Below are 57,671 nucleotides of genomic sequence, written 5' to 3' on the forward strand. Positions count from 1 at the left end.
ATGGTAGACACATTTTTAGCGATGAGGATGATGAGCGGTTGGTCAACATCGTGGATACGATGATTGACAAAGAGTTACTTCCACATCAAGAAATCGCTGATTGGATTAGCGACTTAGCGCAATGCTGCAATTTGCCGAGAAGTCGCAGTCAGGTGATTGCTCGTGTGAACAGCAAGAATTTTTTACGCAGTCTCTATTTCAGAAGGGGACAAGATAGCCGAGGGAATGAGCTTAACACTGTCATGCTTGGTACTGAGGCAAAATTGAACAAGTTTTCTATCAGTTAAAGGATTAGAGGGGCCGTCCCAAAAGCCATGGAAAATTGGCTGAGGGATTTTGCCCCTTTTTATGTCAAGAAAAACAAAAAGAAACCATCCATTGGTAAAATGGAAGTACTACCCACCATGCACAAAAGGAGAGGCAAGGGCTGCAATTAAGGCAGTTTTTTCTCATTGAACTAAAGGGCAGTATTTCTGTAAAGATTGTGAAAAAATGCTTATTGAACTAACGCATGTGTTAGTTCAATAAGGTCTAAAAATGTTGTTGTAGTAAATGGAATCATTTGTAGTACAAAGAAGGATAGAAATAGCAGTTTCCACTTCTGCTTTCCTATGCTTCTTTTTTCACTATATAATGTGTGACATTATATAAAAACCTCCACTTACAAATAAATTTAATCATTTGCTTGACTTTTAATAAAAGGGTGCATTGGTCTTTTTTTGTTTACTTTTCATTTTTAATGGTACAATTTCCATTTGAAGGTAAGGTAGAGTGGGATATGGACACAAATAAGCACGGTGAAATGCGCTATTACTTATATATAAAGGCGTGCAAAAAAGGACATCGCGGCAAGATCGGAAGCGGTGTATCCGGAGGAGAAGAGTCACATAAATGAAATTATTTATGATAATACTGTTTATCACAATGGAGAATATAGAATATATCCAACAACTTCAGATTTGAAAAACTTAATTCAGAAAATAATTCAATCAAAAGCTACTACTGAATATATCAGAATTACTCCATTTTATATCAATGCAAAATTAAATCAACAAATAGAATTTGATGAATATATGTTTTATATGGAGTGTAGGGAGCATGTCGATGATAGGTTGGTAAAAGAACATATCGGATTATGCTTTGATAAAGAGTATGCTGATATGGATTATCAAGAAGTTAGACTGGGTAAGATACTATTTCCGTTATGTAAAAATAAAGATACTGAAACCTATAAAAAATCACTAGAAGTATACGTTGAATTTTTAGATGAATTGCTTCCTAGATTAATGGAAATATCTAAATCTAGAATGGAATTGAAAGATAAAGATGTAGCTTTCGGGTACTTTTGCTTTGAAATTCAAAATGGATAAGGTTTTATTGTTCATGCTAACTACAAAAATATAATAAAATGAGCTGCATAATGTTAATAAGTAAACATCAAGTAACTCCAAAATATACAATAAAAGTTGATTTTGGAGTTATTTTACGCTTACAAATTAACTAAAATATATGGTAGAACAAGCTATTATAACACCATATTAAGCCAAACCAAAAAAATAATTAGGAAGTAATTATTTTGACTTTTTATATAATGAGAGGGACTTTTATGTTATAAAACCAATAATTAAGAAATAATTGCTCCTTTTTTCGGATAACTTTAGACTTTAAGTTATGACACCTATCTGTATACTGATTGTCACTTTTGGAGTTATTTTGCGCTTGTTTTAAGTAATATTTTGCATTATAAGTAAATATTAAAACGCTATCATCATATAAAACGATAGCGTTTTTTATTTACCTGATTCCGATTACTAAACTATCTCGTGCGGCTTCAACAACTTCTGTTGTTATTGTTTCAATCTTATTAATTTCGAGTATTCTTTCAATTTGAGTGAACAATCTCTGTATGAGCCTAAAATTCCCTCCAGTAATCTTTATTATGCTAGTTATTGCCTCATAATCGGAAAAGTCCTCAAGCTTTATAGAAAGTCCTAACTCTCCACATTTATATTCCAAAATATGATGGGTTTCATCTTTACTAAGTTTATCAAATTCATGGGCAAATCCAATTCTAGAGTAGAGTTGAGGGTATCGAGCTAATCGCTTTTCAATGCCAGGCATTCCAATTAATATCATCGCTATATCATTTCGATCGTAGATATCCCTAAGTTGTTCTAAATTTTGTACTTTTAGGCGATCTATTTCATCAACAATAATCAAGTCGATATCCTCATAAGCGTCAGTGGAGTATTTTTCTTCTTCTCCTTTAGTAAGTACTTTATACATAGTTCTTACCATGTTCATTCTAATTCCAATAGTATGAATCTCGTCAGTCATTTTAGTGGCTCGTACAGCTGGAGCTGTATAAAAAATTGTCCTGGCTTCAAGTATCTTTTCATCTGCATCTTGGCCAATTTCATTTGCTGTTTTATAAGCTATTTGTTTTTCAATGGAATCCCAATTTGCATAATACCTTGAGGACAATGTTTTTCCTACACCTGGTAATCCATAACAAATGCCTATATATTTATATTTGATACATGCATCACAAAACTCGGCAAATCGCTTATATTCTTTTGTTTCAATAAATTTTTGACCTTTATTCATTGAAATACCTTTTTAACTTTGACTTTTTGGTAGGTTCATTTGTTTTGTCCTCTAGATCCTTTTTCTTTGACAAGGCAATTTCTTCTACAATAGTTTTTCCAGAATCGAGTTGCTTTTTTAGACTTCTCCGTATTTTATTTCGTGCTGAAACAATCTCTTTTAAATCTACTGTATAATCGGAGATTTCAGGGGAAATAGCCGTACATAAGTATTTATCTTGATAAAACACTCGAATCTCCGCAATGTCTCTTGGATCATAACGAATAATGACTGTTTCTCCAACGTATGCAGCTAGATTTGTGTCTATATATCTAAATCCTTGGAAGTGAATCCCGTCAGAATGAACCTTCCTTGGTTTCGCTACATGTAGCAATAATAAATCAAGACTTTCTAAACTCTCAGGCATATTTGGAAGAAATCCAGAATTATTCCACACCTGTATCGGTTCTTTCTTTGTTGTACTGTGAACCCTATGGTGATAGTTACTTATAATGAAATTTGATAATTTTTCATCTAATTCTTTAATGGTAAGAAGTGAAGTGCTAGTCTGATTTCCCAAATAACCGGGTAAATCTTGCAGAAACAATTGATTAATGGTTAAAAAGAATCTCTCTATTTTCCCACGCCCTCTTGGAACACCAATTGTAGAAAAAGCTAGATTAATTTTTAAATCAACTGCTACTTGCTCTAAATGGTTGGATGTAAAGTCACTCCCATGGTCTGTATAAAATATTTCAGGAATACCACATATTTGCCAATCGGGATTACTTTTTTTCCATATTGCTTGGTGTAAGACCAAAGATGTATGTATAGCAGAGGGATTTTCAAAAGTTAAGAAATATCCAGCGACTGCTCGGCTATAATCATCTAAAATGATTGTTAGCCAAGGTCTTTCTGGTTTTCCTTTTTCATTTAAAACTATAATGTCTAATGGGGTATGGTCTGCTTGCCAAATTTCATTGGGGTAGCTTGCCTCTCTTCGATGAATTAAATCATATTGATTGTTGTATGCTTTTTGACCATCATGCGCTAACTTCTTCAAACTTGGCGAAAGAGACTGTGATACCTTATACACTTGATAATAACTTGGTTTTTCCCAGCCTTTTTTCTGACATTGCTCACAAATCATCCGATGAATAGACGTTAATGAATTCCTTTTGTACTTCAATATCAATTGTTCGATCGACACGACAACTTCCGGCTCTAAATGTGTTTTGCCGGCATCACTTCTTGTTTTTCGAATTAAACCTTTTAATCCATTTTGTTTATAGTCCTGAATCCAGTATTGCAGCGTTCTTTTGGCAATACCGGTTTCTTCTATAATAACAGTTAATGTTTTCTCATCGGTAAGATAAGGCGCAATGATTTTATACTTTACCATTGCTTCTCGACGTTGTTCTTCTGAATAAGCCGTTAATGGAGGATGTTCATTTTGCATTAATACCCACCTTTCCGATTTATTGTCTTTCTAAATAGCGATAAATTGTAGTGCGAGATACACCCCATTTTTCTGCGACATCTTTGATAGGTGTACCACTTTCAATTAGGGATTTCATCATTTCTATGTCTTTCAATCCAAACTTTTCTGGTCTGCCACCGAGCCTTCCTCTTGCTCTAGCTGCCGCTCGACCGGCAGCCGATCTTTCTTCTATTAAATTACGTTCAAATTCAGCAAAAGCTGCGAATAAGTGAAACATCAATTGTCCTGTTGCATTACTTTTGTCCATTGTTAGGTTTTCTTGAAGACTATGAAAACCAATACCACGTTTATTTAAGTTATTCACAATTTGGATCAAATCTTGCATGTTGCGTCCTAGGCGATCCAATCGCCAAACTACAATTGTATCGCCTTCACGTGCATAATGAATTGCTTCCTCTAAACCAGGACGTTGTTTTTTTGTTCCACTCATTTTATCGTGGAAAATCTTCTTACAACCATATTGAGTTAGTGCATCTGTTTGTAAATCTAAATTTTGTAATCCTGTAGATACACGTGCATATCCAATTAACATCAATTATCACTCTTTCTAATTTTTACTCTATCCCCATTGTAACATAAGATATAAACACATTGGTTATTGAACATAGAATAATGAACGGAGTTTTATTACATATAAGACAATAAAAAACGCCTCTTTTAAATCAAAAAGAAGCGTGTTCAGAAAAGGACGAGTTTTGTAACAAATAGGGTATTCCATAAAATGGAGATACTGTTAATGGACTAAATACTTTTTTTAGTTTATTCAGCAATCGGGCCATTTAATGAAATAAGGCTTATTGAGCCCACGGCAGTTAAGGTATAGAAGGGTTTTTATAATTAAAACAGAATAAATATATAAATACCCCTTGCAGAATTTTTAGGTTATTTATCATTTAGATATTAATGAATCAATGCGAAAGAATAGTGGAAAAAGGGAGGAAATTTAGAATGACGCATCCCGCATTAAAAATGTACAATTACCACGTATGGGCAAATGGAGTTATAATTGATCGTTTAAAGGAACTTCCGCAAGACATTTATCATAAGGAAATTCAAACTGGTTTTTCTTCGGTATCAAAGGTTCTGTCTCACATTTATGCCTCAGATTATACATGGTTTGACATTATTTCAGGTAAAAGCATGAATGAAGCATTGGCGTATGAAGATCAATTAAGAGAACAGGCAGAAACAAAAAGTATCGAAGAAATGAAAAAGATCTTTTTAGACTTATCTAAACGTTACAAAGAACTTCTGAACAGCCAAGTAGATATGGAAAAGGCAATAGTGGTTGATAACCCCTATGTTGGGTTACTTGAAACTTCTGTTTCAGAATTGGTGCTACATGTTGTCACTCACGGATCTTATCATCGTGGCAATATAGCTACCATGTTGCGACAAATGGGACACACCTCCATGATGCAAGATTATGGACTTTACCTATTCATGCCTCAAACTTCATGATTACTCGGCTTGGGGTTTTATATATTTTTGTAAAAAAATCCTTCAATTAAAAGAGTGCTAGTGTAATAAGGTGTGAACACGTCTCAACGACCTGAGTAATTCCGGAATAGGGCGCTATTCCGGAGTAATGATAAAAGTCCAATTTCTTAATTTTAATGAGAAATTGGGCTTTTTATATATTTATTTATAGTGCAAAATAGCGCTTAAAATGGGTGCAAAATAACTCCTAAAGTGACAACTGATATTACAACACTTCAAAAACAGATTCAAAACTTTTAAGTTATGAATCTGTTTTTAGAGATCTTTGAAAAGCCCCCATTGGTAAATGATGTATTACTGTGTCCTGGTTTTACACGTATCTCGCTGAACCCCATGAAGCGCTAATTGTATGATATCTAGAAGTAAAAGGGTGATACATTTTAAATCGACACAGGGAACGATTTGAAAAAGAAATGTAAGAGTTATTACAAAAGAAACCCCTCTTATATATCGCTGTTTTTACGATATATAAGAGGGGTTTGTATAAAATGTTAATTTACTTTCTTTATAAATCCTTTATAGTGACGTTTCACAAGTTGGCTTTCTAATGTTTTCATTGTTTCTAACGCGACACCGACAATGATGAGTAAACTTGTCCCACCAATTTGGGCGGAAGCTGGTAAATTAGAAATTTTTGTGAATAGAATCGGCAAAATAGAGATTGCCCCTAAAAAGATTGCTCCGATAAAAGTTAAACGATATAAGATTTTTGTTACGTAATTCTCTGTCATTTTCCCCGGTCGAATGCCTGGAACATACCCGTTTTGTTTCTTCAAGTTTTCGGCCATTTGTTCAGGGTTTACTTGAACGAAGGCATAAAAATATGTAAATGCAATAATGAGTCCAAGGTATAAACACATTCCAATTGGGTGTCCATAATCAAAATTTGTATTGATCCATTTGGACACTGCAGAGTCTGGGAACAGCTGCGCGATTGTTCGCGGCGTCATTAAAAATGCGGAAGCAAAGATAACTGGAATGACACCTGCACTATTTACCTTAAGAGGTAAGTGTGTATTTTTTGCTCCTTGATACGGATTGTTCCCATTAGAAGCTTTTGCATATTGAATAGGAATTTTCCGATTTGCTTGTTGTATGTAAATGACACCAACGATGATAGCTAAAACGACTAAAATAATTAACGCAATTTTTATAATATGCATGAAGAGTTGATCTCCAGCATTATGAATTTGTTGTAAGTATATTTGATTCATAATACTTGGAATTCCTGCCACAAGTCCTGCAAAAATAATAATTGAAATTCCGTTGCCGACTCCATTTGCAGTAATTTGTTCGCCTAGCCACATTAAAAATGCAGTACCAGCAGTTAATACGGTAGCAATTAATAAGTAGGTTTTCCAACCTGGATCCGTTATTAATTGTCCACCTGCCATATTGTTAAAGCCAATAGACATTCCTATCGACTGAATGAATGCAAGAACAATTGTAAAGTAGCGGGTAAATTGAGCTGATTTTTTACGGCCCATTTCACCTTGCTTTGCCCACTCTGCAAATTTAGGAACGACATCCATCTGTAATAACTGTACGATGATGGAAGCTGTAATATACGGTGTGATGCCTACTGCAAAAATGGAAAAGTTTTTTAAGGCACCTCCGCCAAATACATTAAGCATTCCTAAAATATTTGTTTGATCTTGTATTTTTAATACCTCAGCATTAGTATGAGGAACTGGAATGAATGTGCCAATCCGAAAAACGATTAACATCGCTAAAGTAAAAAGGATTTTGCTTCTGATCTCAGCTACTCTCATAAAGTTTGAAATTGTACGAAACATCATGTCGCCTCCTATATATTTACCAGTGATTTTAATTAAAGAAAAACTGGTTTTTATATCCTCACGTATAAACTGCAAACCTCCTTCCGAATAAAATTCATTATGACAAATGGATTTTCAAACAGTTTACGGATATAAAGTAGAGCGATGTTTATGTTTTCGTTACAACTCAATAACCATAATATAACTATAAAATAAATATTTGTACAGAGGTAAGGATAAAAAGATAAGTACATACAAGGGAATTTTGCTAGATTATAGGTGGGGTGAATTGTTATAATTTTCGTAAAAAGGGGTTTGCTAAATGGAATTTCAATTACCTAATATAGATGAGGAAGAGTTAACAATTGCAAAGATTCAAGAAGCGATGGAAACGGGTAAATTAACAGCAAAAGAACTTATTATGTATTATTTGTATCGAATCGCAAAGTATGATAAAGCCGGTCCTAATATAAACGCTATTCTTGAACTGAATCCGGATGCTATTTTTCTTGCCGAATCATTGGATCATGAGCGTAAGAAAAAAGGAAAACGAGGGCCTCTTCATGGGATTCCAGTTTTATTGAAAGATAATATAGAAACAGGAGATAAAATGCATACAAGCGCTGGTATGCTTGCTTTAGAAAATCATGTGAGTCAAAAAGATGCGTTTCTAGTGAAAAAGCTTCGAGACGCAGGAGCTATTATTTTAGGGAAAACGAATATGACAGAATTAGCTAATGGTATGTCGCTAAAAATGTGGGCTGGATATAGTGCAAGAGGAGGCCAAACTCTTAATCCTTATAGTCCTGGAGAATTTTTTGTAGGTGGATCCAGTTCTGGTTCCGCTACGGCAGTCGCTGCAAACTTTACAGTACTATCAGTTGGTACAGAGACTGATGCTTCTATTTTAAGTCCAGCAATACAAAATTCTGTAGTTGGTATTAAACCGACTGTTGGACTCATTAGTAGATCCGGCATCATTCCGTTTACGTATTCACAAGATACTGCAGGGCCCATTGCTCGAACTGTAGAAGATGCTGCGCTTTTATTGAGTGTACTGAGCGGCAAAGATGAACTAGACCCAGCAACTTATCGCTGTGAAGAAGATGCTGTACAAGATTATACGGCATTTTTAGATAAGAGTGGGTTAAAGGGAGCGCGCATTGGTGTGTTTCGGCAAGCTTCTGAAGAAAATTTTCTACCAGGTGAATTCGATGAACATTTATTCTCTAATGTAATTCACATTCTAAAAAAAGAGGGAGCAGAAGTCATAGAGAATATTGAAATCCCTTCTTTTTATAGAAAATGGAGTTATGAAGTGCCAATTTATGAGATAAAACATAGTTTAGGAAATTATCTGTATCAACTACCATCACATGCTCCCGTTCATAATGATCACGAATTAATAGAATTTAATAATAAACTTGGTGATAAAGCATTAAAGTACGGACAAAACATGCTTGAATATAGAAAATCTCTACCAAATACATTAAGTAATTCGGAATACATAATGGCGAAATTAGAAGATCTTTATTATTCACAAAATGAAGGAATAGATTTTGCACTTCAAACATATAACCTAGATGCCATTTTATTTCCGGCTTATGTAGGGTCTACTCTTTCTGCAAAAGCAGGTTATCCATCAATTGCTTTACCAGCAGGATATATGGAAAACGGGCGTTCATTTGGTATTACTTTTGCTGGAGCGACATTTAGTGAGGGAACTTTAATTAAGATTGGTTATGCTTTTGAGCAAGCAACAAAATTTCGGAAACCTCCTAGTTTTATAGAGAAAGTATAGTAGATATAAAAGTGGTTTTGGTGTAAGAAAAGCAGAACTGATGAATAAAAAATATGTACGGGTAGTGATATAGTGAAGATTGGTAAATTTGGAGAAGTCAATAAATTAAGTGTTGATACAATTAGGCATTATATGGAATTAGGGTTGATTGTGCCTGAAAAGAAGGGAGGACATTATTTTTTTGATGAGCGCTGTCAAAATGATTTAGAGACTATTTTAGAATTTAAAGGGATGGGCTTTCGTTTACACGAGATTAAACAATTTTTTCTATATAAAAATTTTGGGGAACTTACGGATTATGAACATGATTCGTACTACCAATCTTTATTTATGGATAAATATAAGCAGGTTGAGCAGGAAATAAATAATTTAGTAGAAGTAAAGGACAACTTAAAGACGAAATTAGATGAAATATTAGCGAAATCTAGAAGTTCAAGCTTAATGATGGGAATTGATTTAAAAGTACTCGGTATGCTGAAATGTTTAAGGTGTAGCGAAAAACTTATTCTTCAAGATGGGATCATTCATAGAAATCAAATTATGGAAGGAAAGTTAATTTGCGATTGTGGTGAAGAATATCTTGTTGAATCAGGTATTTTAAAGGTTGGTAATTCATGTCAAGCAACTACTGGCCCCCATCTTGAAGAATTTGTTCTTGAATATATACATGAAACTGATCCTGCTTATTTGGAAAATATCCAAAAAGTTGGAGGATGGTCAAAGAGGAAACTCGGTCAATTAGACTTAAATAATAAAGTATTACTTGAGTTAGGATCCGGAGTTGGTTTTTTTCTGCGAAATATTTTTCGGGATTTACCGGAAAATTGCTTGTATATTGCTGTTGATCGTAACTTAGAGCGGCATCGATTTTTAAAAGGTGTATTAGAGAGAACTGATTTCAAAAGAAACATTCTCTTTATTTGCGCTGATTTTTTACATATACCAATACAGGATTCCACTGTCGATATCGTAATTGATTATTCGGGTACTAGTAATTACAGCTTTGAACATGAGGAATTTTTGCTTCGTGAAGTGGATTTCCTATTTAAGCCTAATTGTTACATATTGGGATCATTTATTGCTTTTAAAAATTTTAGTAAAAAAAGCAAAATCGAAGCTAGATTTAGAGACAACTTTATAGCTAGAAAAATTAAGGAAAACATCAACAGTTTAGAGTATATCCCTCTTGAGGAAAGGACTTTTAAATATATTGATCGAGGTGGAAAATACGAAAATTTCTTTGTGCAGGGGGAAGAAATTTATTCATATTCATTTTTTGGAAAAAGATAGGGTTAACCCTACCTTTTTTTCATTTTCCATTAAAAATTTATGGATTGCACCTATTGATATTGGGTTCACCCGGCAGCTTAACCTTATTGTATAAAAAGTTAAGTGAGGTGGAGGATTAATGGAAGCACTACAAATGAGTGTAAGTAATGAAAAGAACAAAAAAGAAATGAAAAACCTATTTCTCTATTCTACAGGAAAAACTGTATCGATATTTGGTACAGCTATTTATGATTTTACGTTAGCATTATACGTTTTAAAACAGACAGGCTCAGCGTTAAGTTTTGCGATTACGCTCATATTAGGTATTATCCCAATGGTTATCATCAATCCGTTTGCCGGAGTGATTGTAGATAAGGTGAATAAAAAGATGTTAGTTGTTATCATGGATCTTCTTAGCGGAACGTTGTTAGTTTCTGTTTATATATTATGTATGAAATATGAATTGAATTTACTTATCATTTATGCCACTACGTTCCTATTGACGGTATTTACTACTTTCTTTGGAATAGGTTTAGAAGCAGCAAAGCCAAACATCGTATCGGAAAAAATGTTGATGAATATTAATTCTATTAGTCAAATCATCGATTCTATCTCTAAGATTATGGGCCCAATGTTAGGCGGAATTGTCTTCGCAATCTTTGATATGAGAACTTTTATTATCGTAAATGGAATTTCTTTTATCCTTTCCGGATTATCGATGATGTTTATTCATTTCAAGCTTTTCAATCACCAAACAAATGAAAATCATTCAGATAGGAAAATTCATTTGATAAGAGATATGAAGGATGGATTTAACTATATTTTTGAAAGAAAGAGTATTAAAAGCATGTTTATGATCTTAATATTAATTAATTTCTTTCTCGGTTTTGCTGTGACTGTACCATTACCGTATATGATTAATACAGTTCTAAAGTTAGAGTCAAAAGAGTTTGGTATGATCCAAGGGGCCTTTCCAGTGGGGATGATTTTAGGAGCTTTATTGGTAAAGAAAATCATAGAAAGAATTTCCTATTCCATTCTTTTAAAATATATAAGCATTGCTTTATCGATTTTTATGATTTTATTAGGAGTTCCAGTTATGCTGAAAAGCTTACAACTGAACTCCATCGCTTTTACCTGTTATTTCATTGTTGTCATGTTCTTGTTTGGGGTATTCATAGCGCTAATTGATATCCCTCTTGCTTATTTTATGCAGATAGAGATTCCAGATGAATATAGAGGTAGAGTGCTAAGTATTGGCATTAGTATCGCGAAAATCATGCTTCCTATGGCGATGATTTCATCAGGAGCTCTATTAAATGTCCTTCCTTCTTATGTCATGCCTATTGCAGGAGGAATGTTATTCTTTCTCTTTAATGTGCGTTCAGCGAATAAAGTGAACTTTGAACTAACTTCAAAAAATATAAGTATTTAATTTGCTATAGCGCCAGATTATTGTGTAATAAAAGCAGCGTTATAGTTGAAAAAAAAAACCCTTCCAGTATACTGAATAAAGAAATTTATCTTAAAGGTAAAAGTGTGTTTGATCATTTATAGATCAAATTTCTGGAACGTATAAAAGAATGAAAAAGGAAAAGGTGTTATTAATGAAAACGTATATTGTAGTTGGGGCTGGGATTCTCGGAGCATCTACTGCCTATCATCTTGCAAAAGAAGGAGCTCGTGTTACATTGGTTGATCGTCAAGATTTAGGGCAAGCAACGGATGCTGCAGCAGGAATTGTCTGTCCTTGGCTATCACAGCGCCGGAACAAAGCTTGGTATCAAATGGCGAAAGGCGGAGCTCGTTACTATGCTTCTTTAATTGAACAATTAGAAGCAGATGGTGAAAAAGATACTGGTTATAAACGTGTAGGAGCGATTAGTCTTCATACAGAAGAGAAAAAATTAGATCAGATGGAGGAGCGAGCGTATAAACGACGCGAGGATGTCCCGGAAATTGGTGAAATTACACGTTTATCGCCAGCTGAAACAAAAGAGCTTTTTCCGCCATTATCAGAAGAGTATAGTGCTATACATATAAGCGGTGCCGCACGTGTGAACGGTAGAGCACTTCGTCAGGCTCTTGTAAATGCTGCAAAAAAGCATGGCGCTGTATGTATGAAAGGGAATGCATCATTAGTACATGAAGACAATCGAGTTATTGGTATTGAAGTAAATGGTGAAACGTTAACAGCTGATCAAGTAATTGTAACCGCTGGTGCATGGGCAAATGAGTTATTGCAACCACTTGGTGTTAACTTCTTAGTTACATTCCAAAAAGCGCAAATTGTTCATCTTCATGTATCAGACGTGGATACAGACAATTGGCCAGTTGTTATGCCGCCAAATGACCAATATATTCTTGCTTTTGAAGATGGCCGTGTAGTAGTAGGCGCAACGCATGAAAATGACACTGGATTTGATTACAGAGTAACAGCCGGTGGATTACATGAAGTTTTTGATAAAGCATTATCAGTTGCTCCAGGTTTATCGAATAGCACGATGATGGAAACGAGAGTTGGATATAGGCCGTTTACTCCAGGATTCCTTCCGGTAATAGGTGCATTACCTAACTTTGAAGGCATACTCGTTGCCAATGGTCTTGGTGCTTCTGGGTTAACGGCAGGACCTTTTCTAGGTTCTGAACTTGCGAAACTGGCCCTTGGAAAACAAACAGAGCTGGATCTTAGTTATTATGATGTAACTGAGGCAATTGAACAACTAAAGAATTAGAGAATACATAGGGGTAGCGCTACATGCCCATCAGCCTAAAAAATAAAGTGAAACTTCCATCAGTGATGCTTTTCTCTCAATCTTGAAGTTGGGGGCTTACTGCTTGTTAATGCGGGATAAAAACGGACCTACACCTAGGAGGTCACTGAAAAAGTCCTTATTATAAGAAAAAGGAGTCCATCACCTACTATATACAGGTGACAGACTCCTTTTCACTTTCAATATACTGATAAAATATGTCTTTTACTTATTAGTTAAACTGGACATTTCAACAGATTTTTGCGTACAACGTTTCATAGCTGAAATGATAGCTGTTCTTAAGCCTTTTTCCTCTAATGTTGCTACAGCTTCTATTGTCGTTCCACCTGGAGAACAAACCATATCTTTAAGTGTGCCTGGATGTATTCCTGTTTCAAGTACCATTTTTGCAGAACCTAATACAGCTTGAGCTGCGAATTTATATGCTTGAGCCCTTGGCATACCATCTAGTACAGCAGCATCTGCCATGGCTTCTATAAACATATATACATATGCTGGAGAAGAACCACTTACAGATGTTACAACATCCATTAATTTTTCATTTACGATCTCTGCTTGGCCAAAACTATTAAATATATTTAGTATGACCTCTAGATCTTTTTCTGTAACCATTTCATTCGCACATAACGCAGACATTCCTTCTCCAACAAGAGCAGGTGTATTAGGCATTGCTCTAACAACTTTTAACTTTCTGCCGAAAGCATTCTCAGTACTCTTAATACTTTTTCCAGCAGCAATCGTTACGACTATTACATCGTTTTTTAGCTGCTCTTTTATTTGGTTAATTACTGATGAGTATAGGTCTGGTTTGATTGATAAAATTAAAATATCAGCATTGTTAGCTACTTCATTGTTGTCAGTAGTTGTAGTTATGCCATATTTTTCACTAGCATTTTTTAAATGAATGGCACTTATATCTGAACAAATTATGTTATCTGAAGAAACTATATTTTTGTTAATCATTCCACCTATCATAGCGATACCCATGTTTCCGCATCCGATGAATCCTATTTGTTTGTTCATAATAACTCGCTCTTGCTCCTTTTATTATAAATTTTATTTGTTTGATATTATTATTCTAAAAAACAATGATATCCCGTACAGAAGAAATAAACTATACCAAGATGAGTATAAAAAAACATTTTAAGAGAGAACATTACTTTTTGCAATACAAAAAATATATAGAAATCACTTATTAACAGGAATTAAACTTGTCACCTTCCTTATTTTCTAAAATATCTCTTGACATAAAAATGCATTATAGCGCATACTATATAAAAATTAAAGTGAACATCGTTGAAGGGAACTAGTACATATGTCTTCTTACGCAAGAGAGTGGAATCCGCAGGCTGAAAGATTCCTCGTATAGAAATTATCGAACCTATCCCTGAGTCTTAAACGAAAGTTTAGGCGTATGCCTGCGTTACAGGCGACAAGCGGATATAGATTTATATCAATGAAGGTGGTACCGCGGAACAATGACCGTTTCGTCCTTTTTATTAAGGGCGGAGCGGTCTTTTTTATTTGGTTCTTTATTGCGAGATAGACATCATTGGTGAGGGGTTCTTTGCTGCAAATTGCACATGGTAGAAGAATAGTTTGTCCCCATTTGAAAAAGAAGCAGCACAATTTACAAAAAACTTTTACTTTAGACTAGGGGGTACAAAAATGAAAAAACAACGAATTGTCGTAAAAATTGGAAGCAGTTCCTTAGCAGCAAATCATGGAGGCATCTCTGGCGAACAGCTTTCAGATCACGTTGCCGCCTTGGCGCGACTGAAGCAGGAAGGACATGAAATCGTACTGATTACATCTGGGGCCGTCGCCGCAGGTTTTTCTGCTCTCGGGTATCCCGGCCGCCCCGTGACAATTAAAGGAAAGCAGGCCGCCGCCGCTGTCGGGCAAAGTTTGTTGATGCAGGCGTATACGGAGGAATTCCGCAAATATGGGATTGTTACCGCGCAGCTTCTGTTGACAAGAAGCGATTTTTCCAGAAAAGAACAATACAGTAATGCCTACGCCACTTTATCGGAGCTACTAAACCGCTCCGCTCTTCCGATAATCAATGAAAACGATTCTATTTCTTTGGAGGAGCTGACGTTTGGTGATAATGACATGCTGTCAGCTTTAGTAAGCGGGCTTGTCTCGGCGGATATGCTCATGATTTTTACGGATGTGAACGGTTTGTATGACCGGAATCCCCAGAAAAATCCGGACGCGAAAAAGTATTACTTTCTCCCTGCCGTTACGGAAGAAATCGCCTCTCTTGCTGGAGATGCTGGCTCAAAACTTGGTACCGGCGGCATGAAATCGAAAATCGATGCGGCAAAGACGGCACTATCTCTTGGTGTGAGTGTATTCATCGGAACAGGCCGTGGACAGGAGAAGTTTTTAGATGTTTTGAAGGGTAAAGGTGATGGAACGTATATCGGCAATACGCCTCAAAAAGTGATTAAGATAAACAAGCAATGGATCGCGCTGCATTCGCTTATCGGCGGACAAATCGAAGTGGATGCCGGAGCAGCCGCTGCCATCATTCAGCGCGGAAAAAGTCTTCTGCCTGCTGGTGTTACCGATGTGTTTGGGATCTTTCAAGCCGGCGAAGTCGTGGAGGTTATCACAAAGCAAGGACGCGTGATAGGGAAAGGACAGTGCAGATATAGTGCAGAGGAATTGCGAGAGCTAAAAGGTATGCAGAGCCACGACATTCAAGCGCGAGGCGAAAGGCATAGCTACGAGGTCATTCATAGGGATAATTGGGTTTCATTTTAAGAATAGAGAGATGGCTCGTTCAAGTGAAGAACACAGGGTCCTCCGTCCTAAAAGGCGCTGTTTGTCTCTTCTCGCTCTAAGCGTCCGATTGATTCAACTAACTCTATGCAGGAGAGTCTTGGATGGTAGTGTCTAGTTGGCGGATTTGAACACGTCTCAAATTTTATACTTTTTAATCTTTAAAAGGGGGAAACGAAAATGAATGAAGTATTGGTAAAGGGACAAAAGGCGAAAAAGATTGCGGGAGAGCTTGTGACCAAATCAACTCATGAAAAAAATAAGGCACTGGCGGCTGTCGCTGAGCAATTGATAGTAGAGACATCCTATATTTTGGAGGAGAACAAACGGGATATCGAACAAGGTAAAGCGAAAGGAATGTCTGCCTCTCTCCTCGACCGCCTCATGCTGAATGAACAGCGCATTATTGATATGACAGAGGGTATCCGGCAGCTGATTGATTTGCGCGATCCTGTCGGAGAATGTGTAGCTGCATGGGAACGGCCGAATGGATTGTCTATTCAGGAGATGCGCGTGCCGCTCGGTGTTGTTGGGATGATTTACGAGGCACGGCCGAATGTGACGGTAGATGCGGCCACAATTTGCTTGAAAACAGGTAACGCAGTGATCTTGCGTGGTAGTTCTTCCGCCACTTATTCCAACAAAGCCATCGTCGCTGTCATTCATCGTGCGCTCAAACAAACGAGCTTACCTCCAGAAAGCGTACAGCTCATTGAAGATAATTCACGAGACAGCGCAAAGCAGCTGTTTACATTAAACGAGTACTTGGATGTTCTTATTCCAAGAGGTGGCAAGCAGTTGATAGATACTGTAGTGAGAGAAGCGTCTGTTCCTGTATTGGAAACAGGCGCGGGAAATTGTCACATTTTCATTGATGAAACAGCGGATAAACAGATGGCATTCGATATTATCGTAAACGCGAAAACACAGCGTCCGTCTGTATGCAATGCTATTGAAACAATTATACTTCATGAGAATTGGGCACAGCGATTCGGTACCAAGCTGTTTTCTTTCTTGAAGGAAAGAGGAGTGGAGCTGCGCGGGGATAAGAAAGCATTGACAATTGATTCTTCTCTTGTACCCGCTTCAGAAGAAGACTGGGAAACAGAGTTTTTGTCTCTTACGCTGGCAGTCAGAATCGTTTCCTCTGTTGAAGAAGCGATTCGCCACATCAATGCTTATGGCTCCATGCATTCCGAAGCGATCATTACAGAGAACGAGGAAAACGTCAGCAAGTTTTTCACGTCCGTCGATGCCGCGGCGCTCTATCATAATGCTTCGACCCGCTTTACTGACGGTTTTGAATTTGGCTTCGGCGCAGAAATCGGCATCAGCACGCAAAAGCTGCACGCACGTGGACCAATGGGGCTATCTGCATTGACTTCCACAAAATATGTGATTCGTGGGAATGGGCAGATTCGGGGATAAGAAGTAGAAGGACAGATGCAAAGCCCCTTTTGTTTTATTTTCGCTTTCAGTTTCTATCACTTTTTTTAGTATTAAAGTGGTTTCTAGAGAACTCAAACTTAGCTTGATGGGCATGGGATAGCACCTCATTACCATCAAGTTAAGCTCTCATAATCCCCCCTGAACGAAAATTTTGTGCATTTTGCTCGTTTTTATTATTTTTGGGTAACCCTCTTGCGTATTTTCCAAGTCAATTATCAAACAAGGATAATGAGATTCAATCAAGTTTTAAACAACTCTCATCACTATTTAAGAACCTACTAATGGATCCATACTTATAAAAGGGTATAGCGCACCTGAAGGTATACCTACTGATTAGTACATCCTGAAATCCTTTAAGCAAGCAAAGAAACTTTGGTTATATAGAGCTATGATGATTAAAAAGAACCGCAACATACAAATAGCGGTTCTTTTTCTTGGTTTTATATTCTATTTTATGTAAAATAAACCCATATAATATACAGATAAAAAGCTATAAATACCAAAAAGTAAAGAGGGGAAAAAATGTCACGTAAATTATATTTTGCACTCATTATGTTAAGTCTTATTTGGGGAGGATCTTTCTATTTTTTTAAGATTTTAGTTGCAGATTTCAATCCTTTGGTAGTAGCATTTTTACGGTCAACTTTTGGAGCTATAACACTTATTGTACTTATACCATTTTTCCGCAAATTGTTTTAAATGCAACCCAACCATTATGGACAATGGTTTTAGGAATTTTATTATTTGCTATACGTTCCAATCGTAACCAAATTATAGGTCTATGTATTGGATTCATAGGTATTTTAATACTCTCAGATATACATCTATCAAATGTCTTTTCAGTTAATTCATTAAATTTCGTCGCAATGTTGATAGCAACTTTTTGCTATGGTTTAGCAACTCATATAACAAAGCGTTATCTTAAAGAAATATCCATGTTTCAAATTTCTTTAGGTACATTATTAGTCGGTAGCATATGTAGTGGTGTCATAGTTCTATTTTTAGAAGAACCAATTCAAATTTTAACTAAAATATCATGGCATCATATAGGCGCATTAATTGGAATAGGTACATTTGGATCAGGTATAGCCTATTTACTTTACTTTTACTTAATTCAAAAAGGGAGTCCAAACTTCGCTTCCATATCTACATATTTAGTGCCAGTATCAGCTATTTTCTGGGGATATATTCTTTTAAATGAAAATATAAGTTGGAGATTAATCATTGGGTTAGTTTTTATACTTATGGGAGTTTATATAACTAGTCGTAAAATCAAATTAAGTATTCCTGTTAAAGGTATACAAAAAGAGTCCTAACTAATTAGGGATTTTTCTTATTTTCGAAAGTAAACTTTTGAATAATAGCATTAGGAAAATCCCCCTTAAAATGAAAAATGCGCTATTCTTTCTGTAGAATCATAGGAAAGGATGGTGTTTTTGTATGTCTATTATATATACATGGGATAACATTATAATGGTTTTTTTCACATAATTGTGATACTATTTTCTTTTATAACAAAAGAGGACGTGACTACATATGATTAAAATTGAAATACCAACACCAGACGTTACGATTACACAGCGCAAACAAGTAATTAAAGGTGATGAACCGATCATTACTCCTATTAATGGATTTATTGATTTTCACCTGATTCCAAGAGATAAAGGCGGCATTTTTATGTTTTATAATAATAATGATGAGCTTCTGTTTGTTGGAAAAGCACGTAAATTACGCCAAAGAATTAAAAAGCATTTTGAAGATAATGTTTCACCAGTGAAAGCATACAGAGATGAAGTATATCGAATTGATGCATGTATCGTAGAAGATCCGATGGAACGAGAAATTTACGAAACATATATTATTAATGAGCTACAAGCGAAATATAATGTAGACAAAGTATTTTTTAAATAAACAATACTGAAATAAAATGGCCTCAGCATTATGCTGAGGTCATTTTATTTGGCATTTATTTGCAATGTTAGTTTTTCGCAAGATTTAGCTGTCAAGAAACGCCATACTTATTCAATATGAGAATCTATTAAAAATGAATAACTTCACATAACTAAAAAAATACAAACATATACTGGTACAAGCAAACTTGAAAGGAGACAATCATGAATTGGTTAGAGGCCTTTATTTTAGGAATTATTCAAGGGTTAACGGAATTTTTGCCAATTAGCAGTACTGGTCATTTGTATTTAGGGAGACACCTTTTTGGTTTAGATGAGGCAGGTCTTTTTTTAGATACGATGCTTCATATAGGGACGTTAGTAGCAGTTTTTATTTATTATAAAAAAGAATTTCTTTATTTAATTAAAAATCCGTTCTCGAAATTAACGTATTTATTAATTATCGGAACAATCCCTGCAGTGGTAATTGGTTTATTGTTTAAAGATTTCTTTGAAGAGATTTCAAAAACGGGCATTACAATCGGATGGGAATTTTTGGTGACAGGTGTATTCTTATATATGGCAGAGAAACAAAAAAGCGGACGGAAAAAGATGGACGATATTACATATAAAGACGCATTTATTATCGGTTCATTTCAGGCATTTGCAATTTTTCCGGCAATTTCTCGCTCGGGGATGACGATTGTTGCTGCTTTATGGAGAAAATTAGACCGTGAAACAGCCGCTTATTTCTCATTTTTATTATCAACACCTGCAATTGTTGGAGCAATTATCTTACAGTCATTTGATGTTTTTCAAGGGAAAGCAGAAGCAATTTCTAATACTTCACTTATCGTTGGTACGCTATCTGCAGCGTTCTTTGGATATATTGCAGTATCCTGGATGATTCAATATTTAAAACATCATTCTCTCAAAATGTTTGCGTATTATGTATGGGTCCTTGGCATTTTAATTCTTACCTTACAATTTACTGGTGTATTTTAAGGGAGGAAGACCATGAAAAAATATGAGCAAGCAGTAGGATTATTTTATGGAGGATTTTTTATGTTGGGGCTAGCTGGAGGAGCTTTATTAGAAAAGCCTAACATTGGGATTTTTGTTGGGATTGCTTGTGGATTATTTACGCATGCAGTTCTTGTTATGAAGGATAAAAATGGATGAAATCATCGCTGAAAATCAAAATCTTGTATTAAAGTTATGATACAGGATTTTTTTAGTTTGTCATAAGTTTTAACGTGAATAATAAAATAGGTAGAAAATTCAGGGGGTAATGTATTGGAGATTGCAATTGTAATTGGAGGAAGCATTGCTGGAAAACTTGCTGCAAAAGCTTTATCTCATTCTTTTCAGCAAGTAATCATTTTAGAAATGGGAGAAGAATGGACAGAAAAGACACCTAGAAAGAAGATTCCGCAAAGTTATCATCCTCATGTTTTGTTAAAAGGCGGAGAAGAAGCAATTGAGAAATTATTTCCTCGTATTACGGAGCAATTAATTGAAGATGGAAGTATTGTATATAACTTTACGGGTGATATAAGGTGGCATCATTTTGGCTCATGGAAGCAACCTTTTGTTGGAGAATTGAAAATGATTCAACAGAGTCGTCCGATGCTCGAGTGGCATTTGCAAAGGCGGATCAATCAAGTTTCTAATATTAGCACGAAATATGAAACAAAGGTGAAGCAGTTGCTAATAGATCAGCAGCAGAACAAAATTGTCGGAGTAAAAATACAATGTTTGAAAACAGGAAACGAAGAGGAAGTTCATGCAGATATAGTCGTTGATGCAAGCGGATTTGGTTCTAAAAGTATAGATTGGTTACAAACACATGGTATAGAGGTGAAAGAAGAAAAAGTATGGATTGAATTATTTTATGCAACTAAATTAGTTTGTTTAAAACAAAAAAAACGGCATAACTGGTGTAATTTACTTGTTTCCCCTAGTTTTCCTGAAAATCCTTATGGTGCATTTATTCAAAGCATTGAAGACAATCGTTATTTTGTAACTTTTAGTGGTTACGCCAATGAGCTTGCACCACAAACAGATAAAGATTTTCTTATCTTTGCTCATAAGTTACCTATTCCAGATGTACTTGGTTTTCTAACACAAGCAGAAACAATTACAGATATAAAAATACATAAGATTCCTTGCCAAGTGCGGCGGCGTTTCGATTTAACGAAAAATATGCCAGAAGGCTTCTTAGTAATTGGAGATGCTCATTGCCGTTTTGACCCTGTGTTTGGACAAGGAATTTCTGTCGCAGCGATGGAAGCAGCCGAATTACAGCGATGCCTTCAGCAAGGTAGTGCGCTAGAAAAAGGATTTACTAGAAAATTCTATAAGCGAATAGCCAAGATTATTGCAACGCCGTGGGAAATGACTACTACAGAATCACTACGTCATCCTAAGATTAGAGGAAGTAAAACTTTTATGCAGCTATTTCAACAGTGGTATACGAAAAAAATATATCAACTTTCCGCAAACAATTCAGAAATTTATATTCGATTAGCTCGAGTTATGAATCTCATGCGTAGTCCCTTACACCTTTTTCATCCAAAAGTATTGTTTTCTATATTTACAAGTCGAAGGAAATAGACTTTCTCTAGCAGGATTTCATGACTAAATAGCAAAATGTATATAATTGAATAACTTTGAAAAGGGATGGTTAGCGCATGGAACTCTATATAGAGCAATTAAAGGAACAAGATGCAGAGGAATTGTTTGCTTTTGAATGTAGTAACAGGGCCTTCTTCGAAAAGACGGTGCCAAGCCGCGGTGAGGATTACTATACATTTGAAACGTTTCAAAAGGTATTTTATGAATTATTACAAGAACAATTTGAACGTATTTCATATTTTCATCTCATAAGAAATGATGAAGGAACAATTGTTGGTAGAATTAATTTAGTAGACATTGAGAAAGATAAAGAATTGGGGTATCTTGGATATAGAATAGGAGAAAAATATGCCGGAAGAGGTATTGCCACTAAAGGTGTAACACTCCTTTTAGCTGAAACTGCAAACTATCACGTTACGGAAATTCATGCAAAAACAACAACTGATAATATTGCTTCTCAAAAAGTATTGGAGAAGAGCAATTTTTCACGTATCTCAATTGATGAAAACGTAGATCAAACCGATTTTATCCATTATATTTGGAAACATACTAACTAAAGTAAAAAAGGAGAACAATACAATTATGGACTTACGTTATCCGATCGGTCATTTCACTTATGAAGAAAATATTACGCAAGATACAATAGAAAATTGGATAAAGCAAATTGAAACCCTTCCTACTGAATTAACGCAGGCAATAAAAGAATTAGATAACAATCAGCTTGATACGCCATATCGCCCTGGGGGATGGACAGTGCGTCAAGTTGTTCATCATATTGCAGATAGTCATATGAATAGTTATATTCGTTTTAAATTAGCACTGACAGAAAACAATCCTACAATTAAACCATATATGGAAGAGAAATGGGCAGATCTTCCTGATTCTGAGCTTCCGGTAGATGTATCTTTAACACTTTTAGAATCATTACATAAGAGATGGGTTACTTTGCTGAGATCGATGAAACCTACTGATTTTGAAAAGACGTTTCATCATCCTGAATCAGGATCTAATAAATTAGGTGTAACGATTGGGCTTTATGCATGGCACGGTCGTCATCATACTGCCCACATTACTTCTCTTCGCAATCAATTAGGATGGTAATAGTTTTATAGTTTATAAATATGGCAGTTGTAATCTTTTATTTATAGCATAAGCATTTTTCTTAACAAATGAAGCAACAAATTATATATTCATTCATGTAAGTAACATAGAATCAAAGGAGATGCACATATTGTTTGAGAAACATAATAATCCAAATATAAAGCGTGATACTAGTTTTAATCGTTTGCGTGCTGACTGCGAGAACTGCTTCGGCTTATGTTGCGTTGCACTACCTTTTGCAGCTTCGGCAGATTTTGCAATTGATAAAGACGGTGGAACACCATGCAAAAATCTTCAATCGGACTTTCGGTGCAGCATTCATAAGAATCTTAGACAACAGGGGTTTAAAGGATGTACTGTTTTTGAATGCTTCGGCGCAGGGCAAAAGGTTTCCCAAGTTACTTTTGAAGGTGTCGATTGGAAAGAAAGTCCAGGAACTGCGAAGAAAATGTACGATGTGTTCCCAATTATGCAGCAACTTCATGAAATGCTCTGGTATTTGACGGAAGCGTTGACGTTGAAAGCGACTCGTCCGATTCATAGAGAGCTGAGACGTGCGCTTGACGAAACGAAACGACTTTCGCAACTTAGTCCCGATTTACTTTTAGAACTAAATGTTCCATCACATCGAGCGAATGTTAATGATTTACTTTTAAAGACAAGTGAACTCGTGTGGGTGGAATCACGACGTCAGCATAAGGGTTCTCAAAAAAGCAAGAGAATCAACCATCGAAGCGCTAATCTTATGGAGGCAAATCTTAAAAAAGCAGATCTTAGAGGAGCTAACTTAAGAGGAGCATACTTGATTGCTGCTAACCTTCGAGGTGCAGACCTGCGAGCGGCCGATCTAATCGGTGCTGATTTACGAGATGCTGACCTTAGAGAAGCAGATCTGACTGATAGTATCTTTCTTACTCAAGTGCAGATTAACTCGGCGCAGGGAGATGCACGTACAAAATTACCTCACTTGCTTTCTCGCCCGTCACACTGGTCTGCTTCGAAAACGAAAATGAATGAATCAATTTAAAAGAAATCCACAAGACTCCGTTTTACAGCGAAGTTTTGTGGATTTAGCTATGTTCCGGTCTAATAAATTTAAGAGCCAATATAGCTCCCAAAAGAGCAAGAAATATGGAAAGGTAAAAGATATAATTATCTGGCCCTTTCATTAATAAAGCAAATAAAGGCGGACCAGCTGCTACACCAACAAAACGCATCGAGCTATAAAGAGATGTGATAGATCCTCTTTGTTCTTTTTGTACACCTTCCGTTACTAAAGCATCTAAGCTTGGAAGAGCCACTCCGATTCCAATTCCACTTATCACAAGACTAATGATAATAATATAAATATTTTTAAAGAATATCGGAATTGCTAATGTTATTCCTAATAAGAGAAACCCAACACATATACACCATTTCATAACTCCTTTTTTATCTCCAATCTTTTTTCCGGTTATATAAGAAGTAAGGGAGAGAGAAGCTAAAGGAATTGCTAGTACAAGACCTTTCCAAACACCTTCTAAGTGATAGCGTTTTTCTAAAAGTGAGGACAAATAAAAAAGAATACCGAATAAAATAAACATAATAATGCCACCTAGCAAAAAAACAGGAAGAAGCCAACGCCCTTTTTCCATTAAGATACCTTTTACATTTTGCAGGAAGACTTTTAATGGAGGCGCTTCTTTAGTGTGTTTCGGTGGTTTAACAAGAAATATAATTAAAACAATTGAAACGATGCACAAAATAGGGATAAACCAAAAAGGTAAAAACCAGACAAATGAAGCTAATAAAGAACCTAAAATCGGACTTAAAACTTTTCCTAATGTATTAGATGTTTCCACGAGGCCTAGACCAGAACTAACTTGTTCTTCATCTTGAAACATATCACCTACACAAGGGATAACTACAGGCATTGCACCGGCTGAACCAATCCCTTGAATGATTCTTCCAATTAAAATCCACGTATAAGGATTGGCTAGTTTCCATGAAACCCAACCAGTAACAGCGCCCCCGATGGCTGCTATAAATAGGCTAGGAATGATTACTTTTTTTCTTCCCCATTTATCAGACAAATATCCAGCTACAGGAATCAAAATAATAGCGACGATAGAATAGATGGTAATAATAAGAGAAACTTGTAAGTCAGTAATATTCAATTTTTTTTCGATTAATGGAAGGACCGGAATTAACATGGAGTTTCCGAGCGTCATAACTAATGGTACAGATGAAAGAGCCCATAAACTCCATTTGTTTTTTCTATCTATATTTATAAGTACTCACTCCTTAATCAAATGTATGTGGTCTTCAGAAATATACACATATGCTACAAAAATAAATGATTCAATTTAATTAAAATTATTTGCTTTTTATTAAATTTGTATGCAAATTGCAGTTTTGAAATAAAGGCTCATTATTTAACCTTGTTCAAACAGTTCATCTGATTCACTATAAATTAGAATAATATTTACTTAGATAGGTTAATCATAAAAAGAAAATCCGTATTTTTTATAACGTGTAAAAGGAGGATTTTGATTTTGGATACAGCAGAAAACACACTATCTATTTTTGCTTTAGGTGGTGTAAATGAAATAGGAAAAAATATGTATGTCATACAATACGCAGACGATATCGTCATAATTGATTGTGGCTCCAAGTTCCCTGATGAGAGCTTATTAGGAATTGATTTAATTATCCCAGATATTACATACTTGCAAGAAAATAAAGATAAGATCCGAGCATTAGTCGTAACCCATGGACACGAAGATCATATTGGCGGTATTCCATATCTTTTAAAACAATTGAATGTGCCAATTTATGCAACGCGTTTAACTCTAGGCTTGATTGAAGTTAAATTAAAAGAACATAGGCTGCAAAATGTAACAGATTTATTTGTGATTGACTCTGAATCGTTAATTGAACTTGGGCAAATAAGTCTTACTTTTTTCAAAACGAATCACAGCATTCCGGATTGTCTTGGTATTGCTTTTCATACACCTGAAGGTACAGTGGTGCATACAGGGGACTTCAAGTTTGATTTGACTCCTATCAATAATCAATATCCTGATATTCATAAAATGGCTAAAATTGGAGAAGGCGGTGTCTTAGCTTTACTCTCTGAAAGCACAAATGCAGAACGCTCTGGATTTACGCCATCAGAACGATTGGTAGGTAACCATATTGAAGAAGCATTTTTCAAAGCTCATAGAAAAGTTATACTTTCTACCTTTGCTTCTAATGTTAATCGCGTACAACAAGTGGTAGATGCTGCTATTAAAACAAATCGAAAACTTGCTTTGCTTGGAAGGAGTATGGTAAATGTAGTATCTGTTGCATTAGAAAAAGGATATTTGAATATTCCAGAGGGAATGCTGATTGAAGCACATGAAATCAATCAAATGGAGCCAGAAAAGGTAGCTATTCTTTGTACGGGTAGCCAAGGTGAGCCTATGGCTGCTTTAGCTCGTTTGGCTAGCGGAAACTATAGACAGGTGGATATCCTTCCCGAAGATACTGTTATTATCGCTGCGACTCCTATACCAGGAAATGAACGTAGTGTATCACGAATTGTAGACAACTTATTTTTATTAGGAGCTAATGTGATTTATGGATCAGGGAGTTCAACAGGGATGCACGTTTCTGGACATGCTTATCAAGAAGAACTAAAGTTAATGCTTACTTTAATGAAGCCAAAGTATTTCATTCCGATTCATGGAGAATTTAGAATGTTACATCATCATCGCCTTTTAGCAGAATCCGTTGGTGTTAAGAAAGATAATATTTTTGTTGCTAATAATGGGGACGTTGTTGATATAAGAAATCAAGCGGCTTATCAAACGAGACGAATACCTGCAGGAAATGTGTATGTAGATGGATTAGGTATTGGAGATGTTGGAAATATTATTTTACGTGACCGCAAACAGCTTGCTGAGGATGGTATGCTTGTTATAGTCATCACTCTTAGTAAACAAGAGGGGAAAATGATTTCTGGTCCAGATATCATTTCGCGTGGATTTGTATATGTGCGTGATTCGGAAGATTTCATGAAGAAAATTAATCAATTAGTTACAACAACCATTCATAATTTACAAAAGAAGGACATTAACAATTGGAATGTTTTAAAAAAGCACATAAGAGAAACACTTGGGCAATTTTTATACGAACAGACAAAAAGAAAACCAATGATTCTCCCTATAATCATTGAAGTTTAAACGAATTAAGTGGTGAAATGAACCTAAATTTATTCGTTTATAAAGAAGATGAAATACAAAAACAGACTATCCTAGAAAAGTCTGTTTTTGTATTTTTAATCAAGATTAGTGTATGTTGTTCCAAAAAACACGGGGTTAATACTTTTTGTTTTGTATAAAAATACGCAATTGTTATTTTGTTGTATATGATACAAGCGCCTTTTGAATGTTATAAATACTATCGTCTTTTCTAAATTCTTTCGTAATCGGAGTAGACATACTTGATACCCAAATTTTTAATTCAGCATCTAAATCAAAGTGACCAGCTGTTTCGATGCTAAATTGTGTAATACTTTTGTATGGAATAGAATGATATTCCGTCTTTTTACCAGTCATACCTTGCTTATCTACTAAAATCAGACGACGATTTGTAAATACGATTAAATCGCGAATTAATTTATAAGCGTGTTCTACTCGCTCATCGTCAAGCATAATTGCTTGTAAATCTTGTTCTACTCCACTTATATCTGCGTCAGATGCATTTCCTAAAAAACCACTAAATAAACCCATTATAAATTCCTCCTTTATGTATAGAATGAATCTCTTTTATTGTAACATGTAACGAATAGCAGATTCTTACTTTTAGGTATAAGAATTAAATTGTTATTGCAATGAAATGATTTAATACTTCATCATAATATCTTATGCTAATATATTTGTGTAAGAACTTTTTATACACAATGAACTTATTGAACTTATGATAGAGGGATTATAGATGAATAATATCGGATTAGTTTTAGAAGGTGGAGGTATGAAGGGGCTATATACAGCGGGAGCATTGGAATTTTTTATGGAACAGAATTTGTATTTTCCTTATGTAATAGGTGTTTCAGCGGGAGCGTGTATGGCTGCTACGTATTTGTCTCGTCAAAAAGGAAGGAACAAGAAGGTAAACACAGAGCTTGTAAGCGATTCGCGCTACATTTCTTTTCGAAATTTTTTACGAAAACGCGAATTGTTTGGCATGGATTTTTTATTTGATGAAGTACCTAATAAAATTGTACCGTTTGATTTTCAAACATTCCATGACGGAGCAGAACAGTTTGTTATTGGCACAACTGATTGCGAAACAGGAGAAGCTGTGTATTACAATAAGCATGAACATGGAGATGATATTTTAAAAATTATTCGTGCATCAAGTTCTGTACCATTTATTGCGCCGGCAGTTGAATATGATGATAAACGGCTACTTGATGGAGGAATTACTGATCCAATTCCGATTCAGAAAGCCCAGGCTGATGGATATCAAAAAAATGTTGTGATTATGACAAAACCAGCGGGATATAAAAAACAGTCTAGTAAGCTTACCTCCATTGCAAAATGGTTATATAGACAGTATCCCAATGTGGCAGATCGCCTTGCTCAGCATTCTGAAATCTACAACAATACTATATCGTATCTCTACTCAGAAGAACAAAAAGAGAATTTCTTTGTAATTCAACCGAGTGTACAATTACCTGTAAGTGGATTGGAACGTAATCAAGAAAGATTGGTTCATTTATATGAACTTGGTTATAACGATGCGAAGAATCAATTTGAGCAGTTAAAAGATTGGTCATTGGCTTTTAACAAGCAGCAGAAATAGCGATTAAAAATGATTGTCAAGATTAGGCTATTACATTGAAAAGGAGAAGGGGATGACGACATATGAATCAAGTTAATTTCATTTACCGTATTTTTACAATTCAATAGAAACAAATTTATTTCAAGATCTACATCTATATTCAATTAGAAAAGGAATTTGACTTCTCACATTAGAATTTAGTATCTGATGTGTAAATAAGGAGGACAACGCTATGAGAACTCAATTTCACCACATTGTCAGGTGAGTCGGTTGAAAATGCACTTAAACGAGAATGGGAAGAGGAAATCGGTGCTGATTATTCAATCGAAAAATTTCTTGGCGTAATTGAAAATCAGTGGAGAGATGGAGACACACTGCACTACGAAATTAATCATGTCTTTCAAGTTAACAGTCCTGGATTTTTATTGGATTGAACCTACTGAAGAAAATTTGAAAAGGCATAAAGTGATGCCGGATAGCGCCATACAAAGGTTGATGAAAAGAATGCAAGAACATGATATAGAAACGTGTTGGGTTAGTACGCTTTAACTTTTGATAAGATGGAGTAAAGGAGATGAGAACATGATAATATCCGCAATGGTTGCTGTAGGAGAAAATAATGTAATTGGCAAAGACAACGATCTTCCCTGGAGACTTCCGAATGATTGGGCATATTTGAGACGAATTACTATGGGGCATTCTATCATTCTAGGGAGAAAGAATTATGAATCAATAGGAAAACCTTTAGATGGACGTAAAAACATCGTCCTAACAACAAATAAAGATTATAAGGCTGAAGGTTGTCATATGGCTTATTCGATCGAAGACGCCCTTTCTAAATGTGAAGGAGAAGAAGTATTTATTCTTGGGGGAGAAGAAATCTATCGGCAGTTTCTTCCTTATACTCAAAAATTATACATAACCAAAATTCACGCTCCTTTTGAAGGAGATCGTTTCTTCCCAACGATTGATTTATCCTCGTGGAAAGAATTATCAGTCGAAAAAGGAATGAAAGATGAAAAGAACCACTATGAGCATTACTTTCATGTATTTGAGAAAATAGAATAAGTTCAAGAAGAACTATCGATAATTAGATTTATGCTAAAAAAGGTGTTTTCACTTCTAGAAAACACCTTAATTTATATAGTCTTACATATAAATTTTGTTCACAAAATAGACACTATATCCACAGTAAATAACAAGGAAACAATCAATTTATTACTGAAATAAGTATTGAGTTAGAAAGAGGAAAGGGAGGTAAAAGATGAAGAAACTAACGAGTCCGATTATGCATGATTTTGAGAAGCAGCTAAATCAAGGGAATCACTCTGCACTTACATTGTTTTTAGAGAGCATAAAAAAACAATAAACACCTATTATAGAGACTTGTCCAATTGATGATGAGTATCATCTTGTTACATATATTTGGCTAGGTGATGAACAAACCGAAAATGCATATGTATTTGGAAGTTTTCCTGGTTGGGATATCGCAGCGAATGAAATGGATAAGCTTTCACATACAAACATATGGTTTAAAACGTTTCGAACAAAAAAAAAGTTTGCTTCGACGTATTACTTTTCAATTAATGATAGCTTTGAACAAGATTGGGTAAAACGAAGTGAAAATTATAAGCGTGATCCATTGAATTCTAAAATGTTTGGGTATGAAGCAGAACCAATGTCTTTTTTAGAGCTATGCCTATCGTCGCAGATTGACAAAACAAAGCAGCAAACTCACATTCCTAAAGGAAAAGTGGAAACACATCAGTTCTATAGTTCTATTTTAAAGAATGAACGACAACTTTGGATATATACTCCACATAATTACTCACCTGAACAATCTTCTTATGACCTTCTTATCATGTTTGATGGCAGATCTATGTTGCAGACGTTATCAGCAGCTGCAACACTAGATCATCTTATACATACAAAAGAAATTCCTCCGTGTATTTTAATTGGTATTGATCATGTAGATCCATATCATACAACAATTGGTGGATTCAGTCTTGGTGGTTTAGCAGCTTTTTATGCAGCGCTGCAATATCCAGATATCTTTAGAAACGTTTTATCATTGCCTGGTTCTGTACATTGGAAAAAAGAAAATTACGAAGGATCACACCCTTGGGTAGAAAATCAATTTAAAAGAAGCAGCACATTACCATTACATATTTATATAAGTGCTGGGGAGTTAGAAAATAAACCATTGTTAGAAGCAAATAGAAGGTTATCACAAGTACTTAAAGAAAAAGGATATCAAAGTACCTATACTGAATTCCCTGGTGGTCATGATGTACTGTGGTGGCACAAACAGTTTGCTGATGGATTAGTAGCCTTACAACAATTAAAAATACCTATGAAATAATAAAAAGGGAGGAGAAGACATATGAAAGATCGAGAAAAAGAATTAGATAAAGCGTTACAGAAACAAGAGATTCTAGTAAAAGATGAAAAGGTATGGTCATATACGTATGAAGATCATATTAGTTCGATTATTAAACGATCGCAAAAAGAAGGTGTATTTGATGACTTAGTAGGTAAGGGGAAACCACTGCAAATTGATAAAAGTTTATCTTATAATCCGGAAAAACAACTATATAAAACGATGAAAGATAATCATATATTGCCGGGGTGGATTGAGCTTTCGAAAGAGATTGATACCTTAAAGGAGAAATTACATACATGCACGGATAAGGAAGAAGCTAGTGCATTGGTTGAATTGATTAATAAAAAGATTCATGAGTACAATTTAACTTGTCCGCCGTCAGCACAAAAAATGAAGATAAGTAAACTGAGCTAATATCTTAAGGTTTTGCGAAATTTTGTTTTTTATAATAGCAAAAAGCGCTTTCATGTACAGAAAAACCCAGAAAAGTAAGAAACAAATTTCAAATTACTAAAAAGATTACATTTGACGATTATAATATGTTTTTAGTAAATTGTAACCATAAAAATTACAGAGAAATATCACTATTATGGACAACGGGTATATGAATCAAACCCTTAGCAAGTAAAGCATCACATTTGTTGGGGGGAGATCAGGACAATACTATGATTAAAATTCTTCCAAAAATAATAAGGGAGGATTTTTTTATTTCATAAAAATATTATGTTAACTAATAATTGTGAAGTGAATAAAAGAAAGATAGGTTAGAACCGAATCATGAGGAATTTTTATATACAGCAAGTTTCTGTGTATATTTAGAAAGTAAGATATCAATGAGTATAAAATAAAAAGAAAGTTCACAAATAAAATTTTTAGTGCAACTCAATATAAATTATGTGTGAGGATTCATCATAAAATTTTTGTGTATGAAATTTTAGCGTGTATTTAAATTTATGAAGTTTTAAACCGGTATGTAAATATGTTATGGATTGTTTCAAAAATCGCTGTTTCATCTCAAAATGTATAGTTTACTTGGATATAGAGATATAAAACCACTTTCTTTTTATAACTTCCTATAATTTATATTATGTAAACTAGTAAAAATAAATTAACTAAATTTAACTAAGTTCCAGTTGTATACCTCCCTATTTTATCTTTTGTAGATTGACACAATTATACTCACTTAATACGCGATATGACACAAATTTGTTATCGATGTTCTTATTTATTTTTTAGAAGCCCAAGATCCAATGGAGATTTCCCTTGTATACTTATTTTATCAGTCACTTTCCAAATCACCTATAATTTGTTGTTCACTAATATTAACTAGAATACTCGCTAATGACTTTTTTTCTACGGTTAAATTTTCTTTATCTGGTGCGATATCTTTAATATTAACGAATTGATAGCCATTAAAGCTTAAATGATATGTTCTTTCAAAATCATTTGTAATTGTTTGTTTAGTTTGCTCTTCCCTACTGGATAATTCCGCATAAGCACTACTATTAGACGTATAAATAGCTAATAGTAAAATCCCTATAACTAATACGAATATTCTTTTCATCATGCTATTCACTCCATAACTAGTTTTTTTATAGAGTGTCTCAAAAAAGATATACTTATGTACTTAGAAAAAATTCTATGAATAATCATTAATTGTATACACTTATATATTCATTCGGAATGATAATACCTGAATTTCCCCTTGAAAGTTGCACAATTGGAGCGATATGTCCACCTTTATAATTAACGGCTGGAATATAAGAATTCACATAAGCTTGTGTCACCTCTATACCTGATGAACAATCGTAACCTAAGTTTAGCGAGGGACCTTCTTTTTTATCTTTATCATATAAAGACTTACATTCAAGAATATGAGCATAGTCAGCTATATAAATCGATGGGAATTCTTTTGGCACCTCAACCCGTAATATAATGTTACCAACAAATTGTTCTACTAAACCTTTCCCTAAATTTCCGAAATATTCATTGTTTGTAAGCCAATTAGGTATTGGAGATAGGAATTCCTCTGTAAGGAAATGATTTTGTAAGTAGGTTGGTACCTCGTGGCATGACACGGGTCTATATGCATATAAACCACTCTTTTTTGCGAAAATCTTATTTAAATGTTCTTTATAAGTGTAATGATAAAATACTAGCTTCCCTTCACTTCCATACTGAATTTCTGTTTTATCGGTTTTATAACCTAAATCTCCCAGGTACAGTCCTTTTTGGTGAATGAATGGTTCGCATTTCCTCATTTGCCCATCTCCTCAAAATATATCTATATTGGTATCGTCTATTCAACTTTTCAATCGCTTATTGCATTGGATTTTTATATTCAGTATATATTGTTTTATTTGTAAGTATCATGCATGGTACCTCTTTTTCAATAGATGTGATTTGTTTTTTGATTTTTTCATAGCATTCTTTTTGACGATAAAATTGTATTTTTCCGTCAAGTGATTTAGGTATTAATGCTACATAGAATGGGATTGTTTGATGCACGTTAAAACAATTGTCATTATGTCTCATTTCTCCTCTTTGTAAAGAATTCGATGCGTTACTTAGATGTATAGCAAAACTATCCAATAAAACGTAAGAAATTAAATGATTTAGAAACCACTTCTTACAAAGTACCTTTTGGGATTAACATGTCCATCTCCATCAAAATAACCTCTAATATCGTAGTTTTATACTTTTACCTTCTTAGTATTGTAAGCCTAATAACCCTCATTTTGACTTTGTTAGTTCATTTTTCAGTTCTTTGTGAACTACACTCCAGTACTCGTCTCCTTCTTCAGTGAGTTGGTATGCTGTTTTACCATCTTCCTTAGGAGATGACTTCTTTCCTGTACGAACGTCTTTTATTAATGAGAATGCTTTCTTATACTTTGCCATTGCTTTTTCAATAACCTTTTGTTGGTCTACATATTTACTAGGTGGGTCAATTGCTAAAAATTTATCAGATACATAGGTATAAATGTAGTAGCAAGAAGACCGAAAATACGCTGCGCTCTCCCCTGTTAAAAAGAATGAACTGTATTATTATCTATTCTTTTGTCCGCCATTTTTATTAACAACTAGTAATTTTCTATCTTGTTAAGTTTAGCTTTTTCATCTCCAGTATACTTCCTTAATAAAAAAGGACTAGGTTTCTACACCTAATCCCCTTACTTTCTTATATTACTGTTTCATGAAACGATAAACTTGTGGCAACTCATCATCGAATATTTGCATTTTCGTTTCAGTTAAATTTTGTACCTTGTAAGCTATTACTTTCCGTTGTGTTCGAATTACTTTCCCGTCTTGATATGCTTTCTTAATCTTTACCTCTAACTCTTGTTTCCCTTTATTATAAGACCATTCTCCAGTTACATAGTTATCTTTATTAGGGTACTCGGTTCCTACATACACTTCAAATGTATTATCTTTATTTAAAATGTACATAGGGTAGAATTTGTCCTCGTACTTGATACCCCAAGTACCTACAAACTCCTTACCAGTTTTTGATGTGTTTTCTTTAACAGCGTTTACATCTATCCCTATTTTATTGTTCATCTCATTTAGTTTACTTTCAGTTAAGACAGTACTCTTATACTTTATGTTCTCTTTGTGATTCTTTGCATTTTTACCTTCGAACTTATCACATACATTGTTCCAAGACTCTAATGCTGTTTTTAACTCCGTATCAGCCTCTTTTACTCTCTCTAAATGCTCGTGAGTAGATTTATCTTTAGCAGTATAGATTATTTTATAAAGTTCAAATGATTTTTTAAAGTGATTCATTGTTTCTGCAATGTTCTTTTGTGTCTCTTCATGTTCTTGTGGAGGAATTGTCTTGATAAACTCGTCAGCTACTCGAATCATATCGTCGAATAACGCTAATTCAATCTGCGTTGATAACATTTGTGTACTTCTTCTTGCAGGTTGATAACTAAGTGTTTCATAGTCACTGTACTGTTTATCAAATTCTAGGATTAAAGAGTCTACTCTCTTTTCATAGTCTTCTTTTGATAACTGTTTGTTAGTGTCCGTCTTCTGTTCTACTTTCTCTTCTTGTTTCGGCTCTTGTTTCGATTCTGCTTTGTCTACCCCACCACATCCTGCTAAAAGCATGATTGGGATTGCTACAGTTAGTACTTTGTTTCGTTTCATGATTTAAATACCCCTTTTATTAAACTATTTCTGCTTTATATACCTTGATGTAGTTCTTGCACTTTCATTGTATACTTGCAAATGAGTTGAATCGTAGTTTTGTAATTTGTATTCTTCGTCTTTTCGTGTAATCTCAACGACTACACCGTTAGAATATTGTTTTGTAAAGTGAATTTTTAAGAGCATATTCTCTTTATCGTATCCCCATGTACCTTCAAGGATGTTTGCTTTACTTGGATATTCGTCATTGGTGTATATCTCAAAGGTCTTAGGCTCTCCACCTTTTAAAATAAACATTGGTATGAAATTACCGTTACGCACCATACCCCAATTTGCAATTAATTCAGAACCATCTACTACATTCTTTTTAACTGATTCATAGTCTACCCCTGCACCTGTATTAGTGTTCTCTAAGTCTTCCTGTTTCAATGAACCACCACTTGACTTTGTTACTTCATTTCTTACTTCTTTATAGACTGCAATCCAGTACTCGTCGCCCTCCGTCATAAGTTTCTCTATTTGTTTACTAGAGTCTTTAGAGGAAGGTTTATTCCCTTTACGGATGTCTTTTAATAATGAGATTGCTTTTTTATACTTCCCAATTGCTTTTTCAACATTCTTCTGAAGGTCTACGTACTTACTAGGTGGTTCTATTTCTTCAAACTTAATAAGTACCCCTTCTACCTTTTCGATACTATCTATGACGTCTTGCTTTGATTTCTTTTTGTCAAAGTATGCGTTTGTTGTTTCATCTGACATCTGTATTGCTTTACTATACTCATCACCTAAGTTTGATAAGTATATAGGATAGTCTTCTTCTGAAACCTTTACTTTTTGGATATCTTTTTCTTTTACTTCAGTCTTTGTTTCTTTTGAAGTCTTATTTTCTGAACCACAACCACTTAACAACATCATTACGGGTAATGCAATACTTACAAGTTTCTTTGCTTTCATTAACATCTACCCCTTTGTAGTTAATTGTAATTATTCATATTTACTGTGGTTGACTTAACTAACTTACTCGTTTACATTTTTCTACATTTGTTGTAGCGTCTAACCAAATCTTATTTACTTCGAATACTTTACTCATATATAAGTCGAATTTACTTTGATTATCCTCCCGTACTGCTTCAATAATAAGTTTAAAGGCTTCATCATGTTTCCAAATTTGACACCTATTATTAAAATAACATTATTTTTATAATAAACCAAATTCGCAGAAAATTTAACTCGTTAATTGTTAAGCTAATAAATTTTATATCTGCTATATTTTACTTTATGGTTTATGATAAGTTCATTTGTTATCAATTTAAATTATTTTTTCGAAAATACCTATCATGATGCTTTTTAACATGTAAACGACTAGATGGATAAATTTGAAGGTTTAACGCTCTTCCAATGAATTATTACTAGTCAGCTTTTATTTATCCAGTATTATTTATACAAGGGAATATTTAAAAGTAACCAATAATATTGTTTCGATATCTTGCTGTTATATTCAATTCTTGGCTTTTTCAGAAAATAATCAGTTATAGTGAGGTTGTCAAATAGGAAAAGTAACGAAATCAAACAAATAGGAGAGCCCAAATGGAAAATATAATTAGAAAACAAATCTTTGAACTCATTGATACAGACTATCAGAAGTTTTCGGCCGCACTTATACCTACTATTAACAATGTATTAGGTGTTCGGCTGCCAGAGCTTCGTAAAATAGCTAAAAAAATTGTAAAGGGTGACTGGCACACTTACCTTGAAACTGCAAAAGATGAATATTTTGAGGAAATCATGCTGCAAGGTATGGTTATTGGCTATGTTAAGACGGATATTGAAGAACTCCTGTTTTATGTAGCTTCGTTCGTGCCAAAAATTGATAATTGGTCGGTATGTGACAGCTTTTGTACAGGTCTTAAATCTACAAAGGAAAATAAAGAGCGTGTATGGGAGTTTTTACAGCCCTATCTGTCTTCTAAGAAAGAATATGAGATACGATTTGGAGTGGTTATGCTTCTAGACTTTTATATCGAGACCGAATACATCGAAAGGGTGCTCAACCTCCTGGATCGTGTAAAGCATGAAGGGTTTTATGCCAAAATGGCGGTTGCGTGGGCTGTCTCTATCTGTTATGTGAAACTTCCCGATTCAACAATGAAATATTTGAGAAACAACACGCTCGATGATTTTACATATAATAAAGCCTTGCAAAAAATTACGGAATCTAATCGTGTGGATAAAGAAACGAAAAGTCTTATCCGCAGTATGAAACGGGGATAGGGAAGTAAAGAGGTCAATGAAATTGCAGCTCCGTTTTTAACATCGACCCAATTTCCCCATTCCCCTTCTCGAAAAAGAGATACAGGCATTTCGCGTACATAACAATAGGAACACACAAATGAACAGCCTGTATAAGGATTTAGTGAATGAGTATATCCAGAAAGAAAGCCAGTCCCTTTATTCAGAATGGTTTTCGGACTTTTATAGAATAATTCACTTTTCATGACGGAACCTCCATTCATCTAGCAATAATTACTCATTGCTAGATGAAGCTCGCTTTTCCAGATCCAGGAGCAGTGTCTTCATTTCTAATCCGCCCCGATAGCCAGTTAATGAGCCATTCTTTCCTATTACACGATGGCACGGTACAGTAATTAATACCGGATTAGCCCCAATAGCCGCGCCTACAGCACGAACAGCTGCTGGTTTATTTATATCATTTGCAATGTCGGAATAGGATTTCGTCTGTCCATAAGGAATTTCACAAAGTGCATTCCAGACTACTAGCTGAAATTGCGTACCTACGTACTCAAATGGAACAGTAAAGGTTTTCCGCTTTCCTTCTAGATACTGAGTGATTTCAACGACATAGGGTTTAAGCTTTTCATCATCTTCAACAAGAGGACTTCCTGGAAAGCGTTTCTTAGCCCATTCGAACAATTCCTCGAATGGTTTGTTCTGTGAACCTACAAACACAAGCTCCTTTGAAGTTGAAGCAATATAAAAATTCCAATCCTTAAACTTTAGTAAAGACCAATAAAGGGTTGGTTTATTCTTTGTTTCCATTGTACTTTTCCTCCATTTTACTCATTTGACGAAATTGTGCTGGTGTCTGTCCAGTTTTCTTTTTAAATAAAGTAATAAAATAAGGCGCGTTAGCCATACCCACACATATGGCGATATCTCCAATCGCTTTATGTGTCTGAATCAAATACTTTTTAGCCGCGTGTACTCTAACTTGTTGTATATACTCAACCGGCGTAATGCCTTTAATCTTTTTAAATGTTCGATGCATATGATACGGACTCCCATGACAACTATCTGCTAACGATTCTAGCGTTAATTTTTCTGTGAAATTTTTATCAATGTATTCAGTAATTAAATCAACCCACTCGCTATCAGGCGGATTTTCATTAGTGGGCTTGCAACGTTTACAAGGGCGAAAATTCGCGCGGAAAGCTTGTTCTGCGTTTGGAAAAATGCATACATTTTCTTTTTTCGGAACGCGAGATTTACAGGATGGTTTACAGAATATCCCTGTCGACTTTACAGCGTAGAAAAATTGATTATTGTACGTTGCATCATTATTTATAATTGCTTGCCACTTTTCATCTGTTATCATTTCTACATCATTCGAAATTCTATGATCATGGCTCTCTTTATGTCCGTTATTGATACTATCCAGCATTTATCTCACCTCTCCTTACAATATACTCCCTATAAATTCAGAATGTACAATTCTAGGAATGGAATAGCAAGATATTGAAGTTTAATTTTTATTTAGAAGACAAACTTTTTAAAAGGTGCTAATGCTACTAACTTTAAGAAACTATATTTCTAATGAATGTTGAAAATAAAAGAAGATACATATTCGAGCCTTAAAAATCATATTTAGTAACGATTGATGGAAATTAAATTTTGGAGGCTATAATAATGAATGAAAAACATCATAAACAGAGGCAAACTTTATTAGAGGAAAGTCATTATGAGAATCGAAACCTCTCTAATGAATCTGCTAAACTTCATTCCCAGACGATCGGCTCTAGGGGACCTGTACTGGAACAAGATGGTGTACTACACGAAACCTTACAAGAATTTATTCATGAAAAGATTTTAGAAAGACCTGTTCATGCAAAAGGATCTGGTGCATTTGGTTATTTTCAAACGATATATTCGATGTCCGAACATACAAAACTGAGCTTTTTACAAAATTCTAATCAGCAAGTTCCTGTTATGGTTCGCTTTTCGTTAGCTGTCGGTACGAAAGGAACACCTGATACATCTAGAAATGTACGTGGTTTTGCTACAAAATTTTATACAGAAGAAGGCGTTTTTGACCTTTTATGTAATCACATTCCTGTCTTTTCTGTTCGCGATGCGATACGATTTCCGGAATTTATTAAAGCACTCTTACCTTCACCAAAAAATAATTTAATTGACCCTGATAGGTTTTGGAGCTTTGTAGCAAGAGCACCTGAATCGATTCATTTTGTTGTACGTTTATACTCTGATGCTGGTACGGTAAAAAGTCTTCGCCACATTCCAGGACATAGTGTAAATACATATGTTTGGAGAAATGCTCAAGGTATTAGAAAGTACGTTAAATACCATTGGTACCCATTTGAAGGTGTACAATACATCGGCCCTGAAGAAGCAAATAGACTAGCCGCTGAAAATCCTGATTACGCTGGTAAAGATTTATACGATGCGATTGCAGGTGGTAAACCGGTGGCATATGGCTTATATGTCCAGCTCATGGACCCAAAGGATGAAGCAAATCTTTCTTATGATCCTTTAGACGATACAAAAGTATGGGATGAAAAAGATTATCCCCTAATACCAGTAGGGAAAATGGTATTAAATAAAAATCCTGATAATTATATGGAACAAGTAGAAAAAGTCGCCTTCTCCGTTTCTAATTTACTAGACGGCGCAGAATTATCCGATGATAAAATACTGCAAGGCCGCGCCAATATTTATAGTGATTCTCAAAGAAGAAGAATTGGAGCTGAATTTCGTAAATTGCCGGTTAACCAACAGCAAAATTGGACACCAGCTAATCAAATTACAAGTGGTGATGGGAGATATGTTGAAGGTAAACTAGAAAGAACTTCTATAACAAAGCAAGACGATTTTGGGCAGGCTGGTGAATTCTATACGAGGTTAACTCAAATAGGAAAAGAACATCTTGCCGAAAATTTAGCTAGTGATTTGAAAGTTATATCTGATGATATTAGAAAGAAAGTTATGGAGTATTTCAATAAAGTATCATCTGACTTAGCAAAGAGAATTAAGATTGAAATGAAAAAGTGATAAGAAGATTAAAAAACGTCATTTTTACGATTAAAATGACGTTTTTTTGTATAAAATTTATTAATTGCACCTTCTACGTTAACAATAAACATAAACTTCCCTCCAAGTAACATTCTTATTCCTTTATCATTTGGTAAAGCCGTACCATGTCTTCTTTTGAAAGAATTTTGGGAACGGGATAGAGCGGGTTCGCCTCTTTTAAAGCCCGGTTTACCATAGCAGGAATATCTTTATCAAGAATGCAGTCGATCTTTTTGGGTATATTCATGTCTTCATTGAGTTTCTTTATTGCTTCTATAAACTTTTTTGACTTTTGTTCATCGGTGTCAGATGAATTACTGATCCCAATTAAATCTGCCAGTTCAGCTAAAGGTTTATATACTGATTTTCCATAATAATCCAAAACGTAAGGTAAGATTATAGCATTAGCTAATCCATGAGGAACGGAATAAAATCCTCCTAATGTATGTGCAATAGCATGAACATATCCAATATATGCACGGGTAAACGCTACACCAGCTAAATATGACGCTTTCTGCATGTTTTCGCGTGCATTCATATTTGAACCATTTATATAGGATTCATAAAGGTTATTAAATATCAATTGAACTGCCTCTCTACTGTTCTGTTTTGTTTCTTCTGTATTACTTTTTCCAATGTATGCCTCAACCGCATGTGTCAAAGCGTCCATTCCAGTAGTTGATGTTATATGAGGAGGTAGTTTAACTGTAAGCATCGGATCCAGTACGGCTAACTGCGGGATGAGTGCATGATCGTTAATTGCATACTTTTCATGTGTCTCACTATTAGATACGACAGCAGCAACTGTAGCCTCACTTCCTGTACCTGATGTTGTAGGGATCGCGAATAAGGGTGGAATCTTTTTTCTGACCTTTAAAACCCCTTGCATTTCAGGAATACTTTTTTTCGGTCTAGCAACACGCGCCCCGACCCCTTTTGCACAATCAATCGGTGATCCACCACCAAATGCAATGATACCTTGACACTTACTTTCGTGGTAAAGAGATAGTGCGTCTTCAATGTTATAAATTGTAGGGTTTGGAACGGTTTTATCATAAATAAAATATGTTACTCCTGCTTTTTTTAGTTGTTTAAGAAATTCATCTAATAATCCAATTGACGTAATACCCTTGTCTGTTACTATTAACACCCTATCAATATTGATGCTATTTAAGTGAATTGGAAGTTTACTCAAGCTATTTTCTCCAGTTAATAATTGAGGTTCACGCCAAGGTAAAAAGCGGGAAACCAACTTAAACGTGTTTTGATATAATCTACAATACAACTTGTACATATTAAGACCTACCTTTCCTTTTTTGGTAAGTATTAAGATACATAGCTATAAATATAGTAGCAAGAAGAGCAAAAATACTACTTTTATACTTTGAGTTTTCTATAAAATTTTTCTCTGTTTTATAATACCTAATACAATTGGAATGCCTAAACCACTAAATATTATAGGTAAAAACCATTTTCCCAAACCATTTCCCCAACCTAATCCAATAAAAACAGATTCAAATACAATTAAGGAAAAAATAATTAAACAGATATTTTTTAATTGATTAATTATTTTTCGGCTTTGTAAATAAAACTGTTTTGCATTTGATTCATTAAATCTTTCGGGATAATTATGTGATTCTGGGTGTTTTTCTAAAAATTTCATGAACAAAGCAATAAATAAACCAATACCAGGTAAAATTAATAACTGCCATTTTGAACCCATATGATCTGCTTCACCAAGACCATTAAAATGTGTAGGTACTTTTTCAGGTATTTTGCTCCAAAGGAATATTAAAAAGATTATAGAACCGATATAAAATAAAAAACCTATTATATCCCATATCCATTCACTTTTTGTTTTTGAAATTGTTATCTTAGGTCGATTCAGCATATTCAATATTTAATCCCCCCTCTACATAATCATAGCATTTTCAATGTGTAATTCCCATAATATTCAAAAGGATACGGTAACTGCGATTTTGCTTGTGCTTGTATTAGTTCTCGATATTATAGCAATCTTATTCTCTGATTCTTTAACTTTACTAGTCGGATCAACATCTGTTGTTCTTACCGCTAATTCAGTTCTTTTATAAGAGAATCAAAAAGACTATAAATTGAAAGGTGAAGATAATGAAAATTGAACACATAGCTATTTGGGTAAATGATTTAGAAGAAATGCGCACATTTTATACCAAATATTTTAAAGGGAAAGCTAATAACTTATATCGCAATGAAACAAAACAATTTGAATCTTATTTTATTACATTTGAAACAGGGGCACGTATAGAAATTATGCGAAAGAAAGGAGTGAAGAATAAACCTAAAAATGAAATTACTGGATATGCTCATTTCGCTTTTTCTGTTGGAAGCAAAGATAACGTAAAGCAATTAACGGAAACATTAAGAGAAGCCGGCTATCCTATATTAAGTGAACCTCGCTTTACTGGCGATGGATACTACGAAAGCGTAGTAAGTGATCCTGAAGGAAATCAGATTGAAATAACAATCTAAAGAATAGAATTTTATTGAGAAATATTTTTCTAAACACCTAAATATTGTGAAATTTGATACGATTATGTAAAGGAGGGGTTATGACATGGAGATTACAACAATTACATTAGAACAAATTACTTCTTTACTAAATAATTGGTATGATGCAATTCGTAGTCAAAATACAGTTCTTGCACTTGAAATTAGAAATGATGTAAACAAGAAAATTGATAGGATTGAGGAAAATCCGAACATTCTACTATACTACTTTTTACTAGAGCTTAGGTATAAATTACTTACAAATGATTATAAAGAAGCAAATACTTTATTAGAAAAAATTAATAGCTTCGAAAAACCAACCGATGATTATGTTACATATTACTATCATTTCTTTAAAGCAATACATGCTACTGAGATTGGTAAATTTAAAGAAGCTAACGAATACTTTAGCAATGCTAAAGAGGTATTAAAATCTATACCGGACGAAGCTGAAAAAGCTGAATTTTACTACAAAGCTGCAGCATACTACTATCAAGTTCGTCAACCACTTGTCGCTATCAATTATGCAACAAAAGCCAAAAATTATTATGAAAACTTAATAGGATATGAAGTTAATATTGCTGGTTGTACAAGTATTTTAGGACTTACATGCACCTCTTTAGGTCAATATGAATCAGCTGAAGAATATTTTATAAATGCTTTAGATATTGCTAATAAAAAGAAAAGTACACTACTTGCTCTAAAAATCAGACATAATTTAGGTTTCTTATATGCTGAGCAAAACTTATCTGAAGCCGCTATTAGAAATTTATCTGCTTCCATTGAAGATCCTGAAACTGACTATAAAGGTACCTTCCTATTAGCAAGGGAACATTTTAAATTAGGTCACACTGAAGAAACAAATAAATGTATTGAAAAAGGATTGGATATTTGTAACCGTTTACAAGCAATTGAATATAAACATCACTTTTCCATCCTTCACGCATTACATACAGAAGAACCAAATAATACATTTGAAACAATAATTAAAGAAGGAATTCAATACTTTGAGCAAGAAGATTTATTAGGGTTCGTGCATGACTACTCAAAACAATTGGCTTTAAAGTTTTATGCTTCTAATCAACCTGATAAAGCAAGTCAATATTTTTATAAGTCGCACGAAGCCGAACAAAAACTACGCGATAAGGAGGCTTTAAAATAATGAAAAAATTAGCTAAATTTTTTGGGATTACATTCGGATTAACTTTACTACTGACAGGAATTATTGGGTATACTCCTTCAAACACATTACAGGCGGAACATGGTAAAACATTCCTGGAACAATCGAGTGATTCTCAGTATGTGCTAAGAGAACATGGTAAAACGTTCTGATTTTACAATAAAAAGATAAAAAGAATGCACATTTTAGATATGTCCTATATCTAAAATGTGCATTCTTTAATTGATTTGTTTTTGAACTAATCTGTCTCTGTTAATATGATGTATATCACTTCCACCAATCATCAAACATAGTTGTAGGAAGTTGTCGTTTATGTTCTGTAGCTAAATATCGTTTTTCGATTGCTTCTGCTACTTCTTTTGATACTTCCTTACCTTCTAAATAATCATCTAGTTCTTCATAAGAAATTCCTAGCTCGGTTTCATCTGCTTGTTGTGGTTTATTATCTAATAAATCAGCTGTTGGAACTTTTAAATATAATCTTTCTGAAGCACCTAAAGCTTTCAATAGTTCTTTTCCTTGTCTTTTTGTTAATCCAGATAACGGAAGAATGTCAGCGCCACCATCGCCATATTTCGTAAAGAAACCTGTTATAGCTTCTGCTGCGTGGTCTGTACCAATTACAAGAAGGCCATTTTGACCACCTACTGCATATTGCGTAATCATTCGAACCCTTGCTTTCACATTTCCTTTATTGAAATCTGTAAGTTGCTCTTTTGCATCTTTTTTATATTGCTCTGAAAAAACATCAACTGTAGTTTTAATATCAAATGCAAGTTCCTCATCTGCTTGAATGAATTGTAACGCTGCTTGTGCATCATCTTCATCTTTTTGAACGCCGTAAGGTATACGAATGGCTACGAATTTCACATGATGTCCTTCGTTTCTCAGTTCTTCTATTGCTAGTTGAGCAAGTCTTCCAGCTAATGTTGAATCTTGGCCACCGCTAATTCCTAAAACGAAGCCTTTTGCTCCTGTTTTAAGTGCATACTCCTTTAAAAAATCTACTCTTTTACGAATTTCTTGAATAGGATCAATTACTGCTGATACATGTAAGTCCGACATGATTTTTTGTTGTAAAGTTGTCATTTCAAAATCTTTCCTTTCAGTTTTTAGCGTTTTATATGAAATGTAATCCTTATTATTGATACAAACCTTTTTCTTTAATGTAATAGTAGCAGCTATGCGGGAGAAGATAACGCGGTTCGCCGCCTTTAGAAAATTCTTCGCGTATATATGTAGAACTAATTTCCATAGCTAATCCTTTATCAATTAATTGAAATCTACCATCATCATAATTGCGCAGGAGAGCGGATCGACTAATCGTTTGGAGCATATCAATACCGTTGCGAGCCATAACGATAAAATTATTTTCACTTATCAATTCTTTAGCCATCTTCCATTTTCCATCAGCGATATCTACTAAAAGGTCTGCACCCATGATAAAGAACAATTCCGCTTCTTTTAATATAGTTCTAAAATGCTTCATTGTATAGTATGTATAATGTTTTCCTGGTAATACGTTTAATTCATGAGTGTCCAGAATGAACTTAGGATTATCTTGTATGGCTAAATTGATCATCTTAGCGCGGTGATCACCTGTCGTTTGTATTTTCTTATCAATGCGCTTGTCTGTAGAAGGTAAAAAGATAATATAATCTAGCTTTTTACGATGTGCCACAGTAGAAGCAGTCCACAAATGAACATTTGTGATTGGGTCGAATGATGAACCGTATATCCCAATTCGGCTCCCTTTTTTAAATAGTCCGCTAATATCTTTTTCTGGATTCAGTTCTTGAAGGTACTCCATACTTTTAGTTGATTCAATTTCATTTATCTTCATTTTCTAATCATCTCCGCAACTTTTTGTTTTACTTCCTCAATATTCTTCATTTTGTTGTTCCAACACTTTTGACTAAGGTCCAAAGGATATTCTTCTGGATTTAATCCACGTTTATATTCATCCCAAAGTAAATCTAAGTTGTCTTTTGTAAATTGCTGTATTTCCTGCAGTGATGAAGATTGATATACACATTGACCTTCTATGAAAATATCGTGATGCAGCTCTTTAGCCTCGAAGTTAGTTACAAATTTACTAATAAATGTATGCGTTGGATGAAACATTTTTAATCGATCTTCTTCTTCTGGATTTTCTGTCTCTAATGCGATGTAATCTCCTTCTGATTTTTTGTTTATTGTATTAATAATACGGTACACTTTCTTAACACCTGGAGTAGTTACTTTTTCTGGATTGGAGCTAATTTTAATTGTATCCACCATATCACCGTTCTGATCTTCGATGGAAACGAGCTTATAAACGGCCCCAAGTGCAGGAGAATCAAATGCTGTGATTAATTTTGTTCCAATTCCCCAAATATCAATTCTCGCTCCTTGTGATTTTAAATGAGTGATCGTTTTTTCGTCTAGATCATTGGATGCAATAATTTTTGTTTCTGTAAATCCTGCTTCATCTAACATTTTTCTCGCTTCTTTAGATAAGTACGCTAAATCTCCGCTATCTAATCGAATTCCCTTAAAATTAATTTGATCGCCAAGCTCTTTGGCCACTTTGATAGCATTTGGAACCCCTGATTTTAATGTATCGTAAGTATCTACTAAAAATACACAATCCTTATGTCTGCGGGCGTATTTATGAAAAGCGGTATATTCATCGCGATATGCTTGAATCATTGCATGTGCGTGTGTACCGACTACAGGAATTCCAAACAGTTTTCCAGCACGTACATTAGATGTCGCATCAAACCCTCCGATATATGCTGCTCTTGTACCCCAAATTGCTGCATCCATTTCATGAGAGCGACGAGTTCCAAATTCCATTGCAATTTGTTCTCCTACTACTTGTTTCATTCGCGAAGCTTTTGTTGCAATTAATGTTTGGTAATTTACAATGTTTAGAATAGCTGTTTCAATGAGTTGGGCTTCTACTAAAGGTGCTTCAATTCGAAGCATTGGCTCATTCCCAAAGACTAATTCACCTTCCTTCATCGAGCGGACAGTTCCCGTAAACTTTATACCTTTTAAAAACTCCAAGAAATCCTCTTGATAACCTAATTCATCGCGAAGATATACAATATCACTTTCAGTAAAAGCGAAATTTTTTAAGTAATTTATAATTCTTTCTAAACCAGCGAAAACAGCGTACCCGTTTCCGAATGGAAGTTTTCGAAAGAATACTTCAAATACCGCTTTACGGTTATGCATATGATCTTCCCAATACGTTTCCGCCATATTAATTTGATAAAGGTCAGTATGTAGTGTTAAGCTATCATCTGTATATGTATTATTCATTATAATTCCCTCCAATTATTTATATATATATATTGTATGTATACACCGCTATTATTTAACAATTAACAAATTGTTAAATAATAATTTTAAAAAAATTAGTATCTAGCTGTATATATTGGTTGTACTATGTCCATCTCTATAAAACGATATAATTGTGCGGATTTTTTCGATGTTCGCTGAGTCGTTTGACCCGTAACTTCTTGAATGAACGGCAACGTTTTTATTTTTCTCGCGAATGCCTGTCCACTCTTAATCGCCGGATCTTCAGTAACAGTCAATAATACGGCCTGTAGCTCAGAATATGTGAAACTCTTTGGTAAGAAGTTTTTTGCTACAGTTGTTTGAAGTAAGTCCATTGTAATGACTTTAATTGCGTCACTTATGATCTGATTATGATCAAAAGCTAAGTCTAAATTCAGGACTTCATCAATTGAAAATAATGTAACTTCTGCAGCATCATCATTAGCTTGACGTTTTTCTAAATAATACTCTGGTACAATTGCATAATGTGCGTTAGAAATAATCCAACCTCGTGGATCACGGCCAGGTTTATCATACACGCCATAATGTTTAATATGTATACCTTCTACACCTGTTTCTTCCTCTAGCTCTCGCTTTGCTGCTTCAAACGCCGTTTCATCATCCTGTACAAAGCCGCCAGGTAACGCCCATTTCCCTGCTTCAATATTAGGTTTCCCTTCTGAATTGGTTAGTGCCCGTTTTATCAGCATTAATTTCAGAGCCATAACAGGAGGTTTATGTTCTTCTTTTTCCTCAGTAACAATTGTAAATACTGCGATATCTGATGTATAACCATCAGGTGTGTGATATTTTTTTACATCATATTGTTGTAAAGCTTCTTGGTTTGACATTTGTCTTCCTCCTAAACGGTTAATATTTTTCTTTATATATTCCTTCCCTCTTAATAATTAACAATATGTTAATTATTAATTACAATTATGCACGAATTATTTTTATTTGTCCATAGAAACTTTTAAAAAATTTCATTGTACATCGTTTGTTTTTATATAATGAATGATTTGAATTTACAATATTTCTTTTTCTTCCTTTTCTTCTTTTTCTTCCTCTGTATTCCAATCTGTAAAGATGTCAGTAACGACTTCACCTGCAATTTCAACTACGAATTCACATAGGCCAGCTAGCACTTCTTCAATCACTTCATGCATATTCTCACACTCCCCTTTTAGTAAATGTACCTTTAGTATATAAGCTGGGTATTTTTAAATGCTATTGAAAAAGATGACAGATATCTTACAATTCTGTAAGATTAATAGAAGGAATGATTTGTCTGATCAATACGTACAATAAATAGATTGGGATCAAATCGTTTTTACAATTGATATACATAGTATTTAAATATTTTTTTGCTATTGGAGGGATTTCCTAATGGTTGATAATATGCAACAACTTATTCAAGAGCATAGACAATTTTTCCATCATGATCATACAAGAAGTCTTCAATTCCGTCTTGAACAGTTAGAAAAATTAAAAAACTCTATTAAGCACTATGAAAATCAAGTGCTGAGCGCATTATATCAAGATTTACACAAAAGCGAGTTTGAATCATATGCTGCAGAAATTGGTTTCGCATATAACAGTATCAACTTTATAATGAAACACCTAAAACAGTGGATGAAACCTCAAAAAGTAAAAACACCTATTCATTTTGCGCCTTCCAAAAGCTACATAATTAAAGAGCCATATGGTACAGTGCTAATTATTGGACCTTTTAATTATCCATTCCAATCATTAATTGAACCTCTTATTGGGGCAATTGCGGCAGGAAATTGTGTAGTTCTCAAACCTTCAGAAAATGCACCAAATGTTTCAGCTGTAATGAACAAAATAATAAGTGAAACGTTTGATAAGCAATATATTCGTGTAATTGAAGGAGATAGAGAAACAACTTCTTTATTGATCCATGCACCATTTGACCACATCTTTTTTACTGGTAGCGTTCCAGTTGGAAAAATTGTCATGGAAGCTGCGGCGAAAAACCTTGTACCAGTAACATTAGAGCTTGGTGGAAAAGGACCAGCTATTGTCGATGAAACTGCTAACCTCGATATAGCAGCCAAACGTATTATTTGGGGGAAATTCATAAATGCTGGGCAATCCTGTATCGCACCTGATTACGTTATTGCTCACAAATCTATCAAGGTAGAACTGATTTCGAAAATGAAAGAAGTAATCACGAACTTTTATGGATCAGATGTATCAAAAAGCAATGATTATGGTCGAATTATCAATGAGAGACAATTTGATAGACTTATTTCTATATTAGAACAAGACCAAAATTACATAGTATTTGGCGGAAAATCATCTAGAAGCCATTTATATATTGAACCAACACTTCTTGAAGTAAAATCATGGGATGATGCAGCAATGCAAGAAGAAATTTTCGGACCGATTTTACCAATTATGGAGTACGATGATTTAGATGAGGTCATTCATATGGTTAACAACCACCCTAAACCGTTAGCTTTGTATGTGTTTACTGAAAATAAAAATGTTGAAAAACAGGTATTAGGACGAATTTCTTTTGGAGGAGGATGCGTCAATGATACAATGTCACATATGGCTAATATCCACTTGCCTTTTGGTGGAGTAGGAAATGCAGGGTTCGGTGCCTATCATGGCAAACATAGTTTTGATACATTTACACATCGTAAAAGTATTTTAAAGAAAAGCTCAAGGATAGACTTTGGGTTGGTATTTCCACCGTACAGGGACAAAATTAAAATTTTGCGAAAGATTTTTAAGTAGATTGCATCATATAACATGAGCCAATCTTTTCGTTTTAACAATGGTAGTTTTATAAAATTCATTTGTAATGCTATATAGAATCAAAAAGGATATTTATACCATATTTGAATTGATTCTATATTAGAATTATTCTGAATATTAATATTATTACCTAGGGGGATTATAAATGCTTACACCAGAACAAATCTCCAACTTATTTAGAAACTTTTCAGAAAAAGAATGTAAAGGGTCGAGCGATTTATATGAACATTTATCATTAAGAATTGCAGAAGATGAGGAACTCCTTGCATTAGCGTCACATGCACAACTTGGTCAGCCAATTCCAAATTTATTACTTGGTGCCGTTCACTATTTATTATTGAAAGGCAACAGCCATGTATTAAAACAATACTACGGTAACCTCGCTTCAACTCCAGAAAAAAATTTAGACCAGGCTTTTCACCATTTTAAAGGTTTTTGCCAGCTTCATAGAGAAGAAATTATTGCTATTTTAAAAACGAAGTTAGTACAGACAAACGAAGTAAGAAGATGTACATATTTATATCCGAGTTTTTGCTATATGTTTAATAAAGTTAATAAACCTTTAGCATTAATTGAAATCGGAACAAGCGCTGGTTTACAATTATTTTGGGATCAATATTGTTATTCGTATGGGACTGAGAAAGTGTATGGTAACATAAATTCTAATGTCCAATTAAAATCGGAAATAAAAGGTGAAAATCAACCATTTCTTTTACAACAAAGCCCTCCTGTCACAGAAAGAATTGGACTGGATTTACATATTAATGATTTGAATGATGAGGAAGATTATTTATGGTTACGCTCGCTCATTTGGCCAGAGCATAAAGAAAGACTTGAAATGTTCGATCATGCAGCAACTTGTTTAAAAGAACAATCAGTGAAACTTATAGAAGGAGATGGGGTATCTCTTCTTTCTGAAATTGCAGAACAAATTCCAGAGGATTCAGTGATTTGTGTTTTCCATACACATGTAGCGAATCAAATACCAGAGAGTATAAAGCATAAATTAGTAGAGCAGATTAAAGAAATTGGTGCGAAACGAGATGTTTTCCATCTTTACAATAACATGTGGGATAGAGATCTTCATCTTGATTATTTTATTAATGGTAAAGAATACAATGAAACAATCGGAGAAACAGATGGTCATGCACGCTGGTTTAGCTGGGGGTTAGAGAATAAATCTTTGTGCTAAATTTAGATGTACATGTGACGAGACCGTAATACTAAAAAGACATCCACTGAGAATCAGCAGATGTCTTTTTAGGTTTTCGTTTATGGCTTTGTTTTAACGTAATTCCGAAAGAAGTCCCCATCTTCAAGCGCGTGACGGGCAAGGAGCCCAGCGGTAAGGTGGGGATGAATTTTGGTTAGGCATCGCCTAACTGATTTGTAAAAACTGCCAATTATTCGTATGGTGTATACGTTCTATCTCTGATCTCTTCACTTGTTTATAAGATTTAGCAGGATTTTGTATATATTGTCCATGTATATCTTGTACGTATACCATTTTTCCTGTAAAACCTGTCACAAATCCTATTTGACCCAATACTTTCACTTTATCACCCAGATAGATTCCATCTATATGCGGTGTATTTTTGTTGTTCCGTTTTGCACTTGTATTCTTTGTTTTCCTTCCTTTTCTTGCGGTTGCTTCATGTAGGGAACGTTTTTTCTTTCTAAATTGCTTGATGTGAAATTCGCCGCTTTGCTCATATTCTTGTATTTGTGCTGGATTTGTAATCGCAATGGCGTCATTTACATGTGTTTTGGATAAACCCAATTCTTTTCGCTTCGGTGTCGTGTAACTACCATACGTAATGTCACAATCTAAACGATTCATGATTTGTAACCGTAATATATTCATAAAGGCGGTTTCTTTATATTGTTTTGGCTTCTTGAAATTATGTTTGATTTTTCCTTGATGGAATTTTTGATGACATTCATCATGTACTGTGATAAGGTTATCTGCCATATCTGAGCCGCCATTACATCGTTCAATGATATGATGAGTATGCAAAACGCCACCTTTTTTCTTGCAGATTTGACACGTATAGTTATCTCTCGCGAATATGTAATATCTTGTATTCCAAAAGCCAAAAGCATCTCCTTTTTGGTATTCGATTCCTTGTATATCGGGATTTTTTAGCTTTTGTGCATCGAATTTCCCTACTTCGACAATGACTTTTGGTGAGGGTAAGAGTGACTTGAATGTTTCAATCCAATGAATTTGGTTATCTACTCTGCTTTGAATGGATGGTGGCAACCATCCTTCTTTCTTTTTTCGATTGAGAAAACGTGCTTTGCGATATCTTGTTTTTCGTTGTCTTCTCCCTCTGCGTAATGTAGCTCTTAGTGTGAGGTTTTCTTTGACATCTTGACGCAATTCAATCGTTCCTTTTGCTAACACTTTGTCTTCCGTGGTAATCGCAATGCCGATATGCTTTGCACCGCTGTCAACACCGATTGTAACGGATTGCACAGCTTCACCTGTAGCATATTGTAATTGAATCGTAAACGGAGTATATCCGACAATCGTTGCTTTTCCTTGCTTGAGAAGAAGCCTGGCTTTACGGGAACTACAAGGCATAAGCGGCTCTCCTCTTAAATTCTTGACAAATACACGCATGTTTTGTCCCTCCTAAGAGTTTGTTTCCCTTCAATAATGTTTGTAGGTGTTGGCAACTTCTTATATGAAGGCTTGTAGTTGACCGTTCCACCCCAATCAGAACTGTTACAGAGCCACCATAGAGCTGAGAACTAGGGAATCATTCTTGGGTATGCAACCTACGAACGGAGTCTAAGAAAGACTAAGGCTAGACAACCAAGGCTTTTTTCAAGCCCCCACTTCAAAACGTGTTAGCGTTTAAGTGGTGGGTAGTTGACACTAATGTTGATAATTAACTACAAATATGAAGAGGGAAAAACACTTGCTGGCATGTTCGACTTATACAATTGCTCTAATACCTTTTGGTTTTTACAATATACTTCTACATAGTTATGTTTACTTACTAAATCAATTCTTATAAAAATTGTTTCGTCGGTATTGCACCACCACTCAAAGTATTTATCTGAAAATGATTCTCTCTTAATTTTATTCAAAGCTTTCGTTTTTTTAAACTCATCAATTTCGCTCTTTTCAGCACCACGTGTTAGCCAATTTGGATGCTTATTAACCATATAATATTTAATTGCTTCATCTTCTAAAAATTCTTCTATATTGTCAGCACTAATGAAAAAACTCCCCATGCAGAAATGATATATTTTCCCATCCTCATCAATACAAGGTCCAAAATCTCCTGCATAATGATATTCCATACATTGAAAAAAGTATTTTCCGTTTTCTTTTCTAAAATATCTAAGTTCATATTTTTCTTCAAATGTATTGAAGTAAAACATATCCATTTGGAAACCTTCATAAAATTTTTTACCAATTTTATACCAAATACCACCAAATGATACTTGAAAATCAATTACTTTATCAAAAAAAGGTATTCCTTCATGGGCAAATACTCTTTTTATTTCCTCTTTATCTTTAATTGTATCAACTTTCTTACCAGATAATATCATGTCATTTACTGTCTCAGATAGAATGTTTTTCTCCATAATTTTAGTACCTTTCTATTATTAAAATAATCAACTACTTCCTTTTATTGGGAAATAAGTTTTACAATTGATTCTATCGTTTGTTCCCAGTCTTCACTATGAATCTCATGACCTGATCCATCAAGAGTCACTAATTCAGCATGGGGAATGGCCTTCGCAAGAGCAAGTCCATGTTCGTATGGCAGAGCTGGATCTTCTGTTCCATGAATAATGAGTACCGGTATGCTGATTTCTCCCATCCTATCGTAATAATCCTCTCCGCCTTGAAGCATGGCATGATTAAATCTACTTGGAAGCTGTTTGGCGCGGGTCACTTCTCTTTGCACCAATTTATATACTCTTTCCCTCTCATAAGGTTTGGAACCGGCTAAAGTTTTCCACATACCCGCGATATAGGAAATAGCCGCCTCTTGATTTGACCAGTCTATGGAAGTACTCTTTGCATGGTAATTTAGTATATTCTGATCCATTGGAGGAAGTTTTTCCATCTCAGTCCCGAACACACTTGATGCAATTAAAGTAAGCGTAAATATACGCTTTGGATATCTCAGAGCAAGAATTTGGCCAATCAAACCACCTAAGGACATTCCAACGATATGGGCCCGCTTTATGGAATAGGCATCTAAGACTCCAACTGCATCGTCAGCCATGTCTAATATTGTGTAGTTGGAAGTACCAGGTTCATAAGTAGTCGACCGTCCCAAATCACGATGATCATATCGAATGACAAATCTTCCTTGATCAGCTAGGCGGAGACAGAAATCCTCATCCCACCAATCTAATGAAGACATAGCCCCCATGATTAAAAGTACAGCAGGGTCCTTAGGATTTCCAAAACTTTCTGCACAAATCTCCACTTTATTTATTTTCAGTATTCTCTCACCCATGTTCCCCCTCCTTTAACATTAATTACCTACTATTATAAGATATCAGGATGTATTAGGTCATGTATGTTAACTTTTAAATATTTCTCAAATTTTATTAATCATAAAGACTCTAAACCGCTTGTTTTGTCTTCTTTTTAAGATATATTATTATTCTTGTTCCATCATCGCTTCCTTTGGTACACCGAAGAAATAGGTTACGATAAACCCACCGACGTATCCTGCAAATAATCCAATGACGTATTTCCACCATACTCCGCCAGCAATTAAAGGAATTAATGCCAGACCAGATGGTCCGATCGTAATTGCACCAACGTTACTAAGTAATCCGATGACCGCGCCTCCAATACCTCCACCAATACATGCAGTGATAAAAGGATGGCCTAATGGTAATGTGACACCGTAAATTAATGGTTCCCCAATGCCAAGAATTCCTACTGGGAGTGCACCTTTGATTACATTTGTTAGAGATTTATTTTTACGACAGCGAATCCATAATGCGATTGCTGCTCCAACTTGCCCAGCCCCTGCCATCGAAAGAATAGGAAGTAATTGTGTCATACCTGTTGTATTGATCATTTCAATATGAATTGGTATTAATATTTGGTGTAATCCTAACATAACAAGTGGTAAGAATGTTGCGCCAAGTACAAATCCAGCAAATGCACCACCGCGTAATAATACCCAATTGATAGCATCAATTAAGTTATTCGAAACGAAACCTGCTAATGGCATGAGTAAGAAAATTGTTACAAGCCCTACTATTAATAATGCAATTGTAGGTGTCACGATCATATCGATTGCATCGGGAATCACTTTACGTAATTTCTTTTCTACAAACGCTAAGATCCAGACAGCCAATAATACACCAATAACTCCACCTTGTCCTGGTGATAACGGCTGACCAGTAAAAATATTCAGAATTGGATTTTCTGGCGTCATGCCAGTTAAAAGGGTAATACCACCGATTACTCCACCAAGTGCCGGCGTTGCATCGAATTCTTTTGCCGCATTAATGCCGACATAAATTACTAAATAACTAAATAGTGCATTTTTAATCACATTTAAAACTGTTACGTATTGTCCCCAAGTTTCTTTGTCTAAATTTCCAGCAGTAATATTATTTAATAGAATAGAAGCAATACCAGCAATTAAACCCGCTCCAACGAATGCTGGTATAAGAGGAATGAAAATGCTTCCAACTTTTCTTAAAAAATTTTTAAAAGGTGTATGATTCTTTTTCTTTAATTCTGCCTTAATTTCCGCACCTTTTGCTTGTAGTTCTTCTGCAGAAGAAGCTTTTGAAGAACTACCTTTTCTCTCTGCTAATAAAATACCGAATTGTTCTGCTACTTTTGTTACAACACCTGGTCCAAGAATAATTTGGTATGTTTCATCATCAACAGTACCAAGAACCCCATCAATCTTTTTTAATACTTCTTCATTAATTAAATTACGATCTACAGGTGTAACACGAAGACGTGTCATACAGTTTGTATATGCTGAAACATTGTCATTACCACCAACCGCATCCAAAATTTGAGATGCCATGCTATGATATTTATTCATCATGTCTCCCTCTTTTCGGTTATTTTATTGCTTGTCTAACAAATCCTTGCGTTTCTGCTAATTTCTTTATTGTTTCTTCTTTCGAAAGTCCTGTCAAAATCATTACAATTGCAATTTTGGGCTTATGATCTGCTTTTATTAAGTAGGTTTCAGCTGTTTCATAATCGCAAGATGTTGCTTCCATCACGATACGCTTTGCGCGCTCAACTAACTTTTCATTTGTTAATTGAACATCAACCATTAAATTCCCATATACTTTCCCGATTCCTACCATAGAAGCTGTTGAAAGCATATTACAAATTAATTTTTGTGATGTGCCTGCTTTTAAACGAGTGGAACCGGTTAATACTTCTGGCCCGTTTACTACTTCAATGGAAATGGTTGCAACTTTTCCTACTGCCGAGCCTTTGTTACAACATATTGCGACTGTTTGTGTACCAATTGAATTGGCATATTCTAATCCGCCAATAACGTATGGAGTTCGACCACTCGCTGCAATTCCTACTACAATATCTTTGTTTGTTAAATTAATATTTTTTAAGTCTTGAATACCTAATTCTCTACTGTCTTCTGCACCTTCTACTGCTTTCATGAAGGCTTTTTCACCGCCAGCAATTAATCCGATTACTTCTTCTGAATCTGTTCCGAATGTTGGAGGACATTCAACCGCATCTAACAAACCAATACGTCCGCTCGTTCCAGCTCCTATATATATGAAGCGGCCGCCTTTTCTTTTTGCTGCAACAATCGCTTCCACTGCATTAGCGATTTGTGGAAGTTCTTGTTTCACTGCTTCTGCGACTTTTGCATCTTCTTCATTCATAATTGTTAAAAGATCAATTGTTGACATTTCGTCTAAATTCATTGTTTTTTTATTGCGTGTTTCAGTTATTAAATTTTCTAGCATATTCATCACCCTCATTTATTTCAAAATGTTTCATCTTCTCCATGGATACTATTTATTTTATATTGCTATGCCAAACGTTCAAAAAAGAGTCTTAAATTATTATTTCTCGCAAATTGTAAATAATCTTGAT

At 34.7% G+C, this 57,671-nt stretch carries 57 protein-coding genes, 1 pseudogene and 1 other annotated feature; of the genes and pseudogenes, 31 read left to right on the plus strand and 27 right to left on the minus strand.

Annotation, left to right across the window (positions count from 1 at the left end; genetic code table 11):
- Together MR076_RS19420 and MR076_RS19425 are read left to right on the plus strand one after the other, a co-directional pair.
- The coding region (locus MR076_RS19420; RefSeq protein WP_242223302.1) for a DUF2785 domain-containing protein at positions 1 to 287 on the plus strand (287 nt) is incomplete at its 5' end.
- A gap of 576 nt (positions 288 to 863) precedes the next feature.
- Positions 864 to 1,370, plus strand: a complete 507-nt coding sequence (locus MR076_RS19425; RefSeq protein WP_242223304.1) for a hypothetical protein — start codon at positions 864 to 866, stop codon at positions 1,368 to 1,370.
- Positions 1,371 to 1,794: 424 nt separating this feature from the next.
- Here MR076_RS19425 and MR076_RS19430 read toward each other — a convergent pair whose 3' ends face one another.
- The 3 genes from MR076_RS19430 to MR076_RS19440 are packed head-to-tail and all read right to left on the minus strand — an operon-like array spanning position 1,795 to position 4,619.
- A complete protein-coding gene (locus MR076_RS19430) occupies positions 1,795 to 2,607 on the minus strand; it encodes an AAA family ATPase (RefSeq protein WP_242223306.1) in 813 nt (270 codons plus the stop codon).
- Positions 2,600 to 4,045 carry a Mu transposase C-terminal domain-containing protein gene (locus tag MR076_RS19435; protein WP_242223307.1) on the minus strand — a complete coding sequence of 482 codons (1,446 nt, stop codon included), beginning with the start codon at positions 4,043 to 4,045 and terminating at the stop codon, positions 2,600 to 2,602. Before MR076_RS19435 ends, MR076_RS19430 begins: the two co-directional genes overlap by 8 nt.
- Positions 4,046 to 4,064: 19 nt before the next feature.
- A complete protein-coding gene (locus tag MR076_RS19440; RefSeq protein WP_000904909.1) occupies positions 4,065 to 4,619 on the minus strand; it encodes a recombinase family protein in 555 nt (184 codons plus the stop codon).
- Positions 4,620 to 5,035: 416 nt separating this feature from the next.
- Between MR076_RS19440 and MR076_RS19445 the strand changes: the two genes are divergently transcribed.
- Positions 5,036 to 5,548: a DinB family protein gene (locus MR076_RS19445; RefSeq protein WP_242223309.1), complete on the plus strand. Its 513-nt coding sequence runs from the start codon at positions 5,036 to 5,038 to the stop codon at positions 5,546 to 5,548.
- 530 nt (positions 5,549 to 6,078) lie between these two features.
- Here MR076_RS19445 and secY read toward each other — a convergent pair.
- Entirely contained in the window at positions 6,079 to 7,383 is a 1,305-nt protein-coding gene (gene secY, locus MR076_RS19450; protein ID WP_242223310.1) for a preprotein translocase subunit SecY, read from the minus strand.
- A gap of 304 nt (positions 7,384 to 7,687) precedes the next feature.
- Here secY and MR076_RS19455 point away from each other — a divergent pair, with 304 nt between their 5' ends.
- The 4 genes from MR076_RS19455 (at position 7,688) to MR076_RS19470 (ending at position 13,170) form a co-directional block, all read left to right on the plus strand.
- On the plus strand, positions 7,688 to 9,166 hold the full coding sequence (locus tag MR076_RS19455) for an amidase family protein (RefSeq protein WP_242223312.1): 1,479 nt from the start codon (positions 7,688 to 7,690) through the stop codon (positions 9,164 to 9,166).
- A gap of 72 nt (positions 9,167 to 9,238) precedes the next feature.
- Positions 9,239 to 10,456: a MerR family transcriptional regulator gene (locus tag MR076_RS19460; protein WP_242223313.1), complete on the plus strand. Its 1,218-nt coding sequence runs from the start codon at positions 9,239 to 9,241 to the stop codon at positions 10,454 to 10,456.
- A 118-nt stretch (positions 10,457 to 10,574) separates the two neighbouring features.
- Positions 10,575 to 11,870, plus strand: a complete 1,296-nt coding sequence (locus MR076_RS19465) for an MFS transporter (protein WP_242223315.1) — start codon at positions 10,575 to 10,577, stop codon at positions 11,868 to 11,870.
- 172 nt (positions 11,871 to 12,042) lie between these two features.
- Entirely contained in the window at positions 12,043 to 13,170 is a 1,128-nt protein-coding gene (locus MR076_RS19470) for an NAD(P)/FAD-dependent oxidoreductase (protein ID WP_242223316.1), read from the plus strand.
- A gap of 243 nt (positions 13,171 to 13,413) precedes the next feature.
- On the opposite strand, the gene proC is transcribed toward MR076_RS19470, so the two are convergent.
- Positions 13,414 to 14,232: a pyrroline-5-carboxylate reductase gene (gene proC / locus MR076_RS19475; RefSeq protein WP_242223318.1), complete on the minus strand. Its 819-nt coding sequence runs from the start codon at positions 14,230 to 14,232 to the stop codon at positions 13,414 to 13,416.
- Between the two features lie 264 nt (positions 14,233 to 14,496).
- Positions 14,497 to 14,707 (plus strand) — a binding site (T-box leader).
- 170 nt (positions 14,708 to 14,877) lie between these two features.
- Between proC and proB the strand changes: the two genes are divergently transcribed.
- The 11 genes from proB (at position 14,878) to MR076_RS19530 (ending at position 24,102) form a co-directional block, all read left to right on the plus strand.
- Positions 14,878 to 15,981 (plus strand): glutamate 5-kinase, encoded by a 1,104-nt coding sequence (gene proB, locus MR076_RS19480; RefSeq protein ID WP_242223320.1) that lies wholly within the window; start codon positions 14,878 to 14,880, stop codon positions 15,979 to 15,981.
- A 198-nt stretch (positions 15,982 to 16,179) separates the two neighbouring features.
- Positions 16,180 to 17,427, plus strand: coding sequence for a glutamate-5-semialdehyde dehydrogenase (locus MR076_RS19485; RefSeq protein ID WP_242223322.1), 1,248 nt, complete (start codon positions 16,180 to 16,182; stop codon positions 17,425 to 17,427).
- 543 nt (positions 17,428 to 17,970) lie between these two features.
- The gene (locus MR076_RS19490; RefSeq protein ID WP_242223324.1) at positions 17,971 to 18,147 is read left to right on the plus strand and encodes an EamA family transporter; all 177 of its coding nucleotides are present in this window, start codon (positions 17,971 to 17,973) and stop codon (positions 18,145 to 18,147) included.
- Between the two features lie 23 nt (positions 18,148 to 18,170).
- Positions 18,171 to 18,764 (plus strand): DMT family transporter, encoded by a 594-nt coding sequence (locus MR076_RS19495; RefSeq protein WP_242223326.1) that lies wholly within the window; start codon positions 18,171 to 18,173, stop codon positions 18,762 to 18,764.
- Between the two features lie 220 nt (positions 18,765 to 18,984).
- Positions 18,985 to 19,359: a nucleotide excision repair endonuclease gene (locus MR076_RS19500; protein WP_242223328.1), complete on the plus strand. Its 375-nt coding sequence runs from the start codon at positions 18,985 to 18,987 to the stop codon at positions 19,357 to 19,359.
- Positions 19,360 to 19,562: 203 nt separating this feature from the next.
- On the plus strand, positions 19,563 to 20,342 hold the full coding sequence (locus tag MR076_RS19505) for an undecaprenyl-diphosphate phosphatase (RefSeq protein WP_242223330.1): 780 nt from the start codon (positions 19,563 to 19,565) through the stop codon (positions 20,340 to 20,342).
- Between the two features lie 12 nt (positions 20,343 to 20,354).
- Entirely contained in the window at positions 20,355 to 20,519 is a 165-nt protein-coding gene (locus MR076_RS19510; RefSeq protein ID WP_242223332.1) for a hypothetical protein, read from the plus strand.
- Between the two features lie 114 nt (positions 20,520 to 20,633).
- The gene (locus MR076_RS19515; RefSeq protein WP_242223333.1) at positions 20,634 to 21,953 is read left to right on the plus strand and encodes an NAD(P)/FAD-dependent oxidoreductase; all 1,320 of its coding nucleotides are present in this window, start codon (positions 20,634 to 20,636) and stop codon (positions 21,951 to 21,953) included.
- 77 nt (positions 21,954 to 22,030) lie between these two features.
- On the plus strand, positions 22,031 to 22,531 hold the full coding sequence (locus MR076_RS19520; RefSeq protein WP_242223335.1) for a GNAT family N-acetyltransferase: 501 nt from the start codon (positions 22,031 to 22,033) through the stop codon (positions 22,529 to 22,531).
- Between the two features lie 22 nt (positions 22,532 to 22,553).
- The gene (locus MR076_RS19525) at positions 22,554 to 23,075 is read left to right on the plus strand and encodes a YfiT family bacillithiol transferase (RefSeq protein WP_242223442.1); all 522 of its coding nucleotides are present in this window, start codon (positions 22,554 to 22,556) and stop codon (positions 23,073 to 23,075) included.
- Positions 23,076 to 23,205: 130 nt separating this feature from the next.
- Positions 23,206 to 24,102 (plus strand): pentapeptide repeat-containing protein, encoded by an 897-nt coding sequence (locus MR076_RS19530; RefSeq protein WP_242223338.1) that lies wholly within the window; start codon positions 23,206 to 23,208, stop codon positions 24,100 to 24,102.
- A 43-nt stretch (positions 24,103 to 24,145) separates the two neighbouring features.
- On the opposite strand, the gene MR076_RS19535 is transcribed toward MR076_RS19530, so the two are convergent.
- Complete coding sequence (locus MR076_RS19535; RefSeq protein ID WP_396021721.1) at positions 24,146 to 25,339, minus strand: bacillibactin exporter BcbE; 1,194 nt, start codon at positions 25,337 to 25,339, stop codon at positions 24,146 to 24,148.
- A 270-nt stretch (positions 25,340 to 25,609) separates the two neighbouring features.
- On the opposite strand from MR076_RS19535, the gene MR076_RS19540 reads away from it, so the two are divergent.
- The gene (locus MR076_RS19540; protein ID WP_242223341.1) at positions 25,610 to 27,283 is read left to right on the plus strand and encodes a ribonuclease J; all 1,674 of its coding nucleotides are present in this window, start codon (positions 25,610 to 25,612) and stop codon (positions 27,281 to 27,283) included.
- Positions 27,284 to 27,454: 171 nt separating this feature from the next.
- Here MR076_RS19540 and MR076_RS19545 read toward each other — a convergent pair whose 3' ends face one another.
- Complete coding sequence (locus MR076_RS19545; protein ID WP_242223342.1) at positions 27,455 to 27,832, minus strand: PH domain-containing protein; 378 nt, start codon at positions 27,830 to 27,832, stop codon at positions 27,455 to 27,457.
- Between the two features lie 205 nt (positions 27,833 to 28,037).
- On the opposite strand from MR076_RS19545, the gene MR076_RS19550 reads away from it, so the two are divergent.
- The 5 genes from MR076_RS19550 (at position 28,038) to MR076_RS19570 (ending at position 31,683) form a co-directional block, all read left to right on the plus strand.
- On the plus strand, positions 28,038 to 28,907 hold the full coding sequence (locus tag MR076_RS19550) for a patatin-like phospholipase family protein (protein ID WP_242223344.1): 870 nt from the start codon (positions 28,038 to 28,040) through the stop codon (positions 28,905 to 28,907).
- Positions 28,908 to 29,140: 233 nt separating this feature from the next.
- On the plus strand, positions 29,141 to 29,320 hold the full coding sequence (locus MR076_RS19555; RefSeq protein WP_242223346.1) for an NUDIX hydrolase: 180 nt from the start codon (positions 29,141 to 29,143) through the stop codon (positions 29,318 to 29,320).
- Positions 29,321 to 29,468: 148 nt separating this feature from the next.
- A complete protein-coding gene (locus MR076_RS19560) occupies positions 29,469 to 29,954 on the plus strand; it encodes a dihydrofolate reductase (protein WP_242223348.1) in 486 nt (161 codons plus the stop codon).
- A 433-nt stretch (positions 29,955 to 30,387) separates the two neighbouring features.
- Positions 30,388 to 31,248, plus strand: a complete 861-nt coding sequence (locus MR076_RS19565) for an alpha/beta hydrolase (protein ID WP_242223350.1) — start codon at positions 30,388 to 30,390, stop codon at positions 31,246 to 31,248.
- Between the two features lie 21 nt (positions 31,249 to 31,269).
- Positions 31,270 to 31,683 carry a DnaJ family domain-containing protein gene (locus MR076_RS19570; protein WP_242223351.1) on the plus strand — a complete coding sequence of 138 codons (414 nt, stop codon included), beginning with the start codon at positions 31,270 to 31,272 and terminating at the stop codon, positions 31,681 to 31,683.
- An 865-nt stretch (positions 31,684 to 32,548) separates the two neighbouring features.
- Here MR076_RS19570 and MR076_RS19575 read toward each other — a convergent pair.
- The 5 genes from MR076_RS19575 to MR076_RS19595 all read right to left on the minus strand — a co-directional run bounded on the left by MR076_RS19575 (position 32,549) and on the right by MR076_RS19595 (position 36,381).
- Entirely contained in the window at positions 32,549 to 32,836 is a 288-nt protein-coding gene (locus MR076_RS19575; protein WP_242223361.1) for a hypothetical protein, read from the minus strand.
- A gap of 85 nt (positions 32,837 to 32,921) precedes the next feature.
- Entirely contained in the window at positions 32,922 to 33,530 is a 609-nt protein-coding gene (locus MR076_RS19580; RefSeq protein ID WP_242223363.1) for a hypothetical protein, read from the minus strand.
- 472 nt (positions 33,531 to 34,002) lie between these two features.
- On the minus strand, positions 34,003 to 34,254 hold the full coding sequence (locus MR076_RS19585) for a DUF7018 domain-containing (lipo)protein (RefSeq protein ID WP_396021722.1): 252 nt from the start codon (positions 34,252 to 34,254) through the stop codon (positions 34,003 to 34,005).
- A 201-nt stretch (positions 34,255 to 34,455) separates the two neighbouring features.
- Entirely contained in the window at positions 34,456 to 35,427 is a 972-nt protein-coding gene (locus MR076_RS19590; RefSeq protein WP_242223367.1) for a DUF3994 domain-containing protein, read from the minus strand.
- Between the two features lie 24 nt (positions 35,428 to 35,451).
- Positions 35,452 to 36,381, minus strand: a complete 930-nt coding sequence (locus MR076_RS19595; RefSeq protein WP_242223368.1) for a DUF3994 domain-containing protein — start codon at positions 36,379 to 36,381, stop codon at positions 35,452 to 35,454.
- A gap of 633 nt (positions 36,382 to 37,014) precedes the next feature.
- Between MR076_RS19595 and MR076_RS19600 the strand changes: the two genes are divergently transcribed.
- The gene (locus tag MR076_RS19600) at positions 37,015 to 37,698 is read left to right on the plus strand and encodes a DNA alkylation repair protein (protein WP_242223370.1); all 684 of its coding nucleotides are present in this window, start codon (positions 37,015 to 37,017) and stop codon (positions 37,696 to 37,698) included.
- 13 nt (positions 37,699 to 37,711) lie between these two features.
- Here the strand turns inward: MR076_RS19600 and MR076_RS19605 are convergent.
- The 3 genes and pseudogenes from MR076_RS19605 to MR076_RS19615 form a co-directional block, all read right to left on the minus strand.
- Positions 37,712 to 37,922 (minus strand): annotated as a pseudogene (locus tag MR076_RS19605) (radical SAM protein); the annotation flags it as partial.
- 28 nt (positions 37,923 to 37,950) lie between these two features.
- Positions 37,951 to 38,484, minus strand: a complete 534-nt coding sequence (gene adaB / locus MR076_RS19610) for a methylated-DNA--[protein]-cysteine S-methyltransferase (RefSeq protein ID WP_242223372.1) — start codon at positions 38,482 to 38,484, stop codon at positions 37,951 to 37,953.
- Complete coding sequence (locus MR076_RS19615) at positions 38,468 to 39,106, minus strand: bifunctional transcriptional activator/DNA repair enzyme AdaA (RefSeq protein ID WP_242223373.1); 639 nt, start codon at positions 39,104 to 39,106, stop codon at positions 38,468 to 38,470. Before MR076_RS19615 ends, adaB begins: the two co-directional genes overlap by 17 nt.
- A gap of 245 nt (positions 39,107 to 39,351) precedes the next feature.
- On the opposite strand from MR076_RS19615, the gene MR076_RS19620 reads away from it, so the two are divergent.
- Positions 39,352 to 40,731 (plus strand): catalase, encoded by a 1,380-nt coding sequence (locus MR076_RS19620; RefSeq protein WP_242223375.1) that lies wholly within the window; start codon positions 39,352 to 39,354, stop codon positions 40,729 to 40,731.
- 115 nt (positions 40,732 to 40,846) lie between these two features.
- Here the strand turns inward: MR076_RS19620 and MR076_RS19625 are convergent, their stop codons facing one another.
- Both MR076_RS19625 and MR076_RS19630 read right to left on the minus strand, forming a co-directional pair.
- The gene (locus MR076_RS19625) at positions 40,847 to 42,046 is read right to left on the minus strand and encodes an iron-containing alcohol dehydrogenase (RefSeq protein ID WP_242223377.1); all 1,200 of its coding nucleotides are present in this window, start codon (positions 42,044 to 42,046) and stop codon (positions 40,847 to 40,849) included.
- A 99-nt stretch (positions 42,047 to 42,145) separates the two neighbouring features.
- Positions 42,146 to 42,643 (minus strand): DUF1648 domain-containing protein, encoded by a 498-nt coding sequence (locus tag MR076_RS19630; RefSeq protein WP_242223444.1) that lies wholly within the window; start codon positions 42,641 to 42,643, stop codon positions 42,146 to 42,148.
- A 239-nt stretch (positions 42,644 to 42,882) separates the two neighbouring features.
- Between MR076_RS19630 and MR076_RS19635 the strand changes: the two genes are divergently transcribed.
- From MR076_RS19635 to MR076_RS19645, 3 genes are all read left to right on the plus strand, one after another.
- Positions 42,883 to 43,263 (plus strand): VOC family protein, encoded by a 381-nt coding sequence (locus MR076_RS19635; RefSeq protein WP_242223379.1) that lies wholly within the window; start codon positions 42,883 to 42,885, stop codon positions 43,261 to 43,263.
- An 85-nt stretch (positions 43,264 to 43,348) separates the two neighbouring features.
- Positions 43,349 to 44,443, plus strand: coding sequence for a response regulator aspartate phosphatase (locus MR076_RS19640; protein WP_242223381.1), 1,095 nt, complete (start codon positions 43,349 to 43,351; stop codon positions 44,441 to 44,443).
- On the plus strand, positions 44,443 to 44,613 hold the full coding sequence (locus MR076_RS19645) for a hypothetical protein (RefSeq protein WP_242223383.1): 171 nt from the start codon (positions 44,443 to 44,445) through the stop codon (positions 44,611 to 44,613). Before MR076_RS19640 ends, MR076_RS19645 begins: the two co-directional genes overlap by 1 nt.
- 115 nt (positions 44,614 to 44,728) lie before the next feature.
- On the opposite strand, the gene nadE is transcribed toward MR076_RS19645, so the two are convergent.
- From nadE to MR076_RS19670, 5 genes are all read right to left on the minus strand, one after another.
- Entirely contained in the window at positions 44,729 to 45,550 is an 822-nt protein-coding gene (gene nadE, locus MR076_RS19650) for an ammonia-dependent NAD(+) synthetase (protein WP_242223385.1), read from the minus strand.
- A 52-nt stretch (positions 45,551 to 45,602) separates the two neighbouring features.
- Positions 45,603 to 46,304, minus strand: coding sequence for a nicotinate (nicotinamide) nucleotide adenylyltransferase (gene nadD, locus MR076_RS19655; RefSeq protein ID WP_242223388.1), 702 nt, complete (start codon positions 46,302 to 46,304; stop codon positions 45,603 to 45,605).
- A complete protein-coding gene (locus MR076_RS19660; protein WP_242223390.1) occupies positions 46,301 to 47,770 on the minus strand; it encodes a nicotinate phosphoribosyltransferase in 1,470 nt (489 codons plus the stop codon). The genes nadD and MR076_RS19660 overlap by 4 nt, the downstream gene beginning before the upstream one ends.
- Before the next feature lie 95 nt (positions 47,771 to 47,865).
- The gene (locus tag MR076_RS19665; protein WP_242223392.1) at positions 47,866 to 48,642 is read right to left on the minus strand and encodes an NUDIX domain-containing protein; all 777 of its coding nucleotides are present in this window, start codon (positions 48,640 to 48,642) and stop codon (positions 47,866 to 47,868) included.
- A gap of 174 nt (positions 48,643 to 48,816) precedes the next feature.
- Entirely contained in the window at positions 48,817 to 48,957 is a 141-nt protein-coding gene (locus MR076_RS19670) for a hypothetical protein (protein WP_242223394.1), read from the minus strand.
- Positions 48,958 to 49,177: 220 nt separating this feature from the next.
- Between MR076_RS19670 and MR076_RS19675 the strand changes: the two genes are divergently transcribed.
- Positions 49,178 to 50,557, plus strand: coding sequence for an aldehyde dehydrogenase (locus MR076_RS19675; RefSeq protein ID WP_242223396.1), 1,380 nt, complete (start codon positions 49,178 to 49,180; stop codon positions 50,555 to 50,557).
- Positions 50,558 to 50,723: 166 nt separating this feature from the next.
- Positions 50,724 to 51,770 (plus strand): DUF2332 domain-containing protein, encoded by a 1,047-nt coding sequence (locus tag MR076_RS19680; protein ID WP_242223398.1) that lies wholly within the window; start codon positions 50,724 to 50,726, stop codon positions 51,768 to 51,770.
- Between the two features lie 186 nt (positions 51,771 to 51,956).
- On the opposite strand, the gene iscB is transcribed toward MR076_RS19680, so the two are convergent.
- From iscB to murQ, 5 genes are all read right to left on the minus strand, one after another.
- Positions 51,957 to 53,204 carry an RNA-guided endonuclease IscB gene (gene iscB / locus MR076_RS19685; protein WP_242223401.1) on the minus strand — a complete coding sequence of 416 codons (1,248 nt, stop codon included), beginning with the start codon at positions 53,202 to 53,204 and terminating at the stop codon, positions 51,957 to 51,959.
- 275 nt (positions 53,205 to 53,479) lie between these two features.
- Entirely contained in the window at positions 53,480 to 54,181 is a 702-nt protein-coding gene (locus MR076_RS19690) for a hypothetical protein (RefSeq protein ID WP_242223403.1), read from the minus strand.
- A gap of 44 nt (positions 54,182 to 54,225) precedes the next feature.
- The gene (gene mle / locus MR076_RS19695) at positions 54,226 to 55,068 is read right to left on the minus strand and encodes a CBF family alpha/beta fold macrolide esterase (protein WP_242223405.1); all 843 of its coding nucleotides are present in this window, start codon (positions 55,066 to 55,068) and stop codon (positions 54,226 to 54,228) included.
- A 147-nt stretch (positions 55,069 to 55,215) separates the two neighbouring features.
- The gene (locus MR076_RS19700) at positions 55,216 to 56,634 is read right to left on the minus strand and encodes a PTS transporter subunit EIIC (RefSeq protein WP_242223407.1); all 1,419 of its coding nucleotides are present in this window, start codon (positions 56,632 to 56,634) and stop codon (positions 55,216 to 55,218) included.
- Between the two features lie 19 nt (positions 56,635 to 56,653).
- The gene (murQ, locus tag MR076_RS19705) at positions 56,654 to 57,541 is read right to left on the minus strand and encodes an N-acetylmuramic acid 6-phosphate etherase (RefSeq protein WP_242223409.1); all 888 of its coding nucleotides are present in this window, start codon (positions 57,539 to 57,541) and stop codon (positions 56,654 to 56,656) included.
- Positions 57,542 to 57,671 lie beyond the last annotated feature (130 nt).

Origin of the sequence: Bacillus cereus group sp. BfR-BA-01380, assembly GCF_022663535.1 — a bacterium.
Taxonomy (GTDB): Bacteria; Bacillota; Bacilli; order Bacillales; family Bacillaceae_G; genus Bacillus_A; species Bacillus_A cereus_BB.

Excerpts from the sequence above, each read along its gene's own strand:
- MR076_RS19430 (WP_242223306.1), bottom strand. The coding sequence starts at position 2,607 with ATGAATAAAGGTCAAAAATTTATTGAAACAAAAGAATATAAGCGATTT.
- MR076_RS19645 (WP_242223383.1), top strand. The coding sequence starts at position 44,443 with ATGAAAAAATTAGCTAAATTTTTTGGGATTACATTCGGATTAACTTTA.
- MR076_RS19625 (WP_242223377.1), bottom strand. The coding sequence starts at position 42,046 with ATGTACAAGTTGTATTGTAGATTATATCAAAACACGTTTAAGTTGGTT.
- MR076_RS19560 (WP_242223348.1), top strand. The coding sequence starts at position 29,469 with ATGATAATATCCGCAATGGTTGCTGTAGGAGAAAATAATGTAATTGGC.
- nadD (WP_242223388.1), bottom strand. The coding sequence starts at position 46,304 with ATGAAGATAAATGAAATTGAATCAACTAAAAGTATGGAGTACCTTCAA.
- MR076_RS19660 (WP_242223390.1), bottom strand. The coding sequence starts at position 47,770 with ATGAATAATACATATACAGATGATAGCTTAACACTACATACTGACCTT.
- MR076_RS19550 (WP_242223344.1), top strand. The coding sequence starts at position 28,038 with ATGAATAATATCGGATTAGTTTTAGAAGGTGGAGGTATGAAGGGGCTA.
- MR076_RS19580 (WP_242223363.1), bottom strand. The coding sequence starts at position 33,530 with ATGAGGAAATGCGAACCATTCATTCACCAAAAAGGACTGTACCTGGGA.
- MR076_RS19470 (WP_242223316.1), top strand. The coding sequence starts at position 12,043 with ATGAAAACGTATATTGTAGTTGGGGCTGGGATTCTCGGAGCATCTACT.
- MR076_RS19520 (WP_242223335.1), top strand. The coding sequence starts at position 22,031 with ATGGAACTCTATATAGAGCAATTAAAGGAACAAGATGCAGAGGAATTG.
- MR076_RS19620 (WP_242223375.1), top strand. The coding sequence starts at position 39,352 with ATGAATGAAAAACATCATAAACAGAGGCAAACTTTATTAGAGGAAAGT.
- MR076_RS19485 (WP_242223322.1), top strand. The coding sequence starts at position 16,180 with ATGAATGAAGTATTGGTAAAGGGACAAAAGGCGAAAAAGATTGCGGGA.
- adaB (WP_242223372.1), bottom strand. The coding sequence starts at position 38,484 with ATGGAAACAAAGAATAAACCAACCCTTTATTGGTCTTTACTAAAGTTT.
- MR076_RS19465 (WP_242223315.1), top strand. The coding sequence starts at position 10,575 with ATGGAAGCACTACAAATGAGTGTAAGTAATGAAAAGAACAAAAAAGAA.
- MR076_RS19435 (WP_242223307.1), bottom strand. The coding sequence starts at position 4,045 with ATGCAAAATGAACATCCTCCATTAACGGCTTATTCAGAAGAACAACGT.
- proC (WP_242223318.1), bottom strand. The coding sequence starts at position 14,232 with ATGAACAAACAAATAGGATTCATCGGATGCGGAAACATGGGTATCGCT.
- MR076_RS19590 (WP_242223367.1), bottom strand. The coding sequence starts at position 35,427 with ATGAAACGAAACAAAGTACTAACTGTAGCAATCCCAATCATGCTTTTA.
- MR076_RS19445 (WP_242223309.1), top strand. The coding sequence starts at position 5,036 with ATGACGCATCCCGCATTAAAAATGTACAATTACCACGTATGGGCAAAT.
- MR076_RS19545 (WP_242223342.1), bottom strand. The coding sequence starts at position 27,832 with ATGGGTTTATTTAGTGGTTTTTTAGGAAATGCATCTGACGCAGATATA.
- MR076_RS19640 (WP_242223381.1), top strand. The coding sequence starts at position 43,349 with ATGGAGATTACAACAATTACATTAGAACAAATTACTTCTTTACTAAAT.
- MR076_RS19630 (WP_242223444.1), bottom strand. The coding sequence starts at position 42,643 with ATGCTGAATCGACCTAAGATAACAATTTCAAAAACAAAAAGTGAATGG.
- nadE (WP_242223385.1), bottom strand. The coding sequence starts at position 45,550 with ATGACAACTTTACAACAAAAAATCATGTCGGACTTACATGTATCAGCA.
- MR076_RS19575 (WP_242223361.1), bottom strand. The coding sequence starts at position 32,836 with ATGATGAAAAGAATATTCGTATTAGTTATAGGGATTTTACTATTAGCT.
- MR076_RS19675 (WP_242223396.1), top strand. The coding sequence starts at position 49,178 with ATGGTTGATAATATGCAACAACTTATTCAAGAGCATAGACAATTTTTC.
- MR076_RS19500 (WP_242223328.1), top strand. The coding sequence starts at position 18,985 with ATGATTAAAATTGAAATACCAACACCAGACGTTACGATTACACAGCGC.
- MR076_RS19565 (WP_242223350.1), top strand. The coding sequence starts at position 30,388 with ATGGATAAGCTTTCACATACAAACATATGGTTTAAAACGTTTCGAACA.
- secY (WP_242223310.1), bottom strand. The coding sequence starts at position 7,383 with ATGTTTCGTACAATTTCAAACTTTATGAGAGTAGCTGAGATCAGAAGC.
- MR076_RS19505 (WP_242223330.1), top strand. The coding sequence starts at position 19,563 with ATGAATTGGTTAGAGGCCTTTATTTTAGGAATTATTCAAGGGTTAACG.
- MR076_RS19700 (WP_242223407.1), bottom strand. The coding sequence starts at position 56,634 with ATGAATAAATATCATAGCATGGCATCTCAAATTTTGGATGCGGTTGGT.
- proB (WP_242223320.1), top strand. The coding sequence starts at position 14,878 with ATGAAAAAACAACGAATTGTCGTAAAAATTGGAAGCAGTTCCTTAGCA.
- MR076_RS19680 (WP_242223398.1), top strand. The coding sequence starts at position 50,724 with ATGCTTACACCAGAACAAATCTCCAACTTATTTAGAAACTTTTCAGAA.
- MR076_RS19600 (WP_242223370.1), top strand. The coding sequence starts at position 37,015 with ATGGAAAATATAATTAGAAAACAAATCTTTGAACTCATTGATACAGAC.
- MR076_RS19615 (WP_242223373.1), bottom strand. The coding sequence starts at position 39,106 with ATGCTGGATAGTATCAATAACGGACATAAAGAGAGCCATGATCATAGA.
- MR076_RS19670 (WP_242223394.1), bottom strand. The coding sequence starts at position 48,957 with ATGCATGAAGTGATTGAAGAAGTGCTAGCTGGCCTATGTGAATTCGTA.
- MR076_RS19440 (WP_000904909.1), bottom strand. The coding sequence starts at position 4,619 with ATGTTAATTGGATATGCACGTGTATCTACAGGATTACAAAATTTAGAT.
- MR076_RS19570 (WP_242223351.1), top strand. The coding sequence starts at position 31,270 with ATGAAAGATCGAGAAAAAGAATTAGATAAAGCGTTACAGAAACAAGAG.
- MR076_RS19665 (WP_242223392.1), bottom strand. The coding sequence starts at position 48,642 with ATGTCAAACCAAGAAGCTTTACAACAATATGATGTAAAAAAATATCAC.
- mle (WP_242223405.1), bottom strand. The coding sequence starts at position 55,068 with ATGGGTGAGAGAATACTGAAAATAAATAAAGTGGAGATTTGTGCAGAA.
- MR076_RS19495 (WP_242223326.1), top strand. The coding sequence starts at position 18,171 with ATGGTTTTAGGAATTTTATTATTTGCTATACGTTCCAATCGTAACCAA.
- MR076_RS19455 (WP_242223312.1), top strand. The coding sequence starts at position 7,688 with ATGGAATTTCAATTACCTAATATAGATGAGGAAGAGTTAACAATTGCA.
- MR076_RS19635 (WP_242223379.1), top strand. The coding sequence starts at position 42,883 with ATGAAAATTGAACACATAGCTATTTGGGTAAATGATTTAGAAGAAATG.
- MR076_RS19490 (WP_242223324.1), top strand. The coding sequence starts at position 17,971 with ATGTCACGTAAATTATATTTTGCACTCATTATGTTAAGTCTTATTTGG.
- iscB (WP_242223401.1), bottom strand. The coding sequence starts at position 53,204 with ATGCGTGTATTTGTCAAGAATTTAAGAGGAGAGCCGCTTATGCCTTGT.
- murQ (WP_242223409.1), bottom strand. The coding sequence starts at position 57,541 with ATGCTAGAAAATTTAATAACTGAAACACGCAATAAAAAAACAATGAAT.
- MR076_RS19510 (WP_242223332.1), top strand. The coding sequence starts at position 20,355 with ATGAAAAAATATGAGCAAGCAGTAGGATTATTTTATGGAGGATTTTTT.
- MR076_RS19690 (WP_242223403.1), bottom strand. The coding sequence starts at position 54,181 with ATGGAGAAAAACATTCTATCTGAGACAGTAAATGACATGATATTATCT.
- MR076_RS19595 (WP_242223368.1), bottom strand. The coding sequence starts at position 36,381 with ATGAAAGCAAAGAAACTTGTAAGTATTGCATTACCCGTAATGATGTTG.